Source organism: Parafrankia sp. Ea1.12 (genome assembly GCF_900465275.1).
Taxonomy (GTDB): domain Bacteria; phylum Actinomycetota; class Actinomycetes; order Frankiales; family Frankiaceae; genus Parafrankia; species Parafrankia soli.
In genome coordinates this window covers 1-57,671 of record NZ_UBIZ01000429.1, presented here as the reverse complement: position 1 = coordinate 57,671, position 57,671 = coordinate 1, and the positions used below count along the sequence as shown (strand labels likewise).

The 57,671-nt window shown below is 71.8% G+C and carries 37 protein-coding genes and 2 pseudogenes; 18 read left to right on the top strand and 21 right to left on the bottom strand.

What is annotated here, in order from left to right; translation table 11 throughout:
• Nucleotides 1–299: 299 nt before the first annotated feature.
• From rplI to FMEAI12_RS25105, 9 genes are all read right to left on the bottom strand, one after another.
• Complete coding sequence (rplI, locus tag FMEAI12_RS25145; RefSeq protein ID WP_020464683.1) at nt 300–746, bottom strand: 50S ribosomal protein L9; 447 nt, start codon at nt 744–746, stop codon at nt 300–302.
• An 11-nt stretch (nt 747–757) separates the two neighbouring features.
• Nucleotides 758–994, bottom strand: coding sequence for a 30S ribosomal protein S18 (gene rpsR, locus FMEAI12_RS25140; RefSeq protein WP_006543269.1), 237 nt, complete (start codon nt 992–994; stop codon nt 758–760).
• A gap of 62 nt (nt 995–1,056) precedes the next feature.
• The gene (locus FMEAI12_RS25135; RefSeq protein ID WP_112108089.1) at nt 1,057–1,638 is read right to left on the bottom strand and encodes a single-stranded DNA-binding protein; all 582 of its coding nucleotides are present in this window, start codon (nt 1,636–1,638) and stop codon (nt 1,057–1,059) included.
• Between the two features lie 63 nt (nt 1,639–1,701).
• Nucleotides 1,702–2,028, bottom strand: a complete 327-nt coding sequence (rpsF, locus tag FMEAI12_RS25130; protein WP_020464685.1) for a 30S ribosomal protein S6 — start codon at nt 2,026–2,028, stop codon at nt 1,702–1,704.
• Between the two features lie 122 nt (nt 2,029–2,150).
• Nucleotides 2,151–2,408, bottom strand: coding sequence for a hypothetical protein (locus FMEAI12_RS25125; protein ID WP_131626112.1), 258 nt, complete (start codon nt 2,406–2,408; stop codon nt 2,151–2,153).
• 169 nt (nt 2,409–2,577) lie between these two features.
• Nucleotides 2,578–3,792 carry a glycosyltransferase family 39 protein gene (locus FMEAI12_RS25120; protein WP_071064994.1) on the bottom strand — a complete coding sequence of 405 codons (1,215 nt, stop codon included), beginning with the start codon at nt 3,790–3,792 and terminating at the stop codon, nt 2,578–2,580.
• On the bottom strand, nt 3,789–5,735 hold the full coding sequence (locus tag FMEAI12_RS25115; RefSeq protein WP_112108080.1) for a glycosyltransferase family 87 protein: 1,947 nt from the start codon (nt 5,733–5,735) through the stop codon (nt 3,789–3,791). The genes FMEAI12_RS25120 and FMEAI12_RS25115 overlap by 4 nt, the downstream gene beginning before the upstream one ends.
• Before the next feature lie 87 nt (nt 5,736–5,822).
• A complete protein-coding gene (locus FMEAI12_RS25110; RefSeq protein WP_112108079.1) occupies nt 5,823–9,623 on the bottom strand; it encodes a transglycosylase domain-containing protein in 3,801 nt (1,266 codons plus the stop codon).
• A gap of 327 nt (nt 9,624–9,950) precedes the next feature.
• Nucleotides 9,951–10,358 carry a DUF5318 family protein gene (locus tag FMEAI12_RS25105; protein ID WP_020464689.1) on the bottom strand — a complete coding sequence of 136 codons (408 nt, stop codon included), beginning with the start codon at nt 10,356–10,358 and terminating at the stop codon, nt 9,951–9,953.
• Nucleotides 10,359–10,822: 464 nt separating this feature from the next.
• Here FMEAI12_RS25105 and FMEAI12_RS25100 point away from each other — a divergent pair, with 464 nt between their 5' ends.
• Nucleotides 10,823–11,512: a PadR family transcriptional regulator gene (locus FMEAI12_RS25100; protein ID WP_071064997.1), complete on the top strand. Its 690-nt coding sequence runs from the start codon at nt 10,823–10,825 to the stop codon at nt 11,510–11,512.
• 158 nt (nt 11,513–11,670) lie between these two features.
• Nucleotides 11,671–12,744, top strand: a complete 1,074-nt coding sequence (locus tag FMEAI12_RS25095; protein WP_020464691.1) for an inositol-3-phosphate synthase — start codon at nt 11,671–11,673, stop codon at nt 12,742–12,744.
• Between the two features lie 102 nt (nt 12,745–12,846).
• Here FMEAI12_RS25095 and FMEAI12_RS25090 read toward each other — a convergent pair whose 3' ends face one another.
• Complete coding sequence (locus FMEAI12_RS25090) at nt 12,847–14,613, bottom strand: substrate-binding and VWA domain-containing protein (RefSeq protein WP_235014464.1); 1,767 nt, start codon at nt 14,611–14,613, stop codon at nt 12,847–12,849.
• Nucleotides 14,614–14,900: 287 nt separating this feature from the next.
• Between FMEAI12_RS25090 and FMEAI12_RS25085 the strand changes: the two genes are divergently transcribed.
• Nucleotides 14,901–16,319 (top strand): MFS transporter, encoded by a 1,419-nt coding sequence (locus FMEAI12_RS25085; RefSeq protein WP_112108077.1) that lies wholly within the window; start codon nt 14,901–14,903, stop codon nt 16,317–16,319.
• A gap of 42 nt (nt 16,320–16,361) precedes the next feature.
• Here FMEAI12_RS25085 and FMEAI12_RS25080 read toward each other — a convergent pair whose 3' ends face one another.
• Entirely contained in the window at nt 16,362–17,882 is a 1,521-nt protein-coding gene (locus FMEAI12_RS25080; protein ID WP_112108076.1) for a CCA tRNA nucleotidyltransferase, read from the bottom strand.
• 207 nt (nt 17,883–18,089) lie between these two features.
• Here FMEAI12_RS25080 and FMEAI12_RS25075 point away from each other — a divergent pair, with 207 nt between their 5' ends.
• The 10 genes and pseudogenes from FMEAI12_RS25075 to FMEAI12_RS25030 all read left to right on the top strand — a co-directional run bounded on the left by FMEAI12_RS25075 (nt 18,090) and on the right by FMEAI12_RS25030 (nt 34,211).
• Nucleotides 18,090–18,560 carry an NUDIX hydrolase gene (locus FMEAI12_RS25075; RefSeq protein ID WP_207974595.1) on the top strand — a complete coding sequence of 157 codons (471 nt, stop codon included), beginning with the start codon at nt 18,090–18,092 and terminating at the stop codon, nt 18,558–18,560.
• Between the two features lie 239 nt (nt 18,561–18,799).
• Complete coding sequence (locus FMEAI12_RS25070) at nt 18,800–21,313, top strand: DUF6049 family protein (RefSeq protein ID WP_112108074.1); 2,514 nt, start codon at nt 18,800–18,802, stop codon at nt 21,311–21,313.
• The gene (gene murJ, locus FMEAI12_RS38640; RefSeq protein ID WP_235014462.1) at nt 21,247–24,681 is read left to right on the top strand and encodes a murein biosynthesis integral membrane protein MurJ; all 3,435 of its coding nucleotides are present in this window, start codon (nt 21,247–21,249) and stop codon (nt 24,679–24,681) included. The genes FMEAI12_RS25070 and murJ overlap by 67 nt, the downstream gene beginning before the upstream one ends.
• A 629-nt stretch (nt 24,682–25,310) precedes the next feature.
• Nucleotides 25,311–27,245, top strand: coding sequence for a protein kinase family protein (locus tag FMEAI12_RS25060; protein ID WP_112108073.1), 1,935 nt, complete (start codon nt 25,311–25,313; stop codon nt 27,243–27,245).
• Nucleotides 27,246–27,322: 77 nt separating this feature from the next.
• Nucleotides 27,323–27,982 (top strand): annotated as a pseudogene (gene sigM / locus FMEAI12_RS25055) (RNA polymerase sigma factor SigM); the annotation flags it as partial.
• Nucleotides 27,983–28,213: 231 nt separating this feature from the next.
• On the top strand, nt 28,214–29,791 hold the full coding sequence (locus tag FMEAI12_RS25050) for an anti-sigma factor (protein WP_112108072.1): 1,578 nt from the start codon (nt 28,214–28,216) through the stop codon (nt 29,789–29,791).
• Nucleotides 29,792–29,970: 179 nt separating this feature from the next.
• Entirely contained in the window at nt 29,971–31,017 is a 1,047-nt protein-coding gene (trxB, locus tag FMEAI12_RS25045; RefSeq protein WP_083391147.1) for a thioredoxin-disulfide reductase, read from the top strand.
• Between the two features lie 96 nt (nt 31,018–31,113).
• On the top strand, nt 31,114–31,440 hold the full coding sequence (gene trxA / locus FMEAI12_RS25040) for a thioredoxin (protein ID WP_071065006.1): 327 nt from the start codon (nt 31,114–31,116) through the stop codon (nt 31,438–31,440).
• A 611-nt stretch (nt 31,441–32,051) separates the two neighbouring features.
• Complete coding sequence (locus FMEAI12_RS25035) at nt 32,052–33,299, top strand: N-acetylmuramoyl-L-alanine amidase (protein WP_112108071.1); 1,248 nt, start codon at nt 32,052–32,054, stop codon at nt 33,297–33,299.
• A 273-nt stretch (nt 33,300–33,572) separates the two neighbouring features.
• Nucleotides 33,573–34,211 (top strand): GNAT family N-acetyltransferase, encoded by a 639-nt coding sequence (locus tag FMEAI12_RS25030; RefSeq protein ID WP_112108070.1) that lies wholly within the window; start codon nt 33,573–33,575, stop codon nt 34,209–34,211.
• An 88-nt stretch (nt 34,212–34,299) separates the two neighbouring features.
• Here FMEAI12_RS25030 and FMEAI12_RS25025 read toward each other — a convergent pair whose 3' ends face one another.
• From FMEAI12_RS25025 to rpmH, 10 genes and pseudogenes are all read right to left on the bottom strand, one after another.
• Nucleotides 34,300–35,229: a ParB/RepB/Spo0J family partition protein gene (locus FMEAI12_RS25025; protein ID WP_112108069.1), complete on the bottom strand. Its 930-nt coding sequence runs from the start codon at nt 35,227–35,229 to the stop codon at nt 34,300–34,302.
• Nucleotides 35,230–35,807: 578 nt separating this feature from the next.
• Nucleotides 35,808–36,671, bottom strand: a pseudogene (locus FMEAI12_RS40185) (ParA family protein); the annotation flags it as partial.
• A gap of 106 nt (nt 36,672–36,777) precedes the next feature.
• Nucleotides 36,778–37,698 carry a 16S rRNA (guanine(527)-N(7))-methyltransferase RsmG gene (gene rsmG / locus FMEAI12_RS25015; RefSeq protein WP_112108068.1) on the bottom strand — a complete coding sequence of 307 codons (921 nt, stop codon included), beginning with the start codon at nt 37,696–37,698 and terminating at the stop codon, nt 36,778–36,780.
• A gap of 596 nt (nt 37,699–38,294) precedes the next feature.
• Nucleotides 38,295–40,589: a GH92 family glycosyl hydrolase gene (locus FMEAI12_RS25010; RefSeq protein WP_235014460.1), complete on the bottom strand. Its 2,295-nt coding sequence runs from the start codon at nt 40,587–40,589 to the stop codon at nt 38,295–38,297.
• Between the two features lie 936 nt (nt 40,590–41,525).
• Nucleotides 41,526–43,751 (bottom strand): hypothetical protein, encoded by a 2,226-nt coding sequence (locus tag FMEAI12_RS25005; RefSeq protein WP_112108067.1) that lies wholly within the window; start codon nt 43,749–43,751, stop codon nt 41,526–41,528.
• A gap of 152 nt (nt 43,752–43,903) precedes the next feature.
• On the bottom strand, nt 43,904–44,506 hold the full coding sequence (locus FMEAI12_RS25000) for a R3H domain-containing nucleic acid-binding protein (RefSeq protein WP_112108066.1): 603 nt from the start codon (nt 44,504–44,506) through the stop codon (nt 43,904–43,906).
• A gap of 231 nt (nt 44,507–44,737) precedes the next feature.
• Nucleotides 44,738–46,123, bottom strand: coding sequence for a membrane protein insertase YidC (gene yidC / locus FMEAI12_RS24995; protein ID WP_112108065.1), 1,386 nt, complete (start codon nt 46,121–46,123; stop codon nt 44,738–44,740).
• A 12-nt stretch (nt 46,124–46,135) separates the two neighbouring features.
• Complete coding sequence (gene yidD, locus FMEAI12_RS24990) at nt 46,136–46,642, bottom strand: membrane protein insertion efficiency factor YidD (protein WP_071065015.1); 507 nt, start codon at nt 46,640–46,642, stop codon at nt 46,136–46,138.
• Nucleotides 46,639–47,004 (bottom strand): ribonuclease P protein component, encoded by a 366-nt coding sequence (gene rnpA, locus FMEAI12_RS24985; RefSeq protein WP_020464713.1) that lies wholly within the window; start codon nt 47,002–47,004, stop codon nt 46,639–46,641. The genes yidD and rnpA overlap by 4 nt, the downstream gene beginning before the upstream one ends.
• Nucleotides 47,005–47,036: 32 nt before the next feature.
• Nucleotides 47,037–47,174 (bottom strand): 50S ribosomal protein L34, encoded by a 138-nt coding sequence (gene rpmH / locus FMEAI12_RS24980; RefSeq protein ID WP_071065016.1) that lies wholly within the window; start codon nt 47,172–47,174, stop codon nt 47,037–47,039.
• 1,108 nt (nt 47,175–48,282) lie between these two features.
• On the opposite strand from rpmH, the gene dnaA reads away from it, so the two are divergent.
• The 5 genes from dnaA to gyrB all read left to right on the top strand — a co-directional run bounded on the left by dnaA (nt 48,283) and on the right by gyrB (nt 57,523).
• Nucleotides 48,283–49,866, top strand: coding sequence for a chromosomal replication initiator protein DnaA (dnaA, locus tag FMEAI12_RS24975; RefSeq protein ID WP_071065017.1), 1,584 nt, complete (start codon nt 48,283–48,285; stop codon nt 49,864–49,866).
• 2,110 nt (nt 49,867–51,976) lie between these two features.
• Entirely contained in the window at nt 51,977–53,137 is a 1,161-nt protein-coding gene (gene dnaN / locus FMEAI12_RS24970) for a DNA polymerase III subunit beta (RefSeq protein ID WP_112108064.1), read from the top strand.
• Nucleotide 53,138: 1 nt separating this feature from the next.
• A complete protein-coding gene (gene recF, locus FMEAI12_RS24965; protein WP_112108063.1) occupies nt 53,139–54,500 on the top strand; it encodes a DNA replication/repair protein RecF in 1,362 nt (453 codons plus the stop codon).
• Entirely contained in the window at nt 54,490–55,236 is a 747-nt protein-coding gene (locus FMEAI12_RS24960) for a DUF721 domain-containing protein (RefSeq protein WP_235014457.1), read from the top strand. The genes recF and FMEAI12_RS24960 overlap by 11 nt, the downstream gene beginning before the upstream one ends.
• A 289-nt stretch (nt 55,237–55,525) precedes the next feature.
• Complete coding sequence (gene gyrB, locus FMEAI12_RS24955) at nt 55,526–57,523, top strand: DNA topoisomerase (ATP-hydrolyzing) subunit B (RefSeq protein ID WP_112108062.1); 1,998 nt, start codon at nt 55,526–55,528, stop codon at nt 57,521–57,523.
• Nucleotides 57,524–57,671 lie beyond the last annotated feature (148 nt).

The following is a 57,671-nucleotide window of genomic DNA, read 5'->3' as shown; positions in this document are numbered from 1 at the left end:
GGAGCACCGGGCTCCGAGCGGCCAGGAAGCCACCGGCTGATGCGTGGCGAATGAGCGTGTCCATGGACTCACTCAGCCGCCACGGTCGTGCTGGAACCGGCGTCAGCGGGGGTGAGGTCTGTGAGACCTGCTCCAGAACGGGTCCCGATCCCTCGGACCCGGGTTCCCAAGTCCCGACATCTCAGAGCTGGATCCCAAGATCCCAGCTCTCGGACCTTCGGTCCCGGATCCCGAGCGCTGCCAACAAGAGCAGGCCAGGGTGGCGCCACGAACGGCGCGACCCTGGCCTGCGTCCGCAGTCAGGCCGAGGTGACCTGGACGGTCAGCTTCGCGCTGACCTCGGGGTGCAGGTGCACGGCGACGGTGTGCGAGCCGAGCGACTTGATCGGGGTACTCAGCTCGACCCGGCGCCGGTCCAGCGCGGGGCCTCCGGCGTCGGTCACCGCGGACACCACGTCGGCGGCCGTGACCGAGCCGAACAGCCGGCCCTCCTTGCCCGCGCGGCTGACCAGCCGGACGGACAGGCCGGAGAGCTGGCCGGCGATCTCCTTGGCGTGGTCGAGGTCGCGGACCGCCCGGGCGTCACGCGCCCGCTTGATCTGGGCGACCTGACGCTCGGCGCCGCGGGTCGCGAGAATCGCGTACCGGCGCGGCACCAGGTAGTTCCGGCCGTAGCCGTCGGCCACGTCGACGATGTCCCCCGGGCTGCCGAGCCCCGGGACCTCCTGGGTGAGGACGAGCTTCATCGTCATCCTCCTCAGCGGGCCGTCGAGGTGTACGGCAGCAGCGCCATCTCGCGGCTGTTCTTCACCGCGGTCGCGACGTCACGCTGGTGCTGGCTGCAGTTGCCGGTCACCCGGCGGGCGCGGATCTTCCCCCGGTCGGAGATGAACTTCCGGAGCAGGGAAGTGTCCTTGTAGTCGATGTAGTGGACCTTGTCCTTGCAGAAGACGCAAACCTTCTTCTTGGGCTTGCGCACGGCCGCCTTGGCCATGGATGAGCTCCTACCTCGTTTTGCGCCCGAGTTCCGGTCGCGCGAAGATGACACCCGGCCGCTCAGAACGGCGGCTCGTCGGAGTAACCACCCGCGGGCTGTGACCACGGGTCGTCGACGGCGCCGCCGGCATAGCCGGAGCCACCGCCTTGTGGGGATCCGCCGTTGTAGCCGCCGCCGGGCTGGCCACCGGGGCCACCAGGCCCGCTCGGGCCGCCGGGGCCACCCTGGCCGCCGCCGAAGCCGCCGCCACCCTGGCCACCACCGAAGCCGCCACCGCGGGCCGCCTTGGTGACCTTCGTGGTCGCGTAACGCAGCGAAGGACCGATCTCGTCGACGTCCAGTTCAATCACCGTCCGCTTCTCACCCTCGCGGGTCTCGAAGGAGCGCTGCTTGAGACGCCCCTGAATGATGACGCGCGCACCCTTGGTGAGGGACTCGGCGACGTGCTCGGCAGCCTGCCGCCAGATGGAACAGCGAAGAAAGAGCGCCTCGCCGTCCTTCCACTCGTTCGTTCCGCGGTCGAGCGTGCGCGGGGTGGACGCGACCGTGAAGCTCGCGACCGCGGCGCCGTTCGGCGTGAAACGCAGTTCGGGGTCGTTCGTCAGATTGCCGACGACCGTGATCACCGTCTCACCGGCCATGATCACGCTCCTCCGGTCGAGGGGCCCGCGTCAGCGCGCGCAGCGCCGGCCGGGCAGAGCACGTCACGCCGCCGCCCGGCGGTTCGGCCGTGGCGCCTTGGGCTCGGGCAGCCGGATCACCTTGGTACGGATCACGGACTCGTTGAGGACGAGCTGGCGGTCCAGCTCGGCGACGACGGCCGGCTCCGTGTGCAGGTCGATGACGGCGTAGATGCCCTCGAAGCTCTTGGCGATCTCGTAGGAGAGCCGGCGGCGGCCCCACACGTCGACCTTCTCGACCACTCCGCCGCCCTGACGGACGACGTTGAGGTACTGGTCGAGCGAGGGTGCGACCGTGCGCTCCTCGAGCTCGGAATCGAGGATCACCATCAGTTCATAGTGGCGTGGCAAGGCTGAACCCACCTCCTGTGGACTCTAGCGGCCACGGATCATCCGTGGCAGGAGGGACCGGGTGCCGGATGTTCGCCCCACGGGCGAGCTGAAACGTCGGCACACGGTGTGTCTGGACGAGATTACTCGACCCGGCGACGGTCCACGGAGAGGCCGACCAGGCGGACCACCCGGATCCACACCGCACCGACCCCGGCCACAGCCACCAGGTCGACGACCACCAGCAGCCCGTGGGCGTGCCGGGACGGATCGGGCACGGCGAGGGCGAGGGCGAGGAACACCAGTGCCAGCAGGCCCGCCACGGCGGCGGACGCCGTCACGCCCGGCGGCTGCCGCGACGAGGGCCCCGGCCCGTCCACCCGTACGTCGTCTGCCGCCACCGTCCTATCCTCGCGCATCCGCCGGTCGCCCGGACCGACATCCGATCCCGATGGTCGTGTCGCCGCCGTCCGATGGGCCGCGGCGGGTCGCCGGCCGGTCCCGGCGGCTCGCGGTGAGTGGTCGGATGGGCGCCCGGCAGGGGGTCACCCGGCGAGCGGTCGCCCGAGGTCAGTCGACCCATTTCCCCTGGGTGAAGGCCACGACGAAGACCACCATGATCGGTGCGCAGAGCCAGACGTAGGCGCCGCGGACCCACGGCCGGCGCGCGGCCACCCGCGCCAGCAGCAGGTACAGCGGGAAGGCGACCAGGATCCCGCGGATCCCCGAGGCGTAGTAGTTCGAGAAGCTCATCAGGACGGTCATCAGGCCGACGAAGGTCGCCTCGCCCCAACGCCTGCTCCACAGCAGCACGCCCGTCAGCAGCACGCCGATCACGACGGCGAGCAGCTCCCCGCGCCAGAACCAGACGAACGTCGAGGCCCCGCTCCCGTCGAACGCGGACTCCCACGTCCGCGACCACCCCCGCCACGGCCAGTCGACGCCGCGGTTCCAGCCGGCGCGCATCGCCTCGGTGTAGGTGTCCCACCGCCCGGTCCGGGCGCGCAGGTAGAGGACGTACCCGATGATCGGCAGCGGTGGCAGGGCGAGCGCCAGCGCCGGCGGGGCGAAGAGCGGGCGGCCCGCGGCGCGGCGCACGAGCACGTACTGCACGACCAGGGCGGCGCAGAACGGGATACCGGTCACCCGCGCCGAGGCGGCGCCGGCGCCCAGCAGGCCGGCGAGCAGCCACCGGTCACGCCGCGCGGCGAGCCAGGAGGCCACCGCGAAGCCCAGGAAGACACCTTCGGAGTACGCGGCGAACAGGAAGACCGCGTACGGAAAACAGACGAGCGCGACGACCGCGAACCGCGCGTCCTCCCGCCCGACCTCGTCGGCGGCCAGCCGCCACAACGCGGCGGCGGCGAGCGTGCCGGCGAGGAACGAGACCACCAGTCCGGCGGCGATCCAGTCCGGGACGACCACGTGGACGAGGCGGATGGCCAGCGGCAGCCCTGGGAAGTCGACCTCCGTCCGGTCGGCGTAGGACGGCGAGAGGTAGCCGTAGCGGGCCACCTTGGTGAACAGGCCGACGTCCCAGCGGTCCCAGAGTGTGGTGAGGCCGGGCGCGTCGCCGGCCGGGCCGTCCGAGAGGGCGCGTGCCCCCGCCAACGACGCGATCATCACCGCCACCCGGCTGGCGAACCACACCGGGAGCGAGGCCTGCACGGCGTCAGGCAGCCGGGTCCAGACCCGCCGCACCGGATCGCTGCCACCGGGAGCGGCGTGTCCGGCCGACTCGACGGGACGCCCGGCGTGCGACTCGGCCGGAGCGTCCGCCGTCATCCCTGCTCCCGCCTGTCGACGGGCCGCGGGGAGTGGGGTGCGGTTGACGCCTCCGGCGCCGCGACGCGCGGCTCGTCACCCACCGGGCCCGCGAGACCCTCCGGCCACGAAAGCTCGTCCTGATCGGCGCCTGCCTCGGTGCCGGACAACGGTGCCGAGGCGGGCACCGCGCGGCCCCAGGGCCGGGACGGCAGCCGCAGGCCCAGGCGCCCGCCGCGCACGTCGGGGGCGCCGTCGAGGATCCCGCCGGCCGGGTCGTCCATGCCGCCGTCGCGGACGACGTCCAGCTCGGGGCGGAGGATCTCGCGCACCACGAAGGCCGCGATCACACAGAGCATCAGGTCACGGAGCACCACGGCGCCGACGAACCAGCCCCGGTCGATCCCGTCGGCGCCGGAGGTGTCGTTGTAGATGAAGTGCATGAACCGGGTGAACAGCACCCAGATCTCGCAGGCCTGCCAGACCAGGAACAGCCGCCAGTGCGGCCGGGCCAGGGCCATCAGCGGCAGCAGCCAGATCGTGTACTGCGGCGAGAAGACCTTGTTGGTCACCAGGAAGGCGATCACCAGGAGGAGCACCACCTGGGGCACCCGTGGTCGGCGCGGCGCCAGCAGGGCGAGCGCCAGGATGCCCACCACGGCCAGGACGAGGCCGACCGCGGTCAGGACGTTCAGCGTCCCGACCGGGATGCCGTGGTCGCGCACGGCACCGAGGACCAGCGGCGTGGCCACGGCCAGGACCAGCCAGCACGCGACGGCGGTGCCGATGACCTGCGCGCGCAGCCACGGCCAGCGCCGCACCGCCAGCGCGGCGGCCGCGCCGGCGGCGGTCAGCCCGATGGCGAGGACGACCAGGTGCAGGGGCTCGAACCAGCCGGTGTCGTACTTGCCGGCCAGCCAGGTCGTCGCGAAGGCGAGGGAGTCCCAGTCGGCGCCGCGCTCGGAGTTGAGCTCGAAGAAGCGTTGCAGGCCGTTGTGCCCGCCGGCCTGCTTGCCGTCGAGCAGCGCGACCCAGTCGCCGCCGCCCCAGAAGGTGGACCAGATGCCGTCGCTGACCTTCGTCGTGCCGTCGAAGTAGCCGGCGGTGAGCCAGACGGGCAGCATCACGGCGACCGCGGCGCCCACCGCGTAGACGGCGGTGCGTGCCCATTCCCGCATCCGGCCGGTCCGCAGGCAGAGCACCGCGAGCCCCAGCAGGAACAGCGCCGGGTAGAGCTTGGTGACCACGCCCAGCCCGAACAGGATGCCGGCCAGCCGTGGGGCACGCCGCGACCAGGCCAGCAGCCCACCGGCCGCGAAGGCCACGGCGAGGACATCCCAGTTGGTCAGCAGGTGCAGCGCGAGCGTCGGCGCCAGGGCCAGCAGCGCCGCGTCCCAGATCCGGGACGGCGCCATGGTCAGCGCCGTGCAGAAGACCGCCACGCAGGCCGCCACCAGGAACAGCAGCGCGGTGAGGTCGTAGAACAGCGCCGAGCGGGAGTCCATCGAGTAGTGGTCGAAGACCTGGGCGCCCGCCTCGTCGGTGCGGAACACCGCGGCCGGGGCCGAGCCGAGGCCGGCAAGTGAGGAGACCAGCTGCATCGCGCCGCCGATCACCGGCGGGTACTCGGTCGGGTAGTCCAGGTAGGGGAGCTTGCCGTCGACCAGGCCCTCCTGGCTGTAGAGGGCCACCACGTCGGAGTAGCACATCCGGGTGTACTGGTACTCGTCCGTCCAGTTGCGGGTGTCGCGGCAGCCGGACTTCTGCGCGTAGCCGAGCACGCAGGTCAGCGTCACCAGGAGCATCAGCACGCGCAGCGGCGTCCACCAGCTCCGGCTCGCGCCGAGCAGGGCGTGCCGCCCGGGTGGGCCCCCGATGAGCTCACTTGCGCCCGCGACCACCGGGTCGGTGCGCGCCGGGCTGGTCCGGTTGGGCGACGCCGGTGTCGTGGCCATGCCGGCCATTCTGGTACACGCGGTGACGAGGCCTCCCGACGACACAGCGCCGCGGGTGCCAGGGGCACCCGCGGCGCTGCTCAGTTCTCGGCTCGCTCAGTTGTTGAACGGATTGACCACGATCCCGCCGCCGCCGCCGGTGGGTGGACGGGTCTGTCTCGGACGTGGCTGCTGCCCCGTCTGACCGGTCTGACCCGTCTGGCCGGCCTGCCCGCCGTCGTTCTGGCCGTTGTCGTTCTGGTCGTCGCCGAAGATGTCCCAGTCGTCGGTCCCCGCGACCGGCGGCTGCGTGGGCAGGTCGGACGGGGTCGGCGCCGGCGCGGGGCTGCGCTGGGTGACGATGCCGCCGTAGGCGGGGGGGTCGAACGGCTTCGGCGCGATGCCCTGCAGCGCCGCGTCCATGAAGGCCTTCCAGATCTGCGCCGGGTAGGTGCCTCCGTACACACCCCGCTCGGCGCCGGGGATGCCCCGGAGCTGGTCGGCCACCTCACCCTTGCCACGGAACATGTTCACGCAGGAGGAGATCTCCGGTGTGTACCCGCAGAACCAGGCGGACCGGAAGTCGTCGGTGGTGCCCGTCTTCCCCGCCGCCGGCCGGTTGTTCGCCAGCCGGGCGCTCTTGCCGGTGCCGTGGTCGATCACGCTCTCCAGCGCGAAGGTCGCGTCCCGCGCCACGGACGGCGGAACGGTCGGCTCCTTGTCGACAACTGGCTTCCCGTTGATGGTCGCGCCGTCCATGATGATGCGGCCCGAGTTGTCCTCGACCTTGGCGACGATGTGCGGGGTGGCCCGGTAGCCACCGCTGGCCAGCGTGCCGTAGACCTCGACCATGTCGAGCGCGGTCACGCTGTCCTGGCCGAGGGTGACACCGGCGACGTCGTCGAGATCGGCGTCAACGCCCATGTCGCGGGCCGTCTGGATGATCTTGTTGACGCCGATGTCGTTGCCCAGCGGAACGTACACGGTGTTGATCGACTCCGCGGTCGCCTCGACGAGGTCGGGCCAGCCCAGGTGGCCGGGTTCGCTCTCGTCGTTGTTGACCACGTAGCCGCCTTCCAGGGTGATCTGTGACGGAGCCTCGTACGTCGACCGGAGACTGATGTTGTTCTCCAGCGCGGCTACCAGGGTGATCGTCTTGAACGTCGACCCGGGTGGCACCGCCGCGCCAGAGACGTTGTCCAAGTACTGCTCCTGGCCGTTCGTGCCCTTGCCGTACAGGGAGCCCCCATACCAGGCGAGCACCTCACCGGTTCCCGGTTTTATCGCCACCAGCCCCGTGCGCAGGTCGGGTACGGCCGCATACGCGTCCGAGATCTGGCTGGTCACCGCCTGGAAGGCAGCGGTCTGCCGGTTCAGGTCGAGGGTCGTGGTGATACGCAGCCCACCGCGGTTGATCTGGTCCTCGGTGATGCCGGCGGCGTCCAGCTCCTTCTTGACCTGGAGCTTGATGTACTGGACCTGGTCCGAGGAGTTGTTGGTGTTCTGGTTCCAGGGCAGCACCGTCGGCGGTTTCTCGGTCGCCAGCGACGCCGGCGCCCAGCCCTTGGCGACCATCGTCGCCACGACGTCCTTCCAGCGGGCCTCGGCCGGCCCCGGATGCTCCAACGGGTCCAGATAGTTCGGGGATCTGATGAGCCCCCCGATGACCGCGCCCTCACCCGCCGTCAGCTCCGCGGCCGGCTTGCCGAAGTAGGTCTTCGCCGCCGCCTCGATGCCGTACGACTGGCGCCCGAAATAGATCGTGTTCAGGTAGAACTCCAGGATCTGGTCCTTGGAGTACTTCTGGTCGAGCTTGATGGCGAGCACGATCTCCCGCATCTTCCGGGTGAACGTGCGTTCCTGGGTGAGATAGGCGTTCTTCGCGTACTGCTGGGTGATGGTCGATCCACCCTGGGCGATCTCACCACCGCTGAGGTTCACCCACAGCGCCCGCGCGATACCGCGCGGGGAGATACCCGGCTCGTTGTAGAAGTTCTCGTTCTCGGCGGCCAGCACGGCGTGCTGGACGTCCTTCGACACCTGCGAGAGCGGGACGTCCGTGCGGTTCACGTCGCCGATTCGGGCGAGCTCGCCGCCGGGCTTTCCGTCCGCGCCGGCCCACGAGATGATCGACGTCTGGTCGGTCTTCACCTCGTCGGGCAGCGGCACCCGGGTCGCCGCGTAGATCACCGCGATGCCCGCGACGAACAGAAACGCGCCGGACGTCATCCCGATGAGCACCAGGCGGCGCAGCCATCGCGGCCGGTTCCGCCACCATCTGGGGCCACGCTTGCCCGCGTTCGGCCGGACGCGGCCCCGGCCGCCCGCGCGACCGCCGGTCGCATGCGCTGCGGAGGTCTCGCCCGCGCCGGGCCGCCTGCCCCGCTCCCGGTCACTTGGCCGGGTCGGCCCACCCGGCCGGCGGCCTGCACCGGTGCGGCCTGCACCGGGCCGGCCTGCACCGGGCCGGCCGCCCTCCAGCGCGTCCAGCCGGGTACCGGCCGAGCGCGACGCGCCGCCGGTGCGGTCGAGCAGGCCCGTGCGGTCCCCGTCACCGAAGGAGTCGAGCCCGTCGCCGGGCGCCACCTTGTGGTAGACGGTCGCGTCGGCGGTGCGCTCGCGTACGTCGACGCGGCGCAGCGCAGCCTGGTCGACCGTGTCGTACAGGGCGTTCGTGCGGCCGGCGGGCTCCTCCGGCCCGGCCCCGCGCCCGCCGCCCGGGCGGTACGCCCGCAGCCGGGTGGTGGCGCCGGTCAGCCGGCCGTCCCGGCCGGTCGCCTCGGCGGCGCCGACTCCGGCCGCTGACCGGGCCGCGGCCCGGTCAGCGGCCGCCCGGCCCGCCACGGGACGGGGCGGGCGCCCGCCCGCCCGCCGCTGGGTCCGGGTGGCCGCCGGGTCGGCGTCCGGGGCCGCGGCCCGGCCACGGCCCTCCGGGCCACCGGGCCGAGGCTCGCCACGCCCGGGTTCGCGCTGGCCCGGGGCACCGCGGCCGGGGCCGACGGCACCCCGGCCGGAGTCGCCGCGAGCGAGCTCACCCCGGGCGTCGCCCCGGGCATCGCCGCGTGGGAAGCCACCGCCGGCTGAATCACCGCGGGTGGCGCCGCGGGTGGAGTCCCCGCGGGTCGCCTCACCGCGGGCAGCGTCAATGCGGGCCGAGTCACCGCGGGTGGCGGGAAGGCGGTCGGATCCGGTGCGGCCCGGCTCCACGGGCCCGGCGCCGGGACGGCCCGAGCCACCACGATCGGAGCCACCACGGCTGGCGGCACCACGATCGGAGACACCGCGGCTGGCGGCACCGAGATCGGAGACACCGCGATCGGAGCCGCCACGGCCCGAGGCCTCGCGCCCCGCGGAACCACGATCGGAGAGACCACGGTCCGGGACACCGCGATCCGGGACACCGCGCTCGGGTGCGCCCCGGCCCGAACCGGTGCGGTCGGAGACGCCGGCTGCCCGGCCGGCCCCGGTTCGCCCGGTGGCCGGGCCGCCCGCGGCGGACCGCCCCGTCTCGGCGGGCCCGGACCGATCAGCGCCGCCGGTACCACCCATACCGCTGGTACCGCTCGTACCGCCGGAAGCACCTCGCGGGCCCGGCGGACGCCCGGCGCCCCGATCAGCCGCCCGGCGGCCGGTCGTACCGGACGCACCGTCCGCGTCGGAGCGGGTCGTGGCCGCGCGGCGGCGCGCGGCGGCGCCGCGGTCCGGGGTCCAGCCGCCGGCGTCCTGGTCGGGGGCGGTGCTCCCACCGGCCGCGCCACTGCCGGCGAGCGGCCCACCGGGCGAACCCGCTCCGGCCGGCCGGCCATCTGGGGCCGGCCTCCCGCCGCCCGGACCGGGCACGGCGCGGCCGGGCGGAACCCGCCCGTCGCCGGCACGAGGTCCTACCGTCCGCGCGCCCTGGTCATAGGGAGTACTCACCCACTACCCCGTCCGTTGCCGTGAATCCCCCCGGTCACCGTGCCGATGCCATAGTCCGGCCAGCGCCCCCAGATTCCGGTACAGCACGCCGAAGGCGGCCGCACCCACGTGGAAGCCCACATGGCAGACCAGAATCTCACGCCAGATCGGGGCCCTTGCGGCAGGGCACTGAAGTGGGGATGGCGCGCACTCTCGGCACACCACGGCCCGGCGCTGTGCCAACAGGGCGCGGACAGAAAGGCCGAGGAGGACTCGCCGCTCACACCGGGTATTCGGCCGGGTTACCCGTACCCCTCGCCGAACGCCGCCGGACCGCCCCGACCGGGCCTAGGTGTCGGCGGCGCGGCGGCGCGGCTGCTTCTTCGCCGGCGGCTCGCCGGTACCGATCACATAGGACGTGATCAGGTGGTTCCAGCCGCAGGGCGGGCACACCTCGACGACGTACACATTCAGCTCGCTGTACCGGGAGGCCAGCCCGGGAAGCTCCTTGGTGGCCCGGACCCGGCCGGAGCTCGGGCCGAGCTCGTCACCGTAGGTATAGGTGACGTTGATCAGCGGATCGGCCCCGCGACAGACCGGGCACCGCTTCTTCGTGGGCTCTCCGTGGTACTTCGCCGCACGGATCAGATAAGGGTGCGCATCGCACACGTCCAGCGAGGAGATCCGCCCCGCGAACAGGTCGCCCAGCGTCGCCCGGCGGGCGAGCGCGTAGTCGATGACCGACCGTGGACGCATGGCATCCACGGTACGCCGACGCCGCGTCCCGGGCAGACGGTACCGACAGAAGGTGACAAGCCGATTGGGCCGTTCGTACTGGTGAAAGCCGGTGCACCAGTGGACGGTTCCCGGCTCCTGCCAACCCGTTCCGCCTGCCGGTTCGACGGCCACGCCAGCGCGTCCCGCCGACCGGTCCGGCCGCCGCTCCGGCCCGTCGAAGCGACGTGTAGGCACGCCGGATCACCGCCCCGGTACCTCGTCCGCACGCGCCGGCCCGGCTGTCCGCGCGCGGTTGTCCACGCCCGTCCGTCATCAACCGGTCGCCGGTCGGCCATCCCTAGTTGCCGTAGTAGTACCGGCGCGTCTATCCTCGATGTATCGCCTCGATATGTCGGGGCGAGAGAACCAAGCGATACAGTCCGCCGATACACCCGGCCGTCCGGCGGCGGCGGGAGGCGGCCCGGTGCGAGAGGAGAGCGCGCATGTTGGAGCTGGCGGTGCTCGCGCTCCTGTCGGAGAGCCCGATGCACGGCTATGAGCTGCGCAAGCGGCTCTCCGCCGTTCTCGGCTCCTTCCACCGCTTCAGCTACGGGTCGCTGTACCCGTGCCTGCGCCGCCTGCAGGCCTCGGGGTACGTGACGGCGGACGACGTCGGCGCGGCCGGCCGCCTCGGTGGCCGCAGCCGGGTCGTCTACACCCTCACTGGCGAGGGCAAGGAAAAGCTCGCGGAACTGCTGGGCGAAGGTGGGCCGTCCTCCTGGGAGGACGAGATGTTCGGCGTCCGCTTCGCCTTCTTCTCCAAGACCGACGCGGCGGTGCGGCTGCGGATCCTCGAGGGGCGGCGCGGCCGGCTCGAGGAGCGTGGGGAGAAGGTGCGCTCGGCGTTGTCCCGCACTCAGAAGCGGCTGGACTCCTACACCCTCGAGCTGCAAAAGCACGGCCTCGAGTCGGTCGAGCGCGAGGTCAGGTGGCTCAGCGAGCTGATCGAGACCGAACGGGCACAGGCGCCCGGCTCGACACGCGGGGTCTCGACGCGCGAGGTGTTGTCCACATCATCCACAGAGTTGTCCACAGGTTCGTCCACAGCTGACGCGGGACGGGACGAGGCGGTGGGCGGCCCGGAGCACGGTGACGAGGGCTCCGGCGGCGCCGTTCCGTCCCCCGACAGCTAGCAGGCGACCGGGCGGACCGGCGGCGGGGCGGCACACGCCCACCCGGCGGCGGTACCGCGTGGCGTCGGCACCAAGCCGGTGTCCCGGTCAGCACCGGCCGATCCCGCTCCTCGCGGGAAACACCAGCATCCCCCACCAGCTTAAGGAGCGCATCCGTCATGGGTTCGGTACGTGTCGCCATCGTGGGCGTGGGCAACTGCGCCGCATCTCTCGTCCAAGGGGTCGAGTACTACCGCGACGCCGACCCCGCGGCCCAGGTCCCAGGCCTGATGCACGTCACGCTCGGTGACTATCATGTCTCCGACCTGACCTTCGTCGCGGCGTTCGACGTGGACGCGAAGAAGGTGGGCCGTGACCTCTCCGAGGCCATCGTGGCCAGCGAGAACAACACCATCAAGATCGCGGACGTCCCGCCGCTGGGCGTGACCGTGGCCCGCGGGCACACCCTCGACGGCCTCGGCCGCTACTACCGCGAGACGATCGACGAGTCGGACGAGACCCCGGTCGACGTCGTCGCCACCCTGCGTGAGACCCGCGCCGACGTGCTCGTCTGCTACCTGCCGGTCGGGTCCGAGGACGCCGCGAAGTTCTACGCCCAGTGCGCCATCGACGCGGGCGTCGGGTTCATCAACTGCCTGCCGGTCTTCATCGCCGGTGTCCCCGAGTGGGCCGAGAAGTTCCGCGCGGCGGGCGTGCCGATCGTCGGCGACGACATCAAGTCGCAGGTCGGCGCCACCATCACCCACCGGGTCATGGCGAAGCTGTTCGAGGACCGCGGCGTCGTCCTCGACCGCACGATGCAGCTCAACGTCGGCGGCAACATGGACTTCAAGAACATGCTCGAGCGGGATCGGCTGGAGTCGAAGAAGATCTCCAAGACCCAGGCCGTCACCTCCCAGGTCTCCCACGACCTGGGCAAGGACAACGTGCACATCGGCCCGTCCGACTACGTCGCCTGGCTCGACGACCGCAAGTGGGCCTACGTCCGGCTCGAGGGCCGCGCGTTCGGTGACGTCCCGCTGAACCTGGAGTACAAGCTCGAGGTCTGGGACTCCCCCAACAGCGCCGGTGTGGTCATCGACGCCGTCCGCTGCGCGAAGATCGCGCTGGACCGCGGCGTCGGCGGGCCGATCCTCTCCGCGTCGTCGTACTTCATGAAGTCGCCGCCGGAGCAGTACCGCGACAACGAGGCCCGCGACAAGGTCGAGGCGTTCATCCGCGACGAGGGCTGACCTCCGCACCACCAGCGGCACCAGCACCACCAGCGGCACCCACGATCTGCCAGGTAGCCCGGTCGTCCGGAGGGGGACGACCGGGCTACGGGCATGCGCGGGTCAGCCGGGAACCTCGGTCAGCGCGTCGACGAGGACCTCGAAGATGGTGTTCGGGTCCAGCGCGGGATACGTCTCGGCTCCGGTCGCGGCCGAGATCCGCGACAGCGCGGCGAGATCCGTGTCGGCGCCGTAGCCGATCGTGATCACCTGGACGGGCCGCTGGGGCGAGTACTCCCGGCGCAGGATCCGCACCAGCTCGTCGAGCGCGATGCTGCCGGGATCGGAGTTCTTCCCGTCGGTCAGCAGCACGACCTGGTTGGGCCGGCCCGGCACGTAGTGCTGGTTCATGTAGCGGAACGCTGCGAGGGCCGTGTCGTAGAGCCCGGTGTCGCCGCGCGGCTCGATCCGGTTCACCGCGTCCATCACCACCTGCGAGCGCGTGCCGGCGCCCAGCCGCTCGCCCATCGGCCCGAGCGGCACGAGCTCCTCCCAGTCCTGGTCGCCGCGCAGCCGGGTGGAGAACTGCCACAGCCCGAGATTGCTGTCTTCGGCGAACAGCGGGATGGCGGACTTCGCCGCGTCGAGCGCCACCGACAGCCGGCTACGGCCCGCACTGCCCGGCACCTCCTCGTTCATGGAGCCCGAGGTGTCCAGCACGGCGAGGGTGTTCCCGCGCTGATGGACGCCTGCGAAGCTCCCCTGGAGCGCGGTCAGCACCGTCGCGTCCAGGGTGCGTTCGGGCGTCATCCGCGGCCGCGGGGTGAGCCCCGTCCGGGCGGTGAACGAGTCGGCGATGCCGTCCGGGGGGCGCAGGCCGTTCCCGAGCAGGGCGACCCGCCCCGGCCCGGACGTCAGCGTCCGCAGGAAGTCCCGCGCCACCTCGGCCTTCACCGGGTCGTCCGACGCCCGGCTCAGCACGGTGTACCGGATCTCGTCGAGCTCGGTGCCGTCCCGCGGGTAGAAGGCGGCCAGCTCCGGTCCGCGGCCGTCCGGCAGCGCGGCGCCGATGCCCACCCGGCGGTTGTACTGGTATACGAGACTCTCCTGAAGCGGGAACGCGGTGAGCCGGGTCGCCGTGGGGTCCTCGAGGTCCGCCGCGCGGACGGCCGTGAGCAGGTCGGTGTCGGAGGCGGCTACCAGCGCCGACGAGCGCTCCAGATCCAGGAGGGCACCCTTGGCCTCGAGGCCGTCGGTGAACATGTCCTCGGTGAGCCGCTCGACCGGGGTCTTCAGCGCGGCGGCCACGGCGTCGGCCAGCGCGGTCATCCCGGCAGTCGACACCCGGGGGTCGGGCAGCCCGACGGTGAAACCGCCCCAGGCCGACCGTCCCCGTGACCCCCAGTAGCCCTCGTCGCCACCGAGCTTGCGCAGGTCGGCCCAGGAGAGCTCGCGGCGCGGCCAGCCGAACACCTCGGCCATCGGGCGGGGCATCGCGATGACGACCGGTGAGGTGGCGATAACGGTGCCGGTGTCCACCAGCAGCCGGTTGGCCGGCTCGGTGGTCCGCGCCAGCGTGAGCCAGTCCGTGGAGTCCGGCACCCAGACGTCCGGGATCGGACCGGCCGTCGGGTCCGTCCAGCCGCCTCTCATGTAGGAGGCGACCTGGCCGCCGCCCGCCGTGTCCACCCGGACGGACACGCAGTACCCGGACACCGTCGGCTTCCCGCTGCCGTAGGCCGCGGCGGCCGCGCTCAACGCCGTGGCCAGGCTCGGCGAGGTGGTGACCCCGAGGGCGATCGTGCGATCGCAGCGAACGGGGCCGGCCCCTCCGCGCAGGACGAGCCATCCGCAGGTCAGGGCACCGACCATGAGGGGTACCGCAGCCACCGCCGCGACCCCCCGTAACGAGGGGCCCGAACGGCGGTGGCGGTGGCGGGCACCAGGCATCAGACCGGGACCTCCCGGAACAACCGAAGTCTGGACCGCGACCGTAACCAAACGTGTCGAGGTCTGCGCCGGATGGGACAACCGAAGTCTCTGCATTGATTCGACGTCACATCGCTGTTCGCGTGCCGTCCGGCCATAGGGATCGTCGCCGTCCGCTGTGCTCGCAGAGTGATCCGTCATGCCGCCCGGCGACCCGGGGCGTCCGCCGGCTCCGTAGGCTGGCCGTCGTGGCCTGGACCGGCAACCTGCGCGCGCTGCTCGGCGGTCGCGCGTTCCGGCAGCTCTACGCGTGCCGCCTGACGTCACAGGCCGCCGACGGCGTGTTCCAGGCGAGCCTCGTCAGCTATGTGCTGTTCTCCCCGGAGCGCGCGACGTCCGCCGGGGCACTGGCCGCGTCTCTCGCCGTGGTCGTGCTGCCGTTCAGCGTCATCGGGCCGTTCGCCGGCATCGTGCTGGACCGGGTCTCCCGCCAGCGGGTACTCGTTGTCTCCTCTGTGGTCCGCACGCTGCTGATGATCGTGCTCGTCGGCCTGATCCTCGGCGGGCGTACCGGCGCCGACTTCTACGCGACGGCGCTGGCCTCGGTGAGCGTGAACAGGTTCGTCCTGGCAGCGCTGTCCGCAGGCCTCCCGATGGTCGTCAACGTCGACCGGCTCGTGACGGCCAACGCCCTGTCGGTCACCTCCGGAACTGTCGCCACCCTGGTCGGGGCCGGTGTCGGCAGCGGGCTGCGCGGCCTCACCGACGGCGATGACCGGGCCGTCGCGCTGGTGGCGGGCCTGGCGGCCCTCGCCTACATCGTCGCCGCCGTCACCGCGGCACGCCCCGCCCGCCTCGCCTTCGGCCCGGTCGAGACGATGCCCTGGCAGGGTGCCTGGTCGCAGGCCCGGCACGTTGTCGCCGACATGGTGGACGGCGTCCGCTACCTGTGGAACCACGGCCCCGCCCGGCGCGCGCTCGCCGCGCTGACGACGTCCCGCGCCGCCTACGGGCTGGTGCTCGTCATGACGGTACTGCTGTACCGCAACCACTTCACCGGGCCCGGCGGGGGGCTGGCCGGGCTCGCGGCGGTGGTCGCGGCGAGCGGCGCGGGGACGATCCTCGCCGCCGTCGTCACCCCCCGGGTGACCCGGCGGATGCCGAAGGCCACCTGGATCGCGATCGTCCTCGGCGCGGGCGGAGTCGTCGAGGTGGTCCTGGGGCTGCCGTACCTCTCCCCGCTGTACGTCGCCGCCGGGTTGCTCCTCGGTTTCTCCGCGCAGGCGAGCAAGATCTGCGTCGACACGATCGTGCAGGAGGAGACCCACGACGCCTACCGGGGGCGGGCGTTCTCCCTCTACGACCTGCTGTTCAACGTGGCCTTCGTGGCCGCGGTCGCCGCGGTGGTAGTTCCGGAGGACGGGAGGTCCTCGCCGACCATCATCGCCGCAGGCATCGGCTACAGCCTGGCGGGCCTCCTCTACTACCGGGCCGCCATGCGCCACCCCGAGGACCGGGTGATCCGCGGCGTCGGCGAATCCCGCGCCGACACACCCGTCTCCTCCGACGCCCCCGGCCCGACCTTGGGCCCGAGCCCGGGGCCGACCTCGGGCCCAGGCCGACCTGCGGGCCCGGTCTCAGCCACCGGGCCGGGCCCGGCCCGGTGACGCCGAAGCGAGCCCCGGGCTGGCACGAACCCCGGGCTGGCGTCAGGCGTCGGGGGCCTCGTCCGGGGTGGGAGTTTCGCCGGGGATGACGATGTCGTTCTCCCGGGCCCAGCGGAACAGCTCGGCCTCGGCGGCCTCGCGGCCCAGGAGACCGCGCTCGAAGCGGACGTCGAGCATGTACGCCCGGGCCTGCCCGACCAGCCGCGACGGCGGCAGGCCCAGCAGGGCCATGATGTCGTCGCCGGACAGCTCCGGCCGGATCGCCGCGATCTCCTCGTGGGCGGCGAGGTCGGCGATCCGCTCCTCGAGCGACCGGTAGGCGCGGGCCAGGTTCTCCGCCTTGCGCCGGTTGCGGGTCGTGCAGTCCGAGCGGACGAGCTTGTGCAGCCGGGAGAGCTGCGGCCCGGCGTCGTGGACGTAGCGACGGACGGCGGCGTCCGTCCACTCGCCGGACCCGTACCCGTGGAAGCGCAGATGCAGGTAGACCAGCGAGGAGATGGCGTCGACGACGTCCTTCGGGAACCGCAGGGCCACCAGGCGGCGGCGTGTCATGTCCCGCCCCACGACCTCGTGGTGGTGGAAGGAAACCCCACCGCCGGCGATGTGCCGGCGGGTGCGCGGCTTGCCGATGTCGTGCAGCAGCGCGGCCCAGCGCAGGATCTCGTCGGGGCCGTCGTCCTCCAGCGCCATCGCCTGGCGCAGCACGGTCATCGTGTGCGCGTAGACGTCCTTGTGCTGGTGGTGCTCGTCGATCTCCATCCGCATGGCGCCCAGCTCGGGGAGCACCAGGTCGGCGACGCCGACCTCGACGAGCCGCTCCAGGCCGGCGACCGGGTCGCGGCTCGCGATCAGCTTGCGCAGCTCGTCGCGCACCCGCTCCGGGGAGACGATCGAGATGCGGGACGCCCGGGAGCGCATGGCCGCGACCAGCTCGGGAACCGGGGTCAGGCCCAGGGCCGCCTCAAACCGGGCGGCCCGCAGGATGCGCAGCGGGTCGTCGTCGAAGGACGCCTCCGGGGGGCCGGGGGTGCGCAGCACGCCGCGGGCCAGGTCGGCCATCCCGCCGAAGAGGTCGACGAAGTCGTGCCCGGGGACGGAGACCGCCATCGCGTTCACGGTGAAGTCGCGGCGGACGAGGTCCTCCTGCAGGCCTTCACCGTAGGTGACGGCGGGGTTGCGGGACGTCCGGTCGTACGACTCGCTGCGGTAGGTCGTGACCTCGAAGCGCACCCCGCGGCGGGCCAGGCCGACGGTGCCGAACGCGATGCCCGCGTCCCAGGTCGCCTCGGCCCAGCCCCGGGTGATCTCCAGGACGCGCTCGGGGCGGGCGTCCGTGGTGAAGTCGAGGTCCGGCGCGCCCCCGCCCGTGCCACCGGTCGCGTTCGTGTCGCTCGGGTCACCCGCCCGGCCGAGCAGCGCGTCGCGGACGGAGCCGCCGACCAGATGGAGGGTATGCCCGTGGTCGGCGAAGATCCGACCAAGCTCGTCGGCGGGCGCGGGCACGCGGAGCAGGTCGCTCACCACCTGCTCCGCCGAGTCCCGGGGATTGTCAAGACTGATCACAGCCACCTGTTCAGATTACGGGCGCGCGGACCGTTGCTGGTGGCCGTGCCTATCTGGCAGGCGTCCGGCCACCCTCGACGCGGGACCATCGTCGTATGGTCCCCCGCACGACGGACGAAAGTACCCACTCGGGCCTCTGCTGCGATTTTCCCGGACGAGCGGGACACACAACGGGGCTGTTTCGGCTGGTGCTCGTACGATCAGTCCATGCCCTCCCCGCCCAGGACGCCCGGCCGCAGGCCGTTGCGCAGGGTGGAGGAGACCTCGGCCGGGGGCCTCGTGCTCGACACCGCGTCGGCCGCCGCGAACGCGGCGCTGATCGCCCGCAGGGACAAGCGTGGCCGGCTGTTGTGGTCGCTGCCGAAGGGTCATGTCGAGCGCGATGAGACCACGGAGGAGGCCGCCGTCCGAGAGGTCGCAGAGGAGACCGGTGTGACCGGAGCGGTTCTGGGCCCGCTGGGCACGATCGACTTCTGGTTCGTCGCCGGCGAGGCGCGCGTGCACAAGACCGTTCACCACTTCCTCCTGCTCCGGACGTCGGGCGACCTCTCCGACGACGACATCGAGGTCGCGGAGGTCGCGTGGGTCCCGCTGTCCGAGGTGGCGCGACGGCTCGCGTACGCCGACGAACGACGGCTGCTCGACGGGGTGCCGACGATCCTCGCCGACGCCTCGTGACCGGCCGTAACCCGCTCCGCCGGCACCGGCTGGCGGCCGCGGCGCTGCTCGGGACCGTCGCGTTGGTCTGGCCCGGGGCCGAGGTGGGCCTGGCGGCGGCTCCGCCCGACGGCGCACGAGCGCCCGTCACCACGAGCACCACGAGCACGAGCACCACGTTCGATTCGCACAATCCACAGGCTTCATCCACAGTTTCCACAGGACTGTCCACAGAGTTGTCCACAGGATCGGCCTCATCTGTGGGAATCTCGCCGGACAGCGCGGCGATCATCCAGCCGATAACCCGGACGAACCCCAGCACAAGCGGCACTTCGGGTGCTCAACAGACCACACCAAGCACCGGTGGGACCACGAACGGGACCACGGGCCTTCCCATCGAGGTCCGCCTCACCAGCTTCGTCACCCCGAGCGCCGCCGTCCCCCAGCTCCGGGTGACCGGCACGGTCGACGTGGGCGGGACGGTGCTGCCGACCGACCTCGGTGTCGTCCTCGAGGTGGGCGGCCCGCTGCGGTCCCGGGGCGAGCTCGCCCAGCTGACCAGCGGCGGCCCGCCCCCCCAGATCCGTTACTCACTGCTCGGCAGCGGGCCACTGACCATCAGCCCCACCGCGACGACCCCCGGCCAGTTCGCGGCACAGGCGGACGTCACCCCGATGTTCCGCTCGTCGGCCGTGAGCGTGCGGCCGGTGCGGATCAGCGTCGTCGGCCGGATCAGCGGGCGGGCCCGGGCCACGGTGGCGTCGACGACGACGTTCATGGTCGTCTCGCCCCCGCAGGCGGCGACGCGGACGGCGGTCGTCACCGTCCTGCCCATCTCCAGCAAGCCCCGGCTGCGCTCGGACGGCCTGCTCACCGACAACACCCTGGCGGACGAGATCCGGGACGGCGGCCGGCTCGACGCGCTGCTCGACCCGTTCGAGTCCGCCCTTCCCGGAGCACCGCCGCCCCAGGTCACGCTCGCGGTCGACCCCACGCTGGTGCAGGCGCTGGGGCGCATGGAGAAGCCGTACAAGTACGCCTCACCCGGCGGGGAAAGGGACGCCCCCGCGGACATCGACGCGGGCGCCTTCCTCGACCGGATCAAGGATTTCGCGCGGCGGGGCGGCAAGGTCATCGCCCTGCCCTACGGGGACGCCGACCTGCCGGCCCTCGTCCGCGCCGACCAGCTCGACGCGCTGCAGTACTCGGTGAACACCGGCCAGGTCGTCATCGCCGGGCTGCTGGGCCTCGAGACCCCGAGGAGCGGCACGATCGCCTACCCCGCCGGGGGCATCGCCGACCCGCGCACCGTCGACGTGCTCAGCGCCAACGGCGCCGGCACGGTGATCGTCGACGACCGGCTGCTGCCCGCGGCGCAGTCCGTCCGGTACACCCCGTCCGCGGCGGTCACCCTGCCGACGTCCAGCGGCCAGGTGCGCGTGCTGGCGGCGGACCACCGGCTGGCCGAGGCGGTCGCCGGCTACGACGGCCGGGAGCTCCCGGAGCAGGCCCTCGCCCGGTTCCGCGCCGAGCTGGCGATGATCACTGCCGAGCAGTCGAGCGAGCGGGCCGCGGTGCTGGCCCTCCCGCGCGACTTCGCACCTCCCTCCGGCTGGCTCAACGTGATCCTCCGTGACCTCGACAGTGCCTATTCGAGGCCGGTCGGCATCGAGGAGCCGTCCCCCGACGCCACCAGGCAGCGCGCCGGCCTGACCTACAACGCCGACGCGCAGAGCCGGGAGCTCCCGGTCGACTACGTCAAAGGGGTCGGGCAGATCCGCGGCGAGGTGGCCGTCCTGAGCGCCGCCTTCTGCCCGCCGACCACCATGACCGAGCTGCTCTGGCTGGACTGCCGGATAAACAGGATCGACCCGATGAGCAACACGCTGATCGCGGCACTGTCGGCGTGGTGGCGAACCGACCGCCTCGGTGGGTTCTCCCTGGCTCAGCAGGCGGACGGGCAGGTCGGTGACTACCGGTCGAAGATCCGGGTCGTCGCGTCCCGGATCGTGAACCTCACCAGCAGCCGCGGGCGCGTCCCGGTGACGCTGGAGAACGGTGCCGACTGGAATGTCACGGTGGTCCTGAAGCTCTCGTCCACCGACCGGGGGCGGCTCGTGTCGGCCACCGAGGTCACCAGGGTGCTCGAACCGCTCCAGAAGGACCAGTTCGAGATCGAGGTGGACGCGGAGAGCGCCGGCACCTTCCCGGTGGACATCCGGCTCGAGACCGTCGACGGGCAGGCCCTGGGCCCGGACGCCGCCGCCCGGGTGCTGGTGCGCTCGACGGTCTACGGGGCCATCGCCACGGCGATCACGATCGGCGCGATCGGCGTGCTGATGCTGGCCGTGCTGATCCGCCTGCTACGCAAGCTCCGCGCGCGCTCCGGCGGCGGATCGGCGGCGGCCGCGGCGCCGCCCGACGGCTCCGGCCCGCCGGCCGGCGCCGGTCTCCTCGGCCCGGCCGGGGCGAACGGGGCCTCGGGCGCCGGCGATCCCGACCACCCCGGCACGGGCGCCGGGCCGTTCGATCCCCCCGGGACCGCCGGCCCCGGCTGGCCGGAGCGGCCCGTCGACGATCCCGCGCCGGCCGGCCTCGGGCACGATCCCTACTTCGACGGACTGCCCGCGCCCGCCGCGTACCGGGAGCCCACCGGCTCGCCGTACGGCCCGTCCACCGGTGGCCCCGGCGACAGGACGGCCGAGCCGTGGTCCGGGCGTCCCGCGGCCCCGGCCGGATCCGCGTCCCAGCCGCGGCGACGGGACGGCCGGTGACCCCGCCGGACGAGTCGCGATGGCCGCCTGACGACGACCACCACGGCACCCGGGACGGCCAGGGCACTCCCCGGTATCCGGACGACCGGTATCCGAACGACCGGTATCCGGACGAGCGTTATCCAGACGACCGGTACCCGGACAGGCGGTATCCCGACGAGCGGTACGCCGACGGCGGCTACGCGGGCGGCCAGGACGGGGGCCGGTACGCGGGCGGAAGCTACCCGGACGACAGCTACGTCCACGACCAGCGCCGGGACGGCGGCTACGACAACGGCTACCCCGGCGGGTACCCGGAGGACCGGCACGACGGCAGACGTCCAGAGGAGCGGTACGAGGGCGGCACGCGGCCGGACGGGCGGTACGACGGCGGTGGGTACCCGGCGAACCCGGAGAGCCGATACGGGGACGGCGGGTACGACGACCGCCCGTACCGGGACAGCCCGTACCCGGACGACCGGTACGCGGACGCCGGTGAGCCGCATCGGCCGGGTTCGCCGTTTCCTCATGCCGATGAGCACCCGGCCCGCTACCGTCCGAACGTGAACCGGCCCGCTCAGGACCCGCCGGCGCCGTGGGGCGATCAGGAACCGCCGTCGGACCGGCCCCCCGGGCCGCCACCGTACGAGCCTGCTCGCCACGAGTGGGACCCGCGGGACGGCGGCCCCCGGCACGACCGGTCCCGCGCCCGGTACGACGATCCGCCGTACGACCAACCTCAGTACGACGGACCTCGGCACGACGAACCTCCGTACGGGGATCGTCGGTACGACGGGCGCGACGAGGCTCGGTACGACGACTCCCGCCACGGCGAACCTCGGTACGACGACTCGCGGTACGGAACGCCCGGGCAGCCGCCGACCTACGAGGAGCGTCCGGACCACAGCGGCGAGCCACCGGTCTGGTACGCGGACGGGTCACATGCCACGGCCCGGGTACCCACCGGCTCCGCCTACCCGGACACCCCGCCGCCGGTGCCCGGCCGGCGGCGCTCCGATCCCGACGATCCCTATGACGCCGCGCCGCACCCGACCGGGCCGCGCCGCGCCGATCCGAACGCGGGCATGTCGCCCCAGTCTTACCAGGAGGGCGGCGCGGAGATCGGCAGGCGTCCCGCCGGCGGACGTCCGCCGGCAGGTGAGCAGACCCGCCGGCTGCCGAGCGCGCCCGCGGTGCCGCCGCCGTCCGAGGGCGGGCCGGCGATGTGGTCGTCGCGTTCCCGCACGCCGGCCCCCGGCGCGGCGCCGAGGGCCGGCGCCGGTCCGGCGCGCCGGACCCGGCCGCCGGTCGAGCCGCTCGACGGGCCACACGTGGAGCCACTGGTCGAGCCGCTCGACGAGATGGCCGCCGACGATCGCACCAGCCGGCTCGCACCGCCCGTGACGCCGCCACCGGCGTCCACCCGGCGCCCCGCGGCCGAGGGGGCCCGGCCAGCCGGACGCAGGCCGGCCGCGGGCAAACAGGGCACAGGCAGACCCGCCACAGGCAAGCAGGCCGCGGGCAAACAGGCCGCGGGCAAGCAGGGCACAGGCGCCGCGCGGGGCGCCGCCACGGCGAAGCGGGGCGGGCTCGGCCGCGCCAGCGGGACAATGGCGATCGGCACCATCGCCTCGCGGGCCTCGGGCTTCCTGCGCACGGTCGCGATCGCCGCGGCGATCGGCACCGGGGCCGTCGGCCAGGCCTACACCGTCGCCAACACGACCCCGAACATCCTCTACGACCTGCTGCTCGGCGGGATCCTGACCAGCGTCATCGTGCCGGTGCTGGTGCAGGCGTCCAAGGAGGACCCGGACGGGGGCGACAGCTTCGCCTCGTCCCTGATCACGCTGATGGCGCTCGGTCTGGGCGCGGCGGTACTGGTGGGGATGTTCGCCGCGCCCCAGATCATCGGCCTCTACCTGAACACCGGGCCGGCGCAGCGCGCGCTGGGCGCGGACCTGCTGCGCTGGTTCATGCCGCAGATCCTCTTCTACGGCGTCGGCGCGACGCTCGGGGCGATCCTCAACACCCGCCAGTCCTTCGCCGCGCCCATGTTCGCGCCGGTGCTGAACAACCTGGTGGTGATCGCCACCTGCGTGGTGTTCATCTTCCTGCCCGGGCCGCGCCCACCGACCCTGGGCGGCATCACCGACGCCCAGACGATCGTGCTCGCGGGCGGCACGACGCTCGGCGTGGTCGTGATGACCATCGCGCTGCTGCCCTCGGTGCGCGCCGTGGGGTTCCGGTACCGGCCACGGCTCGACCTGCGCCACCCCGGGCTGCGCACGGCGTCCCGGCTGGCCGGCTGGACGCTGCTCTACGTCCTGATCAGCCAGGTCGGCTTCCTGATGATCTCCAGGCTCTCGACGTCGACCACCGCGTACTCGATCTACAGCTACGCCTACCAGATCTTCCAGCTGCCGTACGCGATCATCGGTGTCTCGGTGATCACCGCCCTGCTCCCCAGGATGAGCGGCCACGCCGCCAACGAGCAGGCGGACCTGGTGCGCGAGGACCTCTCGACCGCGTCCCGGATGACGGTCACCGCGATCATCCCCTCAGCGCTGTTCCTGCTGGCGCTGGGACGCCCGATCGCCGTGACGGTCTTCAACCACGGGGCGGTCGACTACGACGACGCGATGGCGATCGGCGACACCCTCAGCGCCTTCGCGATCGCGCTCGTGCCGTTCTCCCTGTTCCAGGTGCAGCTGCGGGCCTTCTACGCCTACCGGGACAGCCGCACGCCCGCTCTGGTCAACATCGGCGTGGTCGCCACGAACATCCTGGCCGCGTTCGTGCTGTCGGAGGTGGTCGCCGAGAAGCACCGGGCGGCCGCGCTGGCGCTGGCCTTCTCGCTGGCCTACCTGATCGGCCTGGTCGCGACGACGGTCCTGTTGCGGCGCCGCCTGCTGGGCATCGACGGCAACCGCATCGCGCGGGTGACGACCCGGGTGAGCGTGACGGCCGGCGTGGGCGCGGTCCTCGCCAGCGTCATCGCGGAGGGCCTGCGCGACCTGCTCGGCAAGGGCTGGCTCGGCTCCGGGATCGCGGTGGTGCTGGCGCTGGTCGTCGGTGGCCTGGTCTTCGTCGTGATCTCCGTGCGCACCGGGATGCACGAGATGACGGCCCTGATGCGCATCGTCGGTGGCCGCCTCGGCGTCGGCCGCCGGACGAAGCCCGCCAGTGCTGGTGCCAGTGCCAGCACTGGCACCAGCACTGGCGCGGCCTCGGCGTCCTCGGCCCGGCCACCGCGATCGGCCGGCCGGGGAGACGGCGGGCGGGGCCGGCCCCCGGGTGGGCGTGGCGATCGCGGCGGTCGCGGCGGGCCCTCCGGTCGGCCAGGCGGGCCACCAGGTCGCCGCGGCGGGTCCTCGGGCCGGCGCGGCTGACGGGCCGGGGCCACCTCCCGACACGGCCTCACCCATGCGGGCCGATGGTCTCGATTCCGTCGCCCGGATTACCTGCCGGGATGGCACCAAGGTCCCACCGGCGCGGCGAGCGGCGCCCGGAGCCGACAGCGGAACCCCGTCCACACCCATGCCACCAGCAACACATCGACGCGACGTTAAGTAACGCCGGAAAATCATTCGGTAAAGTTTTGTCACACTCAAGCCCGGATACGCACAGAAAGTGATCCTCTGGAGGCGTCAATCAGGTTTGGGGGTGAAGATCGGTGCGTTACCACTGATTCCGCGCGATCGCATGCCGGGTCCATGGCGTGTCCATAGGCGGATGGTTCGCCCCGGTGTGCCAAGCTGGCTTGTCCGGAGACATCCGCGAGATGCCAGGGCCGGACTCGTACACTGAACACGCTGTGCGCGGGCCCCGCCCAACGTCGCCGGTGAACCAGGCGCAGCACCCAGCTCGTCGCGTTGGTCACACGATGCGTTCCGATGCGACGGAGGGTGTCCGGGATGTTCGTTCGCAGTGGCGGAACGCTGGGCGGATCCCCTGCCCGGGTGAGGTGGGGCAACCCGCCGTCGGGTCGGCCGGCGGGTATGCGGACGACGGAGGCGCTGTGGTCGACGGAAGCAACCGACCGCAGGGCGCGGACGTCGATAACGACGTGACCACCGACTCGCCGGGCGAGCGCCCGGCCAGCACGGCCGTGCTGGCCGAATCCGTTCTCGACCGCCGCTACCGCCTCCTGGCGCCGCTGAACACCCGCGGCCCGGTGACCCTGTGGCGGGGTGACGACAACACGCTCGCCCGGCCGGTGGCCGTCCGGATCGTCGAGCACGTCGACCCTGACGCCGCGGCGGAGATCGATCCGGCTGTCCGGGAGGACGCGGCCCGCGCCCTGCTGAAGGCGGCGATCAACTCCGGGCGGCTGGTCCACCCGGGCGCCGCGTCGACCTACGACGCCACGACCACGACCACCGGCACGGCACGTGTCTCCTATGTCGTCTCGGAGTGGGTGGAGGGGCGCACCCTGCGCCAGCTCGCCACCAACGGGCCACTGCGCCCCGAACAGGCCGGGGCCATCGTCCTGGCGGCGGCGCGCGTCCTCGCCGCCGCGCACGACCGCGGCATCCACCACGGCGGGCTCAACCCCGGCGATGTGATCGTCTCCGGCCACGGCACCGTGAAGGTCGTCGACCTGGAGATCGGCGGCGTCCTCGCGGGGCTGGACGGCGCGGCGACGGGCGCGGAGCCCACCATCGGCTCCGACCCGGAGAAGGACGACGCACCCCCCTCGGCCGAGCTGGCGGACGTCCGGGCCCTCGGCGGGCTGCTGTACGCCGGGCTGACCGGCACCTGGCCGCTGCTCGGCGAGCACGCGCTGCCAGCCGCCCCGACGAGCGACGGCCGGCTGCGGACCCCCCGGCAGATCAACTCGGCCGTCCCGCGCGACCTCGACGCGATCACCCTGGCGACCCTCGGCGACGAGCGGGCCGGCGCGCCGATCACGACCGCCGCCGAGCTGGTCTCGGAGCTCGAGGCGGTCAGCCCGGTCGACCAGGTCCTCGACACCGGCCTGATGAGTCTCGGTGACGACGGCCCCGCGAGCACCGAGGCGATGTCGGTCGACGGCTACAACCCGGCCACGGACGACTACCCCGCCCCCTCCGACTACCCGGGTCAGGGCTACGCCGGCGGGAACAGCTCCGGCGGCAACGGCTACGGCGGCCGCGACGACTACGACCGCCGCGGCTACGACCAGACCTCCTACCTGGGCCGCGACGCCTACGACCAGACCTCCTACAACGACCGCGGCTACGGCGGCCGGGGCGGTTACGACGACCGCGACCGCGGCTACCCGTCGCAGCGCGAGGCGCCCGAGCAGCGCCGGTACGACGACGACCGCTACCCGCCCGCCGGCGGCGGCCACCGCCAAGGTGGCGGGTCGGGCGGCGGCACCGTCCGCCGCGTCCTGCCGTGGGTGGCCCTGCTGGTGGTCGTCGCCCTCGTCGCCGTGGTGGCCGTGATCGCCCTGCGCCCGAAGGACGACGGCGGCGACAGCCCGGGCGGGGACACCGGCCCTTCCTCGATGGCCGTGGTGCCCTCCGGCAACCGGATCCCCTTCGGTTCGGTCACCTCGTTCGACCCGCCCCCGGGCGGTGACGGGGCGGAGAAGCCGGACCTCGTCTCACTCGCCACCGACGAGAACCCGGGCACTCAGTGGACGACCGACGGATACGCGAGCCCGCAGTTCGGCGGTCTGAAGAAGGGCGTGGGACTGCGCTTCGACTTCAACCAGCCGATAACCCCGAGCGAAGTTGTCGTCACCGTCGGAAGAGAAGGCCCGATCACCTTTGAGCTGCGGGCCGGCGACTCACTCTCGGACAACATCGACGGCTACTCGGTCATCGGTGTGCCGCAGCAGAACAAGACGGGCGAGGTCCGCATCAGCATGCCGTCCGAGCAGCCGACTCATCGGTACTGGGTGTTGTGGTTGACCGAGCTTCCGTCCACGAAGGGATCGATCGCGGAGATCGAGTTCCGGGGCTGACCGGACGGAATCATGTGCGGCGGGTCGAGATCGATGCGCGCCGGGCCCCGGCGGCGACTGCCGGTCCAGAGAACCCGGTGAACCCTCCCGCGGCGGCCGGGGCCAGATCCTCCGGCCGGGCTCCCGAGGCCGACCTCGCGGCGCTGCGCCGGCACGTGGCGGGTGACCCGGCGGCGTTCGGCGAGCTGTTCCGCGCGCACGCCGACCGGCTGTGGTCGGTGGCGTTCGCGCTGCTGCAGGACACCGAGGAGGCGGCGGACGCCGTCCAGGAGGCGATGCTCTCCGCGCACCGGCGGGCCGCCGACTTCCGGGGTGAGGCGGCTGTCGGCACCTGGCTGCACCGGATCGTCACCAACGCCGCCCTCGACCGGCTGCGCCGCCGCGCCGTGCGCCCGACGGTGCCGATGCCCTCGGCCCCCGACGGCGCCCCCTACGAGCCGGCCGACGCCCGGGACGCCATCGCCGAGCACGACACCCGGATGGACGTCGGCGCCGCGCTCGGCATGCTTCCGGTCACACTGCGCACCCCGGTCGTCCTCGTGGACGTCGAGGGCCGCTCGGTCGCCGAGGTGGCCGAACTGCTGGACATACCGGTCGGGACGGTCAAGAGCCGCTGCGCGCGCGGCCGGGCGCGGCTCGCCGTCCTGCTCGGGCACCTTGCCCCCGAACGGGCTCGGCGGCCCGTCGCCGGGAACCAGCCGGCCTCGCCTTCCGTCTGTGATGAGGGACGGTACGACACATCGGCCGGCGGTCCCGACGAACCGGTCGACCGACTGGTCGACGACCGGCCGGTCGAGCAGGCGGGGTCCGACCGCGCGGATGCGGACGGCACCGACCCCACCGGCACGACCACTCGTGGCGCCGCCGCCGAACCCGCCGAGATGCCGGGCGCGGCCGGCGTCCCGGGACCCGCCGACCGGACCGGCACGACGGCCGGGCGGCTGACTCGCCGGAGGAGGTGATCAGCGGTGGTGACGGACGAACACGGCGCCCACGCCCCTGATCCGGGCTGGCGCCCCGGCGACCGTGGCCCGCGTACCCGGGCCGGCACGGCCGCCCAGCGCATGACCGACGGTCGCACCACCGGCGGGCATCCCGACGTGGAGGCGCTTGACGCCTACCTCGACGCCCGGCCGGACCCTTCGGATCAGGGGTTCCCCCTCGAGCCCGCGACCGCCCGGGTCGAGCGCCACGTCCACTCGTGTGCCACCTGCCAGGAGGCGCTCACGGCGCTGCGCCGGGTGCGCGCCGACCTCGCCCGCCTCGCGAGCATGACGATGCCGGCCGACGTCGCCGAGCGCATCCAGGCCGCGCTGGCCGCCAGGTCGGCCACGGACACCCGGGCACGGGAGAGCGCCCGGTCGGGGCGCGGTCCCCGCGCGGGAACTGTCGGCGGCCCGCCGCGGCCACGCCGCCGCCTCGGGCGGGTCGGCTCGCTGCCAGCCGCGGGCCTCGTCGCCCCTGGCGAGTTCGAACGGAAGAGCACTCCGGGCAACGCAGGCCGAGGCACCGCTGGCACAGGTCCCGACGCGGCCGACCGCGACTCAGGCATCGCCGAGCAGGGGACCGCCGGGCCAGGCATCGGCGAACCAACAACCATCTCGGCACCAGACACCAGGACTCCGGGCACCAGGGCGCCAGACACGACGGCGCCGGGCATCGCCGAGCAGGGCATCGCCGGGCCGGACATCACGGCACACGGCACCACACGGGGGAGCACGGAGCCGGGCAGGCCGCCGATCTCCGGGGCGCCGCGGCCCCCGCGGCACGGCGGCGGGCGGCGGCGCGGCGGGCTCGCCGGTGCCGGCGGCCGGGTCGCCCGCGACTGGGTCTCGATCGCGGCGACCTGCGTCGCGCTGGTGGCGTTCGGCGCGGCTGTGCTGACCCTGCGCGGGCTGACCGCGGGCGGCGGGGACGCGAGCTCCACCGCGGCCAACGACGCGCCCACGGCGCTGTCAGGGGCCTCCCAGACGGCCGGTCCGGAAGCCGCCCGGGTTCCCGGACCGGCCGCCGCCGCGGCCGTCCCCAGTGCCAGCGGAACGCCCGAGGAGCCATCCGCGGCCTTCACGATGGTCGCCGACTCGGGAGAGGCGGTCCGGGCCGGCGACATCGTCGTGCACGGCCGGAGCCTGCTCACCGGGCGGATCCCGACGACCATGCTCACCTGGTCCGTCCTGCCTGCGCTTTCCGGTGCGACGTCCGTGCCGCCCGCCGCGGGCGAGGAACAGGCCACCGACGACGGCGCGTCCACCACGGTGCCGGGAACGGATCCGTCGGCCGCGTCCGCCACGACGCCGGAGACGCTCGCCCGCGTGATCGACACCCCACAACTGCGGATGTGCTACGACAGCCTCACCGCCCAGACGGGCGGATCGGTACTGGCCCTCGACCGGGTGCGTTTCGACGGCCAACGGGCGCTGCTGGTGGTGCTCTCGGTCGCCGGCCAGCCCGCCGCCGCGCGGGTCGTCGTGATCGACGCACGCTGCGGCGTGGTACCGATGCCGGGCGCGGTGTTGTACACCGTGAACACGACCCGCGCGCTGTAGGCGGTGGTCGGCGACAGGACGGCACACACGTACGGACGGGCACGCCCCCCTTGCCACGGTGACCCAGCGGTGGAATCAGCGGCGGTCCGCGACGGTTATGGGGGCAGACATCACGTCGGCGGGGCCAACGATCGACAGAGTCGACGAAGCCTCGTACGACAGTCGTGAAGGGAGTGGGTGTGACAGCCCAGGGCAAGGACCAGGCCGGTCAGGCCGCCGGAGCGGAGCGTTCCGGCGAGCGCGTCCTGGACGTCGTCATCATCGGGTCGGGGCCGGCCGGCTACACCGCGGCGATCTACACCGCCCGGGCGAACCTGAAGCCGGTCGTCTTCGAGGGCGCGGTGTCCGCGGGCGGCGCGCTGATGACCACGACCGAGGTGGAGAACTTCCCGGGCTTCCCCGAGGGCATCCAGGGGCCGGAGCTCATGGAGAACCTGCGCGCCCAGGCGGAGCGGTTCGGCGCCGAGCTCATCGCGGACGACGTCACCGAGGTCGACCTGGCCGCGGATCCGAAAGTGGTCAAGGTGGGCGACGAGACCTACCTGGCCCGCTCGGTCATCGTCGCGACCGGCTCGGCCTACAAGAAGCTCGGCGTCGAGCACGAGGACCGGCTGCTCGGCCGGGGCGTGTCAGCCTGCGCGACCTGTGACGGCTTCTTCTTCCGGGACCAGGACATCGCGGTCGTCGGCGGCGGCGACTCGGCGCTGGAGGAGGCGACCTTCCTCACCCGGTTCGCGAAGTCGGTGACGATCGTGCACCGGCGCGACAAGCTGCGCGCCAGCGCGATCATGCAGGAGCGGGCGTTCGCCAACCCGAAGGTCCGGTTCCGGTGGAACGCCGTGGTCGAGGAGGTCCTCGGCGAGGACAAGGTCACCGGCGTCCGGCTGCGTGACACGGTCACCGACAAGACGGACGAGCTGGCGATCACCGGCCTGTTCGTGGCGATCGGCCACCTCCCCCGCACGGATCTGATCCACGATCAGCTCGAGCTGGACGGCGAGGGCTACATCAAGGTGGCCCACCCGACCACCCAGACCAACATCGCGGGTGTGTTCGCCTGCGGTGACGTCGTCGACCACACCTACCGCCAGGCGATCACCGCGGCCGGCACCGGGTGCTCCGCCGCCCTCGACGCCGAGCGCTACATCGCCAGCCTGGAGGGCGCCGCTGACAGCGCCGCCGAGGCGCCCCGGGTACCGGCACCGGAGCTCGCCGCGACGACCTGACGCGGACCAACCTGTGCTGTGGCGGGAGCCCCGCCACAGCACAGCCGTCAACCACCAGTCCAAAGACACAAGAGCGCAAACCCTGAGGAGAACGCCATGGCAGGCTCCACCCCCGCGGTGACGGACGGCACGTTCGCCGTCGAGGTGCTCAAGAGCGACAAGCCCGTACTCGTCGACTTCTGGGCCGAGTGGTGCGGCCCGTGCAAGATGGTCGCGCCGGTACTGGAGGAGATCGCCAAGGAGCACGGCGAGAAGCTCCGGATCGTCAAGCTCAACATCGACGAGAACCCGGAGGTCGCGCGGCAGTACCAGATCATGTCGATCCCGACGATGGCCGTCTTCGTCAACGGCGAGATCGACAAGAGCATCGTCGGCGCGAAGCCGAAGGCCGCGCTGCTGCGCGACCTGTCGTCCTACATCTGATCCAGACCGCGCCCGGCCCCGCCCGGGCCGGGCCAGCGCACTCCGCCGGCCATGGTCGACCTCGACGGCCCGCTCCGATCTCGGAGCGGGCCGTCTTCGTCTCCGCCGGCACCGCGGAGTCGGCACCGGCCTGCGCCGCGCAGGGTCCGACTGTTCGGAACTTTCGGTAGCCAGGAGCACACGTCCGGTGGATGTTTCCGGACCGTCGGCCGCTAGTGGCCCTGAGCGGGCCGTAAACATGATCGAATGTGCGGCGCAGGGCGGCCCCTGCACCGCACACGTCACCTTTGGTCACATCGGGTAGTCATCGACCGTTTCCCCAGGATGGCCACCTCCAGGCGGGGTTCACGCCGAAGTGAGTCGGCCCGGCGGCGCCTGGAGTGACTCAGGCAGTTCACTTCGGCGGCCACCCCACCGAGCCCGGGCTCCGACCTCAGGTCCGGACCGGGCCCGACCGGAGCACGGTGCACCGAGGCAGAAAGCCGGACGAGGGGGATCGCCGTCCTCACTGCCCGGGACCGATGGCCTAATCTGATGACCGGGATTCGGCGGCGGAACCGCCCGACGCAGGTCGACGGCTCGATGAACGCGGACTCGAAAGGTACTCATTCGTGAAGCTGCTGCGTCTTGGTGACCGTGACCCCTCTGTGGCGGAGGCCCGGGCAGCTTTCATCCACCTGGGTTTTCTTCCCGTCGCACCCCGCCAGACCGATGCGGCTGACGGCCCCGGTCCGGGTGCCCTCGGGACCTCCACCGCGACGGGTCCGGACCCGTTCCCGGCGTCGCCCGCCGGCGACGCCGGGAACGGCGGGAACGGCGGCCCGGTCGACGCCACCGACCAGTTCGACAGCGAGCTGGACAACGCCGTCCGGGCGTTCCAGCAGAGCCGCGGGCTGTCGGTCGACGGCATCATCGGACCCGACACCTTCCGGGCCATCGAGGAGGCTCGCCGCCGCCTCGGCGACCGGCTCCTTCACTACAGCGTCACTCACCCGTTCGTCGGCGATGACGTCGCCGCCCTGCAGGAGCGGCTGTCGAACATGGGCTTCGACGTCGGCCGCGCGGACGGCATCTTCGGAGCACGGACGGACTCGGCCGTGCGGGACTTCCAGCGCAACCGGGGCCTCGACCCCGACGGCCTCTGCGGGCCGCGGACCCTGCGCGAGCTCAAGCGCCTCGAGCGCACGGTCACCGGTGGCCGCCCGGACGTCCTGCGCGAGTCCATGCGCCTGCTGGCCCGGGGGCCGTCGCTGCTCGGCATGGTCGTCGCCATCGACCCCGGGCACGGCGGCGACGACCTTGGCGTGTCCAGTGGTGGGCTGTGCGAGCGTGACCTGATGGCCGACCTGGCCTCACGGCTGGAGGCCCGGCTGCTCGCGTCCGGCCTGGAGGCCTACCCGGTGCACGGGCCACACGAGTCGCCGCCCGAGGCGGAACGCGCGGCGCGGGCGAACGAGATCGGCGCCGACCTGCTGGTCTCGCTGCACGTGGACGCGAGCGGCTCCGCGCAGGCCCAGGGTGTCTCGACGTACTACTACGGCCACGCGCGAGGCTCGTCGGCGGTCGGTGAGCGCTTCGCCGCGCTGGTGCAGCGCGAGATCGTCTCGCGGACCGACATGGTGGACTGCCGCGCCCATCCCAAGACCTGGGAGCTGCTCCGCCGAACCAGGATGCCCGCTGTCCAGATCGACCTCGGCTACCTCAGCAACACTCACGACGCCGCCGCGCTGGCGTCGACCGAGTTCCGGGCCGCCGTCGCGGAGGGCCTGCTCGCCGCCACACAGCGCCTGTTCCTGCCGCCGGAGCAGGACCCGCCAACGGGGCAGCTGCGCGTCCCGCGCATCGCGGCGCGCGCCTGAGGCCTCGCCGCACCACGCCTGGCTACTGCCGCCGCCGGCCGTGCCGGACGGCTCCGCGGTCGCTCCCCCGTCCCGCACGCTTGTCGTGTTTCACTACCGCGACCGGCTTTGTGGTGGACGTCCCGGGAACGTGTAATCCGTTGGCGAGGTTTCACGTGGAACAGGTCACGGCGTGCCCGTGGCCACATGCGCTGACGACCGTCCTAGGCTGTCCGAAGTAAGCGGAAGAATCGGCCGGGGACGGTCGTCCGGACCGCTGGGAGGGCTGGCTCGATGAGTCGTCGGATCGCGAACATCACTCTCGACAACATCGACGACCTGCCGCTCCCCTGTCGCAGGTGCGTCTTCTGGGAGCTCGACCCGGTGGCCCGCAGCCGGGCCGAGGAGGCCGGCGGCACGGACATCGAGAAGGAGGCCTGGGTCTCGGCGGCGCTTCTCGAATGGGGTAGCTGCGGAAAAGTCGTGTATATCGACAACGTCCCGGCCGGGTTCGTCATGTTCGCGCCGCCGGCGTACGTCCCGCGCTCCGTGGCGTTCCCGACCAGCCCCGTCAGCCCGGACGCGGTGCTGCTCATGACCGCACAGATCGTCCAGGAGTTCACCGGCCAGGGCCTGGGCCGGGTGCTCATCCAGTCGGTGGCCAAGGAGATCACGCGGCGCGGCTACCGCGCTCTGGAGGCGTTCGGCGACCTGCGCGACTCCGGCACCCGCTGCGTGGTGCCCGCCGACTACCTGCTCGCGGTCGGGTTCAAGACGGTTCGCCCGCACCACCGCTGGCCCCGCCTGCGCCTCGAGGTGAAGAACGCCGTCAGCTGGCGGGAGGACGTCGAGGTCGCCCTGGAGCGCCTGCTCGGCTCGATGAATCCCGAAGGCGTCCTGCGCCAGGTGAACCCCGTCCCCGGTACCGTCTGAGCGGGACCGCACCGGGACGGGCACACACCCCGGACAGGCCTCGGGGCGCACGTGTCCGCCACGTGCGCCCCGAGGCCTGGTACCGAGGTCAGGAGACCTTCGAGTTCGGGGACATCACCTCGACGATCCGCTCCAGGTCCTCGATCGTCGCGAACTCCACGGTGATGCGGCCCTTGCTGCGGCCCATGTCCACCTTGACCCGGGTCTCCAACCGGTCCGACAGGCGGTCGGCGATGCTGGTCAGCGCCGGCTCGGCCGCCCGCGGCCCGCGCGGAGCCCGCTTGCGGGGCCCCTCCTCGCCGAGGGCCACGATCTCCTCCACCGCCCGCACGGACAGGCCCTCGGCGACGATGCGCGTCGCCAGCCTGTCCTGGGCGTCGGGGTTCTCCAGCGAGAGCAGTGCGCGGGCGTGCCCGGCGGACAGCACTCCGGCCGCCACCCGACGCTGCACCGCCGGCGGCAGCCCGAGCAGGCGAATCGTGTTCGTGACGTGCGAGCGCGACCGGCCCAGGCGCCCGGCCAGCTCCTCGTGGGTCGCCCCGAAGTCACGCAACAGCTGCTCGTAGGCCGCGGCCTCCTCGAGCGGGTTGAGCTGCTGGCGGTGCAGGTTCTCCAGCAGGGCGTCGCGCAGCATGGCGTCGTCCGCGGTGTCCCGGACGATGGCGGGCACCCGCTCCAGCCCGGCGAGCTTCGACGCGCGCCAGCGCCGCTCGCCCATGACCAGCTCGTAGCGGCCGGGCAGAAGCTCCCGGACGACGATCGGCTGCAGTAGCCCCACCTCGCGCAGGCTCGCGGCGAGCTCCGCGATGGCGTCCTCGTCGAAGTGGGTGCGTGGCTGGCGCGGATTCGGGGTCACCGAGTCCACCGGGATCTCCCGGAAGACCGCGCCCGCGACCGGGACGGGAGCCGCTGCCGGAGCGTGGTCCAGGCCGTTGCTCTGGTAGCCGTCCTGCGGCTCGGCGGCCGCCGGAATGAGCGCGCCAAGACCACGACCCAGACCACCACGCCGCGCCGTCATCGACCGGCCCCGTTCAGGTTCGGACCGCCAGGACCCGCGGCACCGCCGTGCGGGCCGTAGCCGTTGGGCCGTCCGTACCCGTCCCGGGTGCTGGGTGCACCCGGGACCATCGGCCCGTCCGGAACGGCAAAGCCGTCCGGCGTGGACGGCCCGGCCGGAGCGGCGTGACCGCCCGGCGAGTCGTAGCCGTCGGCGGGCGTGCCGTACCGGTCGTCGTCGGCGGGGTAGCTGTCGTCAGCGCCGTATCCATTGGCGGCGCCGTATCTGTCGGTGGCGTTGTAGCCATCCGTGCCGTAGCCGTCGGCGGCGGCGTAGTCGTCCGCGCCGCGGCCGTCTGCGCGGCTGTCTGCACGGCTGTCTGCACGTCCGTCGCTGCGGCCGTTTGCGCCGCCGTCTGCGCCGTAGCCGGACGGCGGGCCGTGCCGGTCAGGGCTGGCCTGGACGGCGCCCGTGCCGCGGCCGGTGGGCGGCGCGTGCCCTGCGGGGGAGTGGCCGTTCACCGGAGCCCCACCGGTCGGGATGGGGCCGCTGGGAGCCCCATCGCGGGCGCTCCCGGCGGTGCCACGTGGAGCCGGGTCGACTCCGCGCTCGGCGAGCTCGCGAGCAGCGGCCAGGTAGGACAGCGACCCGCGGGAGGCGGGGTCGTAGGTCAGGACGGACTGACCGTAGCTCGGCGCCTCGGCCAGCCGGACGTTGCGCGGGATCGTGGTGCTCAGCACCCTGTCCCCGAAATGCTCCTTCACCTCGTGCACGACCTGATCGGCGAGCCGGGTGCGCGAGTCGTACATGGTCAGCAGGATGGTCGACAGCCGGAGCTCCTGATTGAGATGGGCCTGGACCAGCTCGACGTTACGCAGCAGCTGACCAAGACCCTCCAGCGCGTAGTACTCACACTGGATCGGGATCAGGAGCTCCCGGGCCGCCACGAGCGCGTTGACCGTGAGCAGCCCCAGCGACGGCGGGCAGTCGATGAGGACGTAGTCGACCTCGTTCCGCATGCCGTCGATGGCCCGACGCAGGCGGGTCTCCCGCGCGACCATCGAGACCAGCTCGATCTCGGCGCCCGCGAGGTCGATCGTCGCCGGTGCGCAGAACAGCCCGCTGGACTCGCTGGACCGCACGACGACCTCGTCGAGTGGGCGGTCACCGAGCAGCACCTCGTAGATCGAGGGAGTGCCGGACCGGTGGTCCACACCGAGCGCCGTGGAGGCGTTCCCCTGCGGGTCCAGGTCCACGACCAGTACACGGACTCCGTGCATGGCCAGTGCGGCGGCCAGATTGACGGTGGTCGTCGTCTTGCCGACGCCACCCTTCTGGTTGGCGACAGTGATGACACGTCGCCGGCTGGGTCGAGGAAAGGGTCGTCGTCGTTCCATCGTCAGTGCTTCCACCGCTGCTGCCGCCGCCGCTCCGATCGGGGTCGAGGAGTCAAGGGGGTCCAGGCCCGGGAGGCCGGACGTGTCACCCGGACTCCCCCCGTGTGCCAGGCCGCCTCGACCCGCCGACGCTGCTTCAGGTGCCCTCGCCGTCTGATATGGCATCGCTGTTTCACGTGGAACGGGACCTCCCACGTGCCGGTCGATCACGAGTGCCCTCCCGTGGTCGCCGTGGCTGTGTCGTCCGTCTGGCCTGCCGGTCATCCGCGCCGCGCCGTCCCCTCCCGCCGTCCCCTTGGGTCGCCTGAGGTGACCGCGTCGCGCACAGAACACGGGTGGGTTCGTCCACCAGGCCAGCCCCGCACGTCATGACGTTCACCTCGCGCCAACCCTGGGAATCGAGATCACTACGCGCGGCCTGCAATTCCTCAAGGATTCGCGAACCGCGCAGTGCAAGCATGACACCGCCCGGACGGGTCATCGGCAGCAGTACCGCGCCAAGACGTCCCAAAGGGGCTACTGCGCGCGCCACCGTAACGTCGAATGTGCGATGCGGAGGCAGCTCGGCGACGTCCGGCGCTCGTCCCCGTACGACCTCCACCTGACCCGCCAGACCGAGCTCGGCCACGGCTTCCGCGAGGAAACGGCAGCGCCTTTCCATCGGCTCGAGCAGGGTCACCCTCAGGTCGGGGCGGGCGAGCGCGAGCGGAATTCCGGGAAGGCCGGCGCCGCTGCCGACGTCGACGACCTCGAGGGCGGCCTCGTCGGAACCGGGGGAGGCGGAACGGGTGGGGACGGCCTCGGCCAGGACCGCGCTGTTGAGAAGGTGGCGCTCCCAGAGCCGGCCGGTCTCCCGCGGACCGATCAGCCCTCGCTCGACTCCTGCCGTCGAAAGCATCTCGACATACCGCACCGCGAGACCGAAACGATCACCGAAGACGGTCCGAGCGGCGTCGGGAACCACCTCGGCGGCGCCGGTCGGGCCTTCGGATGTCGTCGCCGGCGCAGCCGAGGAATCCGACGGCGGGGGCAGCGGATCGCCGGGGGAGGAGTCGGGGCGGAGGCCGCCCGCCGTCCCTTCGGGCGGTGTCACCGATTCACCTCAACCACCGGAGCACCCGGCAGGCCCAGCCGGCCAAGCTGAGCGGTCCGAGCTGTCGACCAGGTCACGAAGGCGCGCCAGGCACGCGGATCCAGGCTCGGATGTGGCCCGCCCCGGGCTGAGAGCGGACGGTCCGGACATCCCGGAATGGACGAGCGAGCGGCAGGCGGCCGCGGCGGCTCGGGGCGAGACGGGAGGGTGCGACGCGAAAGCACCACACCAGCATCCCCGGTGGACCCGTGCTGGCGCGTCAGGTGATGCCTCTGATAGGTGCTGTGTCGGGAATTCGGCGCCAGAAACCCGACACCGCGGGCAGATGTTTCCCGTGAATCATCCATCGCTCGCGGCGGGACGAGCGGAGCAGGCGGAGTCGATCACCAAGCCGGCGGGCAGATTCACCCGCATCCAACCAGCACTGACACAAACTCCGACCAACGTCGCCGACCTGGCTCTGCGAGACGATCCCCTCTACGCAAAGTAATAGATCTTTCGATCACCGGTCTGGTGGTCTGGCGGTCTGGCGCACAGGAGCGGGTTGGCCCGGATCTTCCGCCTGGCTGCAGGACACCGCGTCGACGATGATCCGGTCAGTTCTGCGTACCCCGGGCGGTCGGCTGATCGGACAGTGACCAGGTCAGAGTCGCTCCTGCGCTGAGATCACGAAACCGGGTCCAGGGCCCGGGGAGCGGCTCGCCGTCACGTCTCAGCCCGACCGGTATGCGACCATCCACCCCGCCGACCTGTTGGTTCACCAACCGAAGTTGTCCGTGAGGAAGGGTGATCTCGACCGATGGGGCGACCGGCGGAGTGACGATGAGCAGGTCTGTTCCCGGCTGGACGGGGCCCAGTCCAAGCCAGGCGAGCACGTACCAGGCGGACAGGCCCCCGGTGTCGTCATTTCCGGGCAGACCGTCGGGAGTATCCCGGAACAAAGTCCGGCGCGTCCGGTCGAGAGCGTCGATCGTCAGATCGACGGCGCCGAACGATCCACCGAGCCAGGGCACGAGAAGGCTGGGCTGGTTTCCCATCTCCGCATGTGCCCCGATCGGGCCGTCGTCGAGCCGGGCGAGGAAGTCGGCGAGCCGGTCGACCGCGACGCGCCGTCCGCCCATCGCCTCTGCGAGGCCATCGGGATCCTGCGGAACCAGCCATGAGTACTGGGCCGCGGTGCCTTCGGTGTAGCCGGGCAGGGTCGTCGGCTCCACCGGTAGAAAGCCACCGTCCGTGCTGCGCGGGGCGGGCAGCTTACTGACCGGATCCCATACCGACCGCCAGCGCGTCGACCGTTCGGTGAAGATAGCCGCGATTTCGGGCCGGTTCGCGGCAAGCGCCAGTTGCGCTGTCGCGAAGTCCGCGAGGGCGTACTCGAGAGTGATGGACACAGCATCCGCGGGGCCGGCGTGGCCGACCGGGACGAAGCCGAGTCGGTCGTACTCGGCCGCGAACGGGCGGCGGGCCGCGCTGGCCAGCGCGGCGGCCAAAGCCTGTGCTGGGTCAAGGGGCAACCCGAGAGCCACCGCCTCGGCAAGCAGGACCGTGCCGCCGTCGCCAGGCATGACGTCGGGCCGACTGGTCGCGAGAGTCCATCCTGGCACCGACCCGGTCTGCATGGCGCCGGCCATCAACGACCATGCGGTGTCGGTGGCGACGTCCGGAGCCAGCATCGCCAGTAATGGGAACGAGCTGCGGTAGGCGTCCCAGCCCGCGATCCCGCTGCGTGCGGTCCATCCCTGGGCGGCGGCGGTGGATCCGTCCCAGCCACGGTAGGTGCCGTCGGCATCGCTGACGGCACCGGGGCCCAGCATCGCGTGATAGAGCGCTGTGTACAGGGTGCGTAACTCGGACCGTGGCGCGGAGGCGACACACACGGTCGACAGCCTCCGGTTCCATTCGGCGCGGGTGGCGCTCGCGACCGCGTCGACACTGCTGGGGTACTCGGCCTCGAGGTTGGCGCGCGCCCCCTCGACGCTGGTATAGGACACAGCAGCACGGAGCATGACCGCTCCGTCTGCTGCCGGTGGCATTCTCAGCCAGACTCCGACCGATGCGGAACGCGACGTCGCGGTGGGTCCTCCTTCGTCGGCCACGTCCGGGCTCAGTGACCATCGCCCCGCCGACCAGGTACCCACAGCCGCCGGCGGCCGATCGGGTCTCGCGACGAAGTAAAGCGTGCTGACGGCTGGTTGCCGGCAGAAGACCCGGCTGGTCACCGAGCCTGAAACCTCCCCGGTGGCGGAGTCCACATGCAGGTCCGCCCGGCCGGCGCCGTCGGCACGGCGTCCCACGTCGAGGACCAGGGATCCCGCCACGCCTGCCGGAAACGAGAAGCGACCAATCGCCGCACGGGCTCCGGCGGCGAGATCCACACCTATCCGATCGCCCACCGGGGAGGTGACCTGAACGCTGTAGCGACCGGGTGTGGCCGACTCGTCGCCATGAGAGAATCCGGCGCCCCACAACGATGGCTCGTCCACGGCGCCGGTGGGTGGATAGAAGGGATAGGAGCCGGTAGACGGCATGATCGAAATATCCTGGGCCGCAGGACACGACGTGCCATGTAAGTGGGTCAGGCTGAATCCGTCTATTACTGAGTCGGTGTACCGGTACCCGCCCGACCCCGCAGCCGCCCGTCCGTTGGTGTCCGGGCTCCACTGGACCATCCCGAACGGCGCCGCGGCTCCTGGAAAGGCACCCGCGACCCCATCGCCGGGTATGACATCATGACGCTGCTGCGCAGTGCCGATAAACGGGTCGACAAACTTGGCCAGGTCGTCGCCTGCGGAGACAGCGTCCGCGGTCTGAGTCGCGAGGTCTGATGCCCGTGTAGTTCTGCCGTGGGCACCCGGCCGCATTTCGATGAGTAGACCCGCGGCTGCGGCCATTGCGACCAGCAGAGACAGTACAACCGATGCGACCGTGCGGGCACGCCAACCTCCGACAGACACGCACAATCCCTTTCCGACGGTCATCGACGCGGCCGGTCAGGTAAAAAAATACGGCGAGTCTCAGGCCATCTCCGTCCGCCAGGGCAGCACTGTTCCATGCTCGCGACCTGTTACGGAGGCCGGACCAGGAGGCTCTGGTCCGGCGGAGCTCTCTTCTGCGGTCCGGACTGGACGCATATTGGGCTATGCGCATACACCGCCAGTCGGGATCAGTGGCGACCGCATCCTCCTCGAGGATATCGGATCGACCGCCTCACGACTGGCAAAGGCAGGACATACCCCTTGCGACGCGAGGAGTTGCCCGGCATCACCGGCTCTCGCGTTGCCCACACCCGTCGCTGAGCATCGTGAACCGGATCGCGCACCTGAGGACATTACCCATGCTCAGCAGCACCGACACAGGTCCCCCGGACCCGTCCAACGGCCACAGCGGATGGAACCTGAACGCCTTCTTCGGGCCCGGTCGGCCTTCTCCTCGTTCGAGTACGTTGTCAGCAACATGCCTTCCGGACCACCGATCAGTGGCTCCTCGGGCCACTCACCTGGTCGGGCCAGATCTCGTCGCACCAGAACAGTTGGCCAAGGTCTGCGGAGCCCCACATGTCCGGCCAGCGCGAGCGACGAATCCGGACGGCCACAGCAGTCAGCGGGCCCGCGGCGGGAACCCGGCGGGGGCATCGGGTCCGCGGGGGAGGCGTTGGGGATTGGCCCGCCCTCCGGTCGGACGGAGTCACCGACCCAGGCATAGCGGTGCCCGGCCGACTCAGTTGGCCGCGCCGACCGGGCCGAGGCGCGTCAGGTGATGCGCCGGACAGGCGTTGTGCCGGAAATTCAGTGCCAGGAATTAAGCGGCTCGGCGACGTTTCCCGTGAATCATCCGCGGCTCGCGACTGAAGGCTTCGGGCAGTCGGAGTAGACCGTGACCGAACCGGTCAGCCGGAACCGCCAGCTCTCACCGGGGCACCAGCCTTCATCCCGCAACGCCGCCAGCCCCGGAGCCATCGCGGCCGCATCGATATCGAAGACGAAGACGACGAGACGTCCGGGTCGGCGAGGCCTCTCCAGCTGCACAGCAAGTGGCACCAGCCGGCCCACGGAATCACGGAGGCCGGGATCGACGAAAACGGTCTCCGCACGGACCACCCGGGGCGGCTCGGTCCTGGAGGTGGTTCCGGCGCCGGTCCCGCCCGCGGCGGTTCCGGGGGCACGCTCCACGCGGGGCCGGGGGAGACCTTCGGGCGCCCGGGGGGCGTCCGTGCTGACCTCCATCGCGTAGATCCAGCCTGGGCGGGCGAGCCGGCCGCCGACCACGACAAGATCCCCGGGACGAACCAGCCGCCGGGTGGCCACCGCCGCGTCCACCATGAGGTCGAGGCCGCGCATCCGATCCCGCCGCTCCCAGACGAGCCTGTCACCGGACACAGCACCCGACAGCGCCACGCCCGCCGCGAGGACCACGAGCAGGATCACCGCCACCGCACCGCTCGCATCGACCACGCACCGGCCGGCCGGGGCGCGCCCGACATCCAGGACACGCGGGACGAGCGGATCGGCGGGACTATCCGGGTGATCCGGAACGGCCGTCACGTCGGCGGCGTCGGTGACCTCCGGGTCTCGCGATGTGCGGGGGGCCGGCACGGCACCCGAACAGCGGACGGCGTGCCAGGCCCGACCCGCCCGGCGGGCGGCGAGGCGGATGACGCGATCCCCACCAACCACGACGACCAGGATGAACATCGGCACGACGAACTGGTTCGTCCTCGTCGGCCCGAACGGCCAGAAGCGGGCAGCGCTCGCGCCCAGCATGAGCAGCTCCGCCCCGGCGAGAGCGCCGAGCACGCGGCGGCCGTCCGACCGGCGGGCGAGCGCGGCGGCGCCAATCGCCCCGAGCAGGACGATCACGGGGGCCAACAGCCCCGGCAGGTACCCCGGAAGATCGACAAATCCGGGCACCAGACTGGGATCGAACTGGTCGATCCCAGGCGGTGAGCCGGTGCCGAACCGCCACAGCTGTTCGGCGACGAAACTCACGGCCTGCCAGGGGTTCCGCCCGGCCAGGAACTGCGTGTCCCAGTAGCCCCCGGCGCGCTGCGCGGACTGGTGGCCGATGAAGAGAAGCGTGTGCGCGGCGACGAGCACCACACTCGGCAGCGTCTCGGTGATCCTCCGCCGCCGGTCCGGGCCGGGCAGGACGTCCATCACCGCGAGCGGAATGACGAGAAAGATCGCCGGGACGGAGAACAGGGAGATCACGCCAGCTGCCGTCCGGCGGACGAGACGACCACGGTCAACCGAGCCGAGACGGACGGGCGGACGGACGTCCCCGCCGCTGTGAACACCGCCGGCTCCGAAGCCGATTCCGGAACCGGGCGCCGGGCCAAGCCACAGCAGGACGACGGCGACCGCGGCAAGGGTTTCGATCGTGTACGGCTTGAGCTGGGTGGCGAGGTCGAGGAAGGTCGCGTTCAGGCAGAGCCAACACACCGCGAACAGGGCGGCCACGGTTCCGGAGAACCGCCGGGTGAGAACGGCCGTCAGCGCGCCGAGCGCCGGCAGCGCGGCGAAGCCCGGCAGCCGCAACGCCCAGCTGTGCCAGCCGAACAGATCCCCGGAGAGCCGGGTGACGCTCAGCCATCCCAGGGCCGACGGCGTGTTCGCGGCGGCCAGCTCAGACCACAGGGTGCCCACCGGCTCACTGACGAAATGCCCGCGCCAGATCTCGTCGTACCAGAATGGTCGGTCGAGGTAGGCGCGCAGCAGCACCACGAGAGCGATGAGCGCGAGCGCGACGAAGCCCGGCAGCCACAGCCGCGACCAGGCCCACTGTCGCGGCCGAGCCCTCCGGGCCCACCGCCGCGACTGAGCCCGGAGTCGCCGCCAGCCCCATGGCCGGGCCCGGGGAGGGAGGTCAGCGGACGCGGAATCCCGCTCCAGCAGCGCGGGCCCGCTCGCCGCGGACGGGTGTTCACCGATACCGCCGAGGTCAGCCGGCCCACCGAACCCACCGAGCTCGGCGGCGATGGTCACGGGCGTCTCGGCGATGGTCACGGGCGTCGTGGTCGGTTCCGGTGGCGGCCCGCCCACTCTCGGCAGCACCACTGGCGCCCTCGTTCCCCTCGCCGTGCATCCGACGTCCAGGGCAGCGGACGCCCACGGCATCACGGCCGCGCACGGTGTCAGAACCGTGCGCGAGCGTCAGATCCGCGGTCGGTTCCCTGCCCCGGACAAGCTCCGGCGACGGTACACGGCCGTCAGTCAGGCAGAACGACGACCCGGCGGGTGGGCTCCTCGCCCTCGGACTCGCTGCGCACGCCGTCGATCGTGGCGATCACGTCGTGCACGACCTTGCGCTCGAAGGGCGTCATCGCGGCCAGCTTCTGGGGCTCGCCGGTGTCGACGACCCGCTCCGCGGCGTTGGTCGCGACCTTCCGCAGCTCGATGCGGCGACGGGCGCGGTGACCGCCCACGTCGAGCATGAGCCGGCTGCGGACACCCGTCTTCTGCAGCACGGCGAGCCGGGTCAGCTCCTGCAGCGCCTCGAGGGTCTCACCGCCGGGCCCGATCAGCTTGTCCAGCCCGTCCCCGACCACGGCGACGACGGCACGCCCGCCCTCGACGTCGAGATCGAGGTCGCCGTCCATGTCGACGATGTCGAGCAGGCCCTCGATGTAGTCGGCCGCGATCTCGCCTTCCTGCTCGAGGTCGGCGAGCCGGCGCTCGTCGGAGCCGTGCGAGCCGTGCGAGCCGTTCGAGCTCGTGGTGTCCTCGACCGCGGTCGTGTCGGCCCCGGCCGTCGGGCCGTCCTCGTTGGCCTCGGGTCCTTCCACGGCCAGGTCAGGTGCCGAACCGGTCATCAGCGTTACTCCAGGGGAAAGGGGGCGGCGATGCCGAGCGTACGGGACGTCCGGGCGCCGCGGGGTCAGCGCGGCGGTTACGGGGGGCAACCGCCCGGGACGAACCGGGGCGTCCAGGCCGGACGGGCCGTCCAGCCCGGACGATGCCTGTGGTCGGGACCGGGACCGATGCCGGGCCAGGCCTCCAGGCGGCGACCGGGCGCTTGGCCGGGCGCGGCAACCGCCAGCTCATCAGCGACGCCCGCCCGGTCGCTTGCCCTTCCCCCGGCGCTTGGCCGGCCGCGACCCACCGGGGGCGCGGCGCATCCCCGCGGGAACCGGCGGCGGAGTGGATCGGGAGGCGCCCTCCGACTCCGCGACACCGTTCGACCGGGACGTGCCCGCTGCCGCCGTCGCCGAACCGGGGGTGGTTTCCCGGCCGGAGTCCGCGATCTCGCTCGTGGCGGCCGCCTTCCCCGCGCCGCCGGCGGCCTCGGCCGTCGTGGCCTTGGGTGTCGTGGCCTTGGGTGTGGCCTTCGATCCGGCTGCCTTGGCCGGGGTCTTCGGCTTGCTGGCGGACGAGCCGGATCGGGAGCGGGTTCCGGGCGGGGCGCTCGACACTCGCTCACCGGAGCCGACAGAGACCCCCGAACCGAAGTCTCGCCCGTTCTCACCCGCCGCCTGGCCGCCAGCGCCGGAATCCGCGCCCTTCGTCAGGGACGTCGTGGCGGGACGGGGACGGCTCTTCGACTTCGCGCCCGCGCGGGCACCCGGGGCAGGCCGGGAGACGGCGGCACCGTCAGTCGGCGCCGTCCGGGCGCCGGGCACCTTGCCGCCCGCACCGAGCGGCTTGATCGGCGGCATCTTCTTGATGACGAAGAACTGCTGCCCCATGCTCCACAGGTTCGTGGTCAGCCAGTACAGCAGCACGGCGATCGGGAACTGGAACCCGAAGATCGCCAGCATGAGCGGCGAACCGTACAGCAGGATCTTCTGGACCATCGCCTGCTGCGGATCGACCGGCCCGGTCCGCGCCATGATCTGACGCTGGGTGAGGAAGGTCGTCGCCCCCATCAGGACGATCAACACGATCGCGAGGATCTTGACGTTCGTCCCGTTCGCGCCCAGGAAGTCCAGCGAATCCTGGGACGAGCCGAACTCGCTCGACAGCGAGATACCCCAGAGCTTCGCCTCGGCGATCTGCTCCACCTGGTCGGCGGACAGACCGACCCGTGGGCGCCACACCAGCGAGCCGCCGGGGCCCTCGTTCATCGGAGCGAGGTGGGTGAAAACGTGGAACAGCGAGATGAACAGCGGGATCTGCAGGAGGATCGGCAGACAGCCGAGCAGCGGATTGCCATGCTCCTTCTGGAGCTTCATGATCTCCGCTTGCATCTGCTGCTTGTCGTGCCCGTACTTCTCCTTGATCTCCTTGATCCGGGGCTGCATCATCTGCATGGTCCGCTGGGACTTCACCTGCTTGACGAACAGCGGGAAGATCAGAATGCGGACGGCGATGACGAGCAGGATGACCGACAACGCCCACGCGAAGAAGCTGTCCGCGCCGAAGATCGGCCCGAGACCCCTGTGGAAGAAGACGATCGCGTTCGCCGCGAGATGATAAAGCGGATCCAACACCAGACTGTCTCCTCACACCCGCGTTCCGCGACGGGAACCGACGATCTCGGAACGCGTCCCCCGGTGGAGGGACGCAGTGCCATGCCCGTGCCTCGTACCCGAGTCGACGGCGCCCACCGGACCCGAGGCCGTCCGGCACCGATCGGTGCCGGGATCGACGGACCCTCCGGGCGCCTCACCGGGCACCGGGTCGTAACCACCCGCGGAAAGCGGCTGGCAGCGCAACAGCCGGCGGATGGCCAACAGGCCACCGATGACGCCGCCGTGGCGGGTCACCGCTGTCAGCGCGTAGGCACTACAGGACGGCTCGAAGCGGCAACAGCCCGCGTTCCGCCCCGACCAGCCGGCCCGGTAGACCCTGACCGCCGCGACGAGGATCCAGGCCAGCGGGCCCCGCACCGCGTCACCGGACGTCCTGGCCAGCGTGGCGAACCTGGCGGACGCCGCGAGGGCGACGAAAACGAGATCGACGAACGCCAGGACGGCGACCGCGATGCCCACGCCGGCGACCGCGCTCATCCCGACCGCGCCGATCGCTGGGGGCGCGGGGAACGGACGGTACGAAAGGCGGAGTCGAGTGAACGGCCGAGATCGGCCGACGACGAACCCGCCGCATCGGGTAACGCCCTGATCAGGACAGCGGTTCCCGGTGGCAGCGAGGACAGCCGTGAGCGCGTCTGCTCGCGCAGCCGCCTGCGGACGCGGTTACGCACCACCGCGTTACCCACCCGGCGGCCGACGACGAACCCGGCTCGAGGCGGGCCGTCCACATCGGTTTGCACGCTGTGGACAACGATTGACCCTGCCCGAACGCGCCGGCCGGAGCGCCCGACAAGGGCGTGTTCCTGCCTGGTACGAACTCGGGAGCCCCGGGGGAGCATGACTGACGGCGGCGGGCGCGCTCACTCCGCCGTCAGGCGGAGAGCTGGCTGCGGCCCTTACTGCGACGGCCGGACAGGATGGCGCGGCCCGCGCGGGTCCGCATCCGGAGCCGGAACCCGTGGGTGCGGGCCCGCCGGCGGTTGTTCGGCTGGAAGGTGCGCTTACTCACGTGAGAACTCCGGAGACACAGGCGGGTGGGAAACCGGCTGGACGCCGGTCGTGGCTGGAACCTTGGTGACGGGACCAGAACCCGGGCGACCGACCGCCAGGAGCCCTCAGCCGAGGAGACCTGTCGCCGGAGCCCACGTCCGTGAGGTCAGGCCCGCGAGATCAGGCCCAGCACAAAGCCAGGCCCACGAGCCGACCGCCGCCGTGGTTCGCCCTAGCCTACACACGATGCCACCAACGCCGGCTCCGTCCGGACCACAGGCCACGACAAGGTTGCCGGACAGACACCGTGGGGGCACCCTGGATCGGGTGCCCCGGGACGGCTGTTAACGTCTGACTCTCTGTCCACAACCCGGTCCGTGAACCGCCTGCCACTCCTCCGACCACGCGGACTCCATGGGCGGACGCTGGCGGACTCCACGGGCAGGGGACCACGCGGGTGGGGGCACCGTCACCGACCGGTCTCGCCGGCGCACCCCCTAGAGTGGTCCGCCCAGTGGTCCGCGCGGCTGTCGTCCACTTCGTGGGCCGGTCGCCGACGCCACGCCGGATGCGGTGTCATGTCCATGCACAGGTTGTGGACGACGATGTGGAGAACCGCCTTCGGAGGAGCAGCACGCCGCCCGCGCGCCCGGCGGGTCCGGTGCCCTCACGCCGGGGGTCCACGTCCATCGACCGCGGCGACACGGAACAATCCTCGGCTACACAACAGCCGCGCATCCTGTCACCATCACCCTCTTAACCACCGGGAACCTCTCGACCACCAGCGCACGAACCGGACACGAACCAGACTTGAACCACCGGCGGCACCCGTCCCCGATCAGCCCGCCCGACAGCGTCGTCGGCCGATGGCCGCGTCCACCCGAGCGGCCAGGTCCCGCCGGCACGGCGGCGCCGCCGGCACGGCACTGTCGTCGGCACAGCACCACCACCTGGTCGGGCACCGCACCACCGGCCGGAACCGCCCCACCGCCGGTCGGCAGTGTCGCCGGCCCGACACAGCTGACGCCCACCGACGCAAAGTGACCACAGTGCCAGCCAGCGACTCCGGCTCCCGGCGGTCGTGTGGTCCCGCCCGAGAGCCACGAAGAGCCACAAGGAGCCCCCCTGTGACCGACCTCAGCGCCGACTCCGTCGCCGGTCAGCCGTCCCGGGGAGCCGCGCCCACCTCGGAGCCGGACCTGTCGGCGGTGTGGGAGCAGGCAGTGGCGGGCGTCGCGGACGGGACGCTCTCCGGCCAGCAGCGCGCGTGGCTGAGGCTGACCCGTCCACTCGGCCTCGTCCAGGACACCGCGCTGCTCGCCGCGCCGAACGAGTTCACGAAGGACCTGCTCGACTCCCGGCTGCGACCGTTCCTCTCCACCGCGTTGTCCACGGCCTACGGCCGGGAGATCCGGGTCGCGGTCACCGTCGAGCACACGCCGGACCCGGAACCGATGACCGGTCCCCTCACTCTCCCGGGCACCGACCCCGGCGGCGGCCCCCGCTCGCTACTCGGAACCGGCCACGAGCTCCGGCCGGGGGAGGAACACCGAGGCGAGGACCGCCGGAGCGAAGATCGTCTCGACGGACGTCTCGAGGGTCGGGTCGACGGGGCGCCCCCCGGGCGGATGGCCCCGGGCCTGGGCCGCGACCCGTCGCCTCGCCCGTCCGAACCAGCCCGGCTCAATCCCCGCTACCTGTTCGAGACCTTCGTCATCGGTGACAGCAACCGCTTCCCACACGCCGCCGCCGTGGCGGTCGCGGAGGCCCCGGCGAAGGCCTACAACCCGCTGTTCATCTACGGTGACTCCGGGCTGGGCAAGACTCACCTGCTGCACGCGATCGGCCACTACACGGTCAAGCTCTATCCTGAGAGCAAGATCAAATATGTGAGCATGGAGGAGTTCACCAACGACTTCATCGCCTCGATCCGCGACGACCGTCAGCTCGCGTTCCAGCGTCGCTACCGCGACATCGACGTCCTGTTGGTGGACGACATCCAGTTCCTCGAGAACAAGGAGCGGACGCAGGAGGAGTTCTTCCACACCTTCAACGTCCTGCACGACACCGAGAAGCAGATCGTCATCAGCTCGGACCGCTCGCCCAAGCAGCTCTCGGCCCTCGAGGACCGCCTGCGCAGCCGATTCGAGTGGGGGCTGATCACCGACGTCACGCCGCCCGACCTCGAGACACGGATCGCCATCCTCTCGAAGAAGGCCGCCACCGAGCGGCTGCCGGTCCCCCCGGACGTCCTCGAGTACATCGCCACACACATCGAGCGCAACATCCGCGAGCTCGAAGGGGCGCTCATCCGGGTCGCGGCCTTCGCCAGCCTGAACAAGTCCCACGTCGACCGCACACTCGCCGAGATCGTGCTGCGCGACCTCATCCCTGACGCGGCCAACCCGGAGATCACCGCCGCGGCCATCATGAACGCCACCGCGGCGTACTTCGGTGTCTCCATGGAGGACCTGTGCGGGACGTCGCGCAGCCGGGTCCTGGTGACAGCCCGTCAGATCGCGATGTACCTCTGCCGTGAGCTCACCGACCTGTCCCTCCCGAAGATCGGCCAGCACTTCGGCGGACGGGACCACACCACCGTGATGCACGCCAACCGGAAGATCCGCGGTCTGATGGCCGAACGCCGGGCGATCTACAACCAGGTGACCGAACTGACCAACCGCATCCGCGCCCAGGCCCGACACGCCTGACTCTCGATCACTCTCGGCACCCTTCGGTGTGCACACTCTGCATCGACTGAGCCGCTTGGCGTAGCGCCCGGGGGCGGCGACGCGTCCGGGGGCGGCTTCATCTTTGATCCCGCTCCGGGGCCGGAATCACGTCCGGGGCGGATTCGTCTCGAGGCCCTGGCTCTGGCCGTGGCACCGTGCCCGGCACGTGCCCGCACACCGAACTCCACCTGCCACGGCAGAAACCGGAGCGACCACTTTGTTCGGGTGAGGTTCTTGCGCTGCCGGGCCGGGGAGGCCGCGTGGGGGCTTTGACACTTTTGCCGGACTTCTGATTCCGGATTTTCCCGAAACTCCTGGCTCGAACGGCTCCGCGCGCAATGCACAGCGCCGGCTGCCGAATCCTCGCGCGACGTGAGCGACCGGCGCATCGCGCCGGGTCCCAATCCGGTGTTCGCCCGGGATCCGGTGTTCGCCCGGGATTCCGACGCGAATGTGTCAGCCAAGCCCGGCCCGCCGCGACACCCTCGCATCGTCCGACCGTTCCGCTGCGACCACCGAGTCCGACGGAAACCCCCGCAAGACGACATGCAAACCACAACCAACACCGCACGAACCCCGAGCCGCGTCGTGCAGGCCTCGAGCGGCCGGGGAGTCGGCGAGCCGCGGGGACACGGGGACACGGGGACACGGGGCGGGCACAGGGCCGCCGGACACGGGCCGACCGGACACCCGGACACAGCGACACAGGGCCGACCGGACACGGGAGCCGAACCGACACGAACATTCGACGCGCTAGGGCTGGGCGGAGGAAATCCCACAGTCCGGGCCGGCCAGTGCACTGGTGTCCACGCGCGTCCAGGCCCGGGCGCGACTCCGAGTGCACATCGGCGTTCGGGTCCGGTGCTCGTCCAGTGCGCATCCGGCTCCGCGTCCGGGGTTAAGCCTGCGTTCAGGTTCGAGCTCGAGTCCGGTCCGGGCCCGGTCCGAACAGACGTCTGGTCGGAGTCTGAGTCCTGTCCGAGCGGGGGTGCCGATCCGAGTCCGCATCCGAGCGGGGCGTTCTCGGTCGGCGCTGCGAGCGGAGGACCGAGTCGGCGGAGAACGGGTGGGGTGACCGAAACGGTTGAGAGCCCACTGCGTGGCATTCACCCACAGCTTGTGGAAAAGGCTGTGGATAACAGGTGATTCCCGACCTGCGAAGAACCGGAGTCGACCGCTCGAGCGCGGCGGGCCGATCGTCGAGCGGGTTCCAGGCGGACTCCAAGTGGCCTTCGAAGCTGGGGACAGTGGCCTCGTAACCTGTGGGTAGCCAGTGGATGAACGTGTGTACAGCCTGTGTGCATCTGAGGGTCACCTGTGGAATCGATCAAGCCCTGGGGATAAACCCCTTGATCATCCACATCGGCACCCCCAGGATGCGCACAGGGCCTCAGCGGGTCTGACCTGGGAAAACGGCCGTTTTCCACAGTTTCCACAGCCCCTACTACTACTACGAACTAGATCTTCTTCAGAGAGATCAAAACCTCGAAGCAGTAGGAGCTGGGGACAACCTCAAATTTCGATCATGGTGTGGCCTGGCTGCCCGAAACGAGCGCACGGAGCGATGCGGCCGCTGCCCTCGGTCAGTCGCCTCCCCGTCGGGGCATCCCGCGAAACCTCGACCGCCGTCCGGGAGTCGTTCCTCCGCTGCGCGGCACGTGGACGGATCACCAACGCGGGTCCGCACGACCAGCGCCACCGATGCGACCGGTGGCATCAGCGCGACCTGTGTGGCCCCTGGCGAGATGCGGAAGATCACCCCGGACACCCCGGACGCGGGTGACCTTCAGGCGCCACCGCGACGGTCAGCCGTCCGGTCTGCTCGCCGCGGATCTTCGATCGGCCGGTGCGGGGGGTGTGCCCGGTCGTCGAGCCCGGTGTGCCACCCTCGGAACACAGACCACCCACCGCCCGCTCGTGGCGCTCTGGGATGCTGGATCGGGTCAGGCTGGTGCTCGACTGCCCGCTCCCTGCCGACGAGGCGGGCGGCGCGCGTCAGGTGTTCGGCTCGGCGTAGCTATGCCGGTGATGTCAAGTTCCGCGAGCGGCCGTGGGAACGGCCACCGCGGGACGACGGGAGGACATGTCCATGAGGTTCCGCGTGGAACGGGACGAATTCACCGACGCGGTGGCCTGGACGGCCCGCACCCTGCCGAGCCGGGCGACCACGCAGTTGCAGGTCCTGGCCGGCCTGCTGCTCGACGCCACCGGTCCGGCGCTCAAGGTCGCCGCGTTCGACTACGAGGTCGCCGCGCAGGGTGAGCTGGACGCCACCGTCACCGAAGAGGGCCGGGGCCTGGTCAACGGCAAGATGCTCGCGGACATCACCCGCTCCCTGCCCGCGGCGCCGGTCGACGTCCACGTTGACGGCACCCGCCTCGTCGTCGCCTGCGGCAACGCCCGGTTCGCACTACCGATGCTGCCCGTCGACGACTACCCCACCCTGCCGCCGATGCCGGAGATCACCGGGCACATCGAGGGCGCCGCGTTCGGCAGTGCCGTCGCGCAGGTCGCCGTAGCCGCGGGCCGTGACGACACCCTGCCGGTCCTCACCGGCGTGCGTCTCGAGATCGACGGCGACACGCTCACCCTCGCCGCTACCGACCGTTACCGCCTCGCCGTGCGCACGCTCAAGTGGCGCCCTGCGAGCCCCGATGCGTCCGGCGTCGCGCTCGTCCCGGCCCGCACCCTGCTCGACACGGCGAAGAGCCTGTCCGGCTCGGGCGTCGAGGTCGCCGTCGCGCTCGGCACCGGTCCCTCCGGGGAGACGCTCGCCGGTTTCGCCGGCAACACCCGCCAGACCACCACGCGTCTGCTCGAGGGCACCTTCCCGCCCTACCGCAAGTTGCTGCCCGACAGCTCACCGCTGATCGCCCAGCTCGAGATAGCTCCCCTCACCGAGGCGGTCAAGCGCGTCGCGCTCGTCGCGGCCCGCACCGCCCCGGTGCAGCTGACGTTCACCCCCGACCACCTCGTCCTCGAGGCAGGTACCGGCGGCGAGGCCCAGGCGTCCGAGACTCTGCCCGTCACCTATGACGGGCCTGAACTCACGGTCGCCTTCAACCCCGCCTACCTGCTCGACGCCCTCGGCGCGCTCGAGTCCGACATCGTCCGGATCGGGTTCGCCAGCGCCGAGGACGCCGCGCTTGCCGCGAGCAAGCCCGCGATCCTCACCGGCAAGGGCGGCGACGACCAGACCGAGATCCCCGACTACCGCTACCTGCTGATGCCGATCCGACTCAACGGGTGACGTGCATCTCACCCACCTGTCCCTGACCGACTTCCGCTCGTACGCCCGGCTGGACCTCGTCCTCGAGCCAGGTGTCACGACGTTCGTGGGTTCGAACGGTCAGGGCAAGACGAACCTGATCGAAGCGATCGGATTCGTCGCCACGTTGGGTAGCCATCGTGTCGCGAACGATGCTCCGCTCGTCCGCGAGGGGTGCGGGCAGGCCGTTGTTCGGGCCCGGATCGTGCGCGGTGACCGGGCCGCGCTGGTCGAGATGCAGATCGTGCCCGGGAAGGCGAACAGGGTCCGCCTGAACCGCGCCCCAGTGGCCCGGGCCCGCGACGTGGCGGGACTGCTCGCCACGGTCCTTTTCGCCCCGGAGGACCTCGCGCTGGTGAAGGGCGACCCGGCCGAGCGGCGGCGGTTCCTCGACGACCTGCTGGTCGCGCGGTCGCCGCGGATGGCGGCGGTGCAGTCCGACTACGACCGGGTGCTCAAGCAGCGCTCGGCGCTCCTGCGGTCGGCGGGAGCCGCCCGCCGCGCCGGTGGCCGGGGCGACCTGCGCACGCTCGACGTCTGGGACAGGCATCTCGCCGACCACGGCGCGGAGCTGCTCGCGGCCCGCCTGGCGCTGGTCGAGGAGCTGCGGCCGCGGGTCGAGAGCGCCTACGCCGCGGTCGCGGGCCAGGACGCGCCCACCGGCATCGAGTACCGCTCGACCGTGACGCTCGATTCGTCACCCGATCGGGCCTTGTCGCCAGGCCGAGCTGGCCTGGGCGAGCCGGACGGGGACGCCGGCCGGAACGGAACCGGCGCCAGCCCGAATCACCCGAGTGGCTCGGGTGACCCCGCGAGCGGGAACGGCGGTGCGGGCGACACCGAGGTCGGCGACACCGAGACTGGCCGCGCGGGTGACGGTCGCACGGAAGCCGGCCGCGCAGAGGTTGGCCATGGGGGAGGTGCCGTCGGCGGCGCGGCGACTCGGGCGGCGCTCGAAGAGGCGATCCTCGCCGGTCTCGCGGCGGTGCGCACCCAGGAGATCGAGCGCGGTGTGACGCTGGTCGGTCCACATCGTGACGATCTGCTGTTGTCAGTGAACGGGCGGCCGGCGCGTGGCTATGCCAGCCACGGCGAGTCCTGGTCGCTGGCGCTCGCGCTGCGGCTGGCCTCGTTCGAACTGCTCCGCGCGGACGACCGGGAACCGGTGCTGCTGCTCGACGACGTGTTCGCGGAGCTGGACACCCGCCGTCGCGTGCGGCTGGCCGCCCTGGTCGCTGACGCCGAGCAGGTACTCGTGACCGCGGCGGTCGACGCGGATGTGCCGGCGGAGCTTGCCGGTGTGCGCTTCGAGGTGGTCTCCGGGGAGGTGTGCCGTGCCGGCTGACGGACTGGCCGACGGACCAGCCGACCGCGCGGGAATGTTCCCGCCGACCGCGCGGCCTCCGGTGTCCGGGCCGGCAGGGCGCGATTCGTCGGCGCCCTCGCGGGCGAAGCCGTCCGCGGCGGGAACGCCGCGCGCGCAGGCGCCGCAGGCCGTTCCTGACGCAGGCTCGCCCGCGGTGCGCGGGGCCGATCTCGCCCGGCAGATGCTCGCGCGGGCGAAACAGGACGCGCGAGCGCGGGGGACGACCCGCCCAGGTGGCGGGGCGGGTGACGGCAGTGGCGGCCGTGGCGGTGCGGCCGGGCGTCGTAGGCGGGATGACTCCGGCGATCCGCCCGCGCGCCAACGGCTGCCGGGCATCGCCGCGCCGGGCCGGGAGTGGCGGACGCCGATGAACTTCGGTTCGGCCGTCGCGCGCCTCGTCGCCGAGCGCGGCTGGCAGACGCGGGCGACTGACGCGTCGGTACTGGCGCGGTGGGATGTCCTGGTGGGGCCGAACATCGCGGCGCACTGTTCCCCGGTCTCGCTGCGGGACGGGGAACTGGAGCTGGTCGCCGAGTCGACGGCCTGGGCAACGCAGCTGCGCATGCTCTCCCGGCAGATTCTCGGCATTCTCCGCAAGGAACTCGGGCCGCACGTCGTCCGGCGCATCACGGTGCGGGGCCCGGCCGCACCGTCATGGAACCACGGCGGCATGTACGCGTCGGGCGGCCGTGGCCCGCGGGACACATACGGATGACGGACCAGCTCCCGGCGCATCCCGGAGATCACGCCGAGGGCCACCCCGGCCAAGTCGGAAGGGTGCTGGCGGGCCCGGAAACGGGTCCGCGGGGCCGCCGGGACGCGGCTTCAGCCGCCCGCCGGTCGCAGAGGCGCGCAAGACTGCGGGCGGCGCGGAGCCGGTAGGGGAGGTCACCGGGTCGAAGTTCGGGGCCCTGCGCACGGCTGAGACGGCACCTTGCGTCCGTTACGGCGGGTTGCCAGGTAGACTGAGTGGTACTTCCGTCCAGAACGAGGGGACCTGCCGCGTGGCCTACGACGCTAGTTCGATCAAGGTTCTCGAGGGTCTCGAAGCGGTACGCAAGCGCCCCGGCATGTACATCGGCTCCACCGGGGAACGGGGCCTGCACCACCTGGTCTACGAGGTCGTGGACAACGCGGTGGACGAGGCGCTCGCTGGCTACTGTGACACGATCAGCGTGACCCTGCTGGCCGACGGCGGCGTACGCGTCACGGACAACGGCCGCGGGATCCCGGTCGGCGAACACCCCGTCAAGAAGATCCCGACCGTCGAGCTGGTGCTCACCACGCTGCACGCCGGCGGCAAGTTCGACGGCGAGTCGTACGCGGTCTCCGGTGGTCTGCACGGTGTCGGCGTGAGCGTCGTGAACGCGCTCTCGACCCGGCTCGACGTCGAGATCCAGACCGAGGGCCACAGCTGGTTCCAGCCCTACGAGAACTCCCGTCCCGCGCGGCCGCTGGCGCAGACCGGCACGTCGAAGAAGACCGGTACGACCATCACGTTCTGGGCCGACCCCACGATTTTCGAAACCACCACGTACAAGTACGAGACGCTCTTCCGCCGCCTCCAGGAGATGGCGTTCCTGAACAAGGGCCTGTCCATCACCCTGCGGGACGAGCGCGGCAAGGCCACGGCCCCGGCCACGACCACGGAGGAGCCGACCGAGGCCGCCAAGCCGGTCGAGGCAGTCGAGCCGACCGAGGTCACGTTCAAGTACGACAACGGCCTGGTCGACTTCGTCGGTCACCTCAACGCGACCAAGGACGCGGTCCACCGCAGCGTCATCTCGCTGGAGTCCAAGGGCACGGGCATCGAGGCCGAGCTCGCGATGCAGTGGAACTCCGGCTACAACGAGTCGGTCTACACCTTCGCGAACACGATCAACACCCACGAGGGCGGAACCCACGAAGAGGGCTTCCGTGCTGCCCTCACCAGCGCGGTCAACGCCTACGCGAAGGACCAGAACCTCCTCAAGCCGGTCAAGGCCGGTTCGAAGAACTCCGACGAGCGGCTCTCCGGCGACGACATCCGGGAGGGCCTCACCGCGATCATCTCGGTGAAGCTCGCGCAGCCGCAGTTCGAGGGCCAGACCAAGACGAAGCTCGGCAACACCGAGGCCAAGAAGTTCGTCCAGGAGATGTGCTACTCGGCGCTCAAGGACTGGTTCGAGGTCAACCGCACCGAGGCCCGCTCGATCGTCAGCAAGGCGCTCGACGCGCAGCGCGCCCGCATCGCCGCCCGCCAGGCCCGTGACCTCACCCGGCGCAAGGGCCTGCTCGGCGGGACGGGCCTGCCCGGCAAGCTCGCCGACTGCCAGTTCACCGACCCCGAGCGGTGCGAGCTGTACATCGTCGAGGGTGACTCGGCGGGCGGCTCGGCCAAGGGCGGTCGTGACTCGAAGTTCCAGGCGATCCTGCCGCTGCGCGGGAAGATCCTGAACGTGGAGAAGGCCCGCATCGACCGGGTTCTGAAGAACACCGAGGTCCAGGCGCTCATCCAGGCGTTGGGCTGCGGTATCCACGACGACTTCGACATCGCCAAGCTGCGCTATCACAAGATCGTGCTGATGGCGGACGCCGATGTCGACGGCCAGCACATCCGCACACTGCTACTCACCCTGCTGTTCCGGTTCATGCGCCCGCTTGTCGAGGCCGGGCACGTCTTCCTCGCGCAGCCCCCGCTCTACAAGATCAAGTGGGGTCGTGAGGACTGGGAGTACGCCTACTCCGACCGGGAGCGCGACGGCCTGCTCGAACAGGGCGTCGAGGCCGGCCGCAAACTGCCCAAGGACGCGATCCAGCGATTCAAGGGTCTCGGCGAGATGAACGCCACCGAGCTCTGGGACACCACCATGGACCCGGACAAGCGGATCCTGCTCCAGGTGACGCTCGACGACGCCGCTGTCGCCGACGAACTGTTCTCGGTCCTGATGGGCGAGGACGTCGACGCGCGGCGCAGCTTCATCCAGCGCAACGCGAAGGACGTGCGCTTCCTGGACATCTGAGCCAGCCTGCGCTGGGGCGGGTCCGGGCTGACCGGGCCGATCGACCCGTCCCGGCAGCCTGGCACATCGACTCCGATCCCGGCGGACCTGCGAGTGAGCGGCCCGCGGAAGGCGTGGCCCGGACCGGGCCATCCCCGCGACCCGGCGC

Excerpts from the sequence above, each read along its gene's own strand:
- rplI (WP_020464683.1), bottom strand. The coding sequence starts at position 746 with ATGAAGCTCGTCCTCACCCAGGAGGTCCCGGGGCTCGGCAGCCCGGGG.
- rpsR (WP_006543269.1), bottom strand. The coding sequence starts at position 994 with ATGGCCAAGGCGGCCGTGCGCAAGCCCAAGAAGAAGGTTTGCGTCTTC.
- FMEAI12_RS25135 (WP_112108089.1), bottom strand. The coding sequence starts at position 1,638 with ATGGCCGGTGAGACGGTGATCACGGTCGTCGGCAATCTGACGAACGAC.
- FMEAI12_RS25120 (WP_071064994.1), bottom strand. The coding sequence starts at position 3,792 with ATGACGGCGGACGCTCCGGCCGAGTCGCACGCCGGGCGTCCCGTCGAG.
- FMEAI12_RS25115 (WP_112108080.1), bottom strand. The coding sequence starts at position 5,735 with ATGGCCGGCATGGCCACGACACCGGCGTCGCCCAACCGGACCAGCCCG.
- FMEAI12_RS25105 (WP_020464689.1), bottom strand. The coding sequence starts at position 10,358 with ATGCGTCCACGGTCGGTCATCGACTACGCGCTCGCCCGCCGGGCGACG.
- FMEAI12_RS25100 (WP_071064997.1), top strand. The coding sequence starts at position 10,823 with ATGTTGGAGCTGGCGGTGCTCGCGCTCCTGTCGGAGAGCCCGATGCAC.
- FMEAI12_RS25095 (WP_020464691.1), top strand. The coding sequence starts at position 11,671 with ATGGGTTCGGTACGTGTCGCCATCGTGGGCGTGGGCAACTGCGCCGCA.
- FMEAI12_RS25075 (WP_207974595.1), top strand. The coding sequence starts at position 18,090 with ATGCCCTCCCCGCCCAGGACGCCCGGCCGCAGGCCGTTGCGCAGGGTG.
- trxA (WP_071065006.1), top strand. The coding sequence starts at position 31,114 with ATGGCAGGCTCCACCCCCGCGGTGACGGACGGCACGTTCGCCGTCGAG.
- FMEAI12_RS25030 (WP_112108070.1), top strand. The coding sequence starts at position 33,573 with ATGAGTCGTCGGATCGCGAACATCACTCTCGACAACATCGACGACCTG.
- FMEAI12_RS25025 (WP_112108069.1), bottom strand. The coding sequence starts at position 35,229 with ATGACGGCGCGGCGTGGTGGTCTGGGTCGTGGTCTTGGCGCGCTCATT.
- FMEAI12_RS25010 (WP_235014460.1), bottom strand. The coding sequence starts at position 40,589 with ATGGCCGCAGCCGCGGGTCTACTCATCGAAATGCGGCCGGGTGCCCAC.
- FMEAI12_RS25000 (WP_112108066.1), bottom strand. The coding sequence starts at position 44,506 with ATGACCGGTTCGGCACCTGACCTGGCCGTGGAAGGACCCGAGGCCAAC.
- yidD (WP_071065015.1), bottom strand. The coding sequence starts at position 46,642 with ATGAGCGCGGTCGCCGGCGTGGGCATCGCGGTCGCCGTCCTGGCGTTC.
- rnpA (WP_020464713.1), bottom strand. The coding sequence starts at position 47,004 with ATGCTCCCCCGGGGCTCCCGAGTTCGTACCAGGCAGGAACACGCCCTT.
- dnaN (WP_112108064.1), top strand. The coding sequence starts at position 51,977 with ATGAGGTTCCGCGTGGAACGGGACGAATTCACCGACGCGGTGGCCTGG.